The sequence below is a fragment of the Eubacterium sp. BIOML-A2 genome (genome assembly GCF_009680135.1).
GTDB classification, from domain to species: Bacteria; Bacillota; Clostridia; order Lachnospirales; family Lachnospiraceae; genus Faecalicatena; species Faecalicatena contortus_B.
Window position 1 is genome coordinate 1 of the sequence record NZ_WKZK01000023.1, and the last position, 57,671, is coordinate 57,671.

Consider the following 57,671-nt stretch of genomic DNA (forward strand, 5'->3'; position numbering starts at 1 on the left):
TGCATTATGGCAAAGAAAAAGAAGCTCTGTTACGAGCTTCCTAAAGAATGAACGCTAAATCGACTGTGAATAGTAACGCGCCAAAAATTCTAACAGCCCCTCTTCTCTTGACATAGTTCATTCCTCCTTACGGCACTGTGGATTAAAGCAGACTTTATTCTGCATTATTGGTAAAATAGTATTAGTTGGATGCATCTTGTGAAGAAAAAGGTAGACTTTGGTCTGCAAGTGCATTTCGTAACTTTTTAGATCGTAAAAGGTGACTTTTTATAGGAAAATGCCTAAATTTTCCATATATTTTTTAAAATTTCTGTTTTAATTTATATTATCAATAATGCAGAATAAAGTCTACCTTTTTCTTCACAAGATGCATCCAACTAATACTATTTTACCAATAATGCAGAATAAAGTCTACCTTTTTCTGCATTATTTGCCTTATTTTTACATCCCGTCTTTCTGGCTGCACCACTTTTTAAAAGTTTTAAAATCCACATTCAGCCTTCTTGAGGCTTCTCTGGCGCTGATTTCATTGCGCTTCCACTGCCAATAGGTTTTCTCAAATGCTTTTGGTATCTTCAGGCTGCGTCTGCCAAAACGAACTCCCCGCGCCTTTGCTACTGCGATGCCTTCGGCCTGCCTCTGGCGGATACTTTCACGCTCGCTCTGTGCAACAAATGACAGCAGCTGCAGTACAATATCGGCAATCAATGTTCCTACCAGATCTTTTCCTTTTCTGGTATCCAGAAGCGGCATATCAATCACCACAATGTCCGCGCCTATCTCCTTCGTTATGTATCTCCACTGCTCAATAATATCCTCATAGTTTCTGCCCAGGCGGTCAATTGACTTTACATAGAGCACGTCCTCCTCTTTCAGGTTTTTCAAAAGTCTTTTATACTCGGGCCTGTCAAAGTCTTTTCCGGATATTTTTTCAACGTAAAGATTTTTTTCCGGTATCTTCAGGGATTCCATTGCAACCAACTGTCGTTCTACATTCTGGTCTTTTGAAGATACCCTAACATAACCAAAGCTTTTGTGCATTATTTTCCCTCCTTTTACGACACAACTATTATCGCATATTTATACACCGCCTCTTGCTGGTATATTTTTCCAATTATGTATTTTGACAGGTGTTAGGCGGGTTGCTTTTAGGGGAGCAGAATGCGTTCACAAAACGCGGGGCGGCTTATGCAATATCGTTTTCATAGGAAGATATTACAACGCAAAAGGAGGACAGCAAAGGCAAAAGTATAATCCGGATTATACCTGTTCCTGGTTCCAGAACGCGCAGCCTTCCGGCTTCGGCTGGAATGTCCAGGCTGCCTGTGCAGTCCTTCTTTTAATTACTCCGGCTGACTGGTGCATTGTAAATGCAAGTTAATTATTATTCGAGGTACTAGTACAGTAGTGCACTAATACTAGCATTTCTCCGCCCTCCGGTTCTCGACTGGCCTTTTTCTAATAATACACCCGTCCTTCTTCAATGATTTCTGCTCTTCCATTCTGTACTGTAACTTCAGTCACTGAACAATTCGCAGGTACTCCGTTTTCCCAGAATCTCGCAATATCCTTCTGTCCTTTTATAAGGTTCAGCATTGCTGTGAGGGCGGCTCCATGTGTAGAAATCAAAAGTGTTTTATCCTCATACTCTGTTCTGGCATACAACTCCTGAAGAAAGTCCTGGATCCTGTCTTCCAGTTGTCTGATCGATTCTCCCCCTTCAGGCACAATATAGTTCTTCGTGTCAGTAAAAAGTTTGTTAAACTCATCGCTGCCCGGCTCTTTGTTCTCGCCCCTGCAGCACATTCCCTCTGCTACGCCAAATCCCATTTCCTGGATCCGGATATCCTCATATAACGGTACATTTCTCCCTGCCAGAATTAGTTGCGCTGTTTCCTTCGCCCTGGACAAAGGACTCGTATATGCGGCGGCAAACGAAATATCCCTCAGCCCATTTGCCGTCTCTTCCGCCAGGTATCTTCCATACGCATTCAAGGAAATATCGGAATGTCCCTGAACTTTTTTTAATTTATTCCATGCTGTTTCGCCATGGCGAACAAGATATAACTTCATTATCTGCCTCCCTGATATATAATCTTATGAATAAACATATTTTACAGGATACTTTTTCGTAAATCATATTTCTCTGCTTATTTAGTATAATCATTACTTTTTCTTTCGTCAACTTTTACTTCTTGTCTTATTTACCAGATGCCTTTATAATAGTTGGTGAAATTAAATTAACTTAATACCCCAGGGGATTCTGCCGCCAATCCCTTGCATGTGGATCCACCCGCAGTACATAGGTTGTTGGCTGCCCCTGGGTATACAAAAAGGAGATTATTATGGAAAAAATTGCAAGTTTTACAATAGACCATTTAAAATTGGTTCCAGGTCTTTATGTTTCCAGAAGAGATGAGGTAAACGGAAATCCTATTACTACTTTTGATATTCGTATGACCAGCCCAAATGATGAACCAGTTATGAATACCGCTGAAGTTCATACATTGGAGCACATCGGCGCTACCTTTCTGAGGAACCATCCCGATTTTAAAGACAAAGTGCTCTATTTCGGGCCGATGGGATGCCGGACCGGATTTTATCTGCTTCTGGCAGGACAATATCAGCCGGAAGATATCGTTGGGCTTATCAGGGATATGTTCAGTTATATATCTGGATTTGAAGGAGAAGTGCCAGGCGCAGCAGCCAGGGACTGCGGCAATTATCTGGACATGAATCTTCCTATGGCGAAATATGTGGCGAAAAAATATCTGCAGAATGTGCTCATCGACATACAGGATTATCAAATGTATTATCCGGAGTAAGGAAGTAGTTGCTTGGACACCATAGTAGTGTAACATAGAGACAGCGCTTCCATCCGTTCCTATGTTACGCTACTGCGGATGTTTCATCCAGGAATGTGGACTCCTTCACTTTTTTAGAAATTTAATGGTTACGACCAATGGAAGTAGGCTGCATTTTAGTTTTGTTTCAAGTGTGTTCTTTTTTCATCTCATTATCCAGTGTAGTTCTTGACCTTGGAGTTTTGCTGTGGTATTCTGATTTTATCTTAAGTGGCTGGTGTTCATACCAATTTCAGGCCACGGGATTTCTATCTTATTCCGGTGCTTCATTTTCGAAGTGTTATCCGTAATTAGAAAAATTTATTTTAACAGAGGAGGAGTCTGCTTATGGCTAAAATGCTGAAGGATTATTTTCCGATTATTCAGACAAGAAAGGAGGTGCTCGGAGAGATTGGATGCCTGGCTTTCGTTTCTGGCATTTGATGAACCCGAACGTATAATGGATTTGATTGAGCGGTTCCCAGAATTCAGAGGTTTGTATGAGGATGTCTATGAGATGTGCCGCAATATCGAGGGAGTGATGAATATGTATTCTAAGGAACTTGCTGAACTCGACCGCAACACGGTGCAGTATATGATCGAGGAACAAGAGAAAGTAATTAAAGAACAAAAGGAGCAGCTCGATAAAAAAGATTCTCTGCTAATTAGACAGGCCGAAGAAATTGCCTCATTAAAAAAGAGGCTTGAAAGATTGTCGGAAAAGAAATGATATCCCCTGCTTATAATGTATTCCTGCCAAACAGATATGTAAAACAGTAAGTCAAATCTGAATATCACCCAACCATAACAGCCAGCAAATAAACTTTCCACAACCCCTATGTCCTGTGGTGAAGGCATCCCGTGCAATTGGATTCTGCATGCACTTACCTGCCCTCTGCGTTTATATGCTGGCTTTTTATCGTTCTTTTTGTTTCCCCTTATTTATGTTCTTCTGCCTCTACCCCCGGCATGATTTTGTATAGCGGTTATTTCTGCGAAGCACTTCCTCTCGGATATACTGATAGGTCGGCTCTTCGCCTTTCTCAGCGAGCATAACCAGCAGTTTTTCCAGCAGCGCCTCGGTTTCCTTGTGCATCAGATAGTGTCCCTTCCCCGCCATAAAGTACTCAAGGGGATCGGTCTTCTTATAAGCTTTGCCTTTGTATATTCTGCAGGCCGCGATGCGGTCCAGAAACATTTCTACTACATAACGGACCGGCATTTTCATGCCTGTCATATCTTTTTCGCCGTTTAATCCATAATCAATCCAATATTCATAATGATGTTTATTCCGGCCTTTATGATGCAGCCATGCCTTGGACAGGCCCTTTTCCTCCCGCTCCGCATTGTTTGGGCTTCTGTTTCCCTGATAGTATCTGCAGCCTACGCTGAATTCTGTCCAGCTGTATTTGGAAAGGTCATGCAAGAGCCCCTGCCAGTACAGGCCCACCCGGAAGCATTCCTTCATGACCAATAGTTTATGTCTGGTTATTGTACAAAAATGCCGTATTGCTTTCATACCGCTTTAACGTCCTTCCTGTCTTCCTGCCAGCCGGTATTTATTTTCCGATCAGAAGCAAGATGCTTCTTTCTTTTAATACCATTGTCTTCTGGTTTTCCAGAAGCTGCGGCTTTTCCAGTATTCCCTCTGCCGTGTCCATAACCCGGTACCACTTCTTTTTCTTTGGCAGGGCAGGCAGGGCAAATGTATGTTTAACCCAATGCATATTGTAGGCTATAAAACAGTCATTGTCGTTCTGCCCGCTTGCACAGTACAAGACCCCCAGCTGTCTGCTTGAGACATCTGCCGGTACCTGCCATGCATTTTCCCCGTGATAGGATACATCCGGAGTGCCGCACGAGATCTGATCCAGCCCCAGCAGCGCATCCGGCCTGTGCAGCACGGGATGATCCCTGCGGAGAGCAATCAGCGCTTTTACGTACTGGAATAAGGAATCATTATTCTTTAGTCTATTCCAATTCAGCCAGGATAGTTCATTGTCCTGGCAGTAAACATTGTTATTTCCCTTCTGGGTATTTTCAAACTCATCACCTGCAAGCAGACAGGGAGTTCCCTGGGCTGTCAACAGGAGAAAGAATGCGTTTTTTATCTGATTTCTGCGAAGCTCCATAATGGAGCGTTTTCTGCTGGGTCCCTCTGCGCCGCAGTTCCAGCTGTAATTATAGACGGGACCATCGTGATTATGTTCACCGTTAGCCTCGTTGTGCTTTTCATCATAGGATACAAGATCCGCCAGGGTGAACCCGGTGTGCGCGGTTATATAGTTGCAGCAGCCATCCTCCTTTGTGTTGCGGCGGAGCGCCCATATCACATCGTCTATCATCCCCTCGTCCCCCTTCAGGAACCGGCGCATCACATTCTGGAACCACTCTTCCTTTTTCAGAATCTTGACCCCCTTTAAAAGAGGATCAGCCATAAGCCCGTCCCATGATACATGATAGGGATTGACCACAAACCCGTCTACATGGTATTCCAGCATATAGTACTGCAGGCATTCCAGAGCGGTCTGATGCAGAATGCCCTCCTCAAAAGGCATTTCCAGGATGACCTCTATTTCTGCTTTGTGGAAGGCTTTTACCATTTCTTTTAACTCTGCGGCAGCATCTCCCGCAGCACTGTAGGCCGCCTTGGGCGCAAAATAACAGCCCCGGCCATAGCCCCAGTAATTTGTTCGTTTTCCCGCATACTCTTCAAACTCGTAGACGGGCATGCACTGTATCTGGTTGATTCCAAGTTCCTGCAGATATGGAAGCTTTTCCACCACTCCCATATAAGTCCCCTTATGCTTTACCTTTGAAGAACTGTGCATGGTAAATCCACGGATATGGAGACTGTAGGCAATAACTTCATGATAAGGGATGCAGGGTCTTCTGTCCTCATCCCATTCGAAGTTCCCCGTCAGAAAGGCGCCCCGTACTTTATGCGACTCCAGATCTTCTTTCTGACCAAAGTCACGGTGGCCGGTTATGCGCCTCACATATGGATCCAGAGTGACCTTCCCGCCGATCCGGTAATTATACTCATATTCCTGCGGGTTGAGCCCTTCCAGTGCAAGAAAGCGTACCTCTCCCATCGCAGGGTCTTCCTGCATGGGATATACTGCCTCAACGTCCGCACTGCCAGCCCGGTACAGCAGCAGCTCACATAACTTCCCCGGTGGTACGGAAACGGCAAAATTCATGCTTTCGGTTCCGATTGTCACGCCTAATGGCCGCGGGCTTCCCTGTACTTTTTTCATAATCTGAAGTCCTCTCTTCCTGCTGTCACTGCCAGCCGTCAGTTCCATACATCTCTACGTTATCCTTATTTATAAAAAATGTTTCCTCATAAATTTCTTTTTCATAATCATTGCCTTCCAGGATGGCAATCCCCGTTTCCACGGCTTTTTTACCGATATTGATGGGCGACTGTGCACCGGTTCCTGCAATGGAGGTCCCTGCTTTCGAGAGCTCACTCTTCACTCCCGGCGAGCCGTCTACGCCATATATCAGGATATCGTTTCTGCCCGCTTCTTCCACGGCCTCCAGCACTCCGAGCGCCACCTGGTCATTTCCGCACATGACAGCGTCTATCTCCGGTTTTTCTGCCAGTATGCGCTTCATTTCACTTTTGGCATTCTCTTTTTTTCCCTGGACATCCGCTCTTGCCAGCACCTCAAAACCGCCGTTGGCAATCGCCTCCTCAAAGCCTGTTATTCTCTCATTAATTGAATTCATGGACGGACACTCCAGAATGACAATCCTGCCCCCGTCCGGACGCTGCTTCATCAGGTCCTCACCGCACAGAAACCCGGCGTTTTTATTATCGGAACCAACATAAGCGTCTATCAAATCTGTATCCTTTACCTGTGTATCTATATTAATCACCGGTATATCAGCCTCTTTCAGCGCTTCCAAAGCCGGCGTGATCTTCTCCCAGTCTACCGGGCACAAAAAGACCGCATCCACACCCTGCTCAATCATTTCCTGAATCTGCTCAATCTGTACATTTACATCTGTGCCGGGATCCTTGACTGTCAGGTGATACTCCTGTTCGGACAGCGCGGTTTCAATGGACATCTTTAAGGTGTCAAAATAGGGGTTCCCCATATCAATACAGCTGTAACCAAATGTATAGCCAGTCTCCTCTTCCCCCTCGTCTTCACCTTCTTCTGTCTCTGTATCCTGTACGGCATTATCTTCAGGCGTACCCACATTCTTTTTACATCCTGCCAGCAGCAAACACGCCGTCAGGACAATGAGTAATACGCTCAGTAACTTTTTTTTCATTCAATACCCTCCTGTTCAGCAAAATTTAAGAACCTTCTTCCATTCTATCGTGTTTCTCCCCAATGTCAATAGGAAGTTACTGATCAGACCGTGCCGTGCACCCCGCTGCACGGCATCGGAGCCGCTGAAGTGATGGTCTCAGGGCATCTGCCCCTCGCCTTAGGCGACTTTAAATGGGCAGATGCCGTTACTGTGCACGCCCGTAGGGTGTGCACAGTAACAATAGGAAGTTACTGATCATACCAGCTCATGTTTTTCCCTTGCTTTTTATCCTTCTTTTTGTTAGAGTTAAGTTATCAATGAAAAAAGGAGACCATTTATGAACGAAAACGAATCACTTACTGTAACACTGACACTCGATAATGACGAAGAGCTGGAGTGTGCCGTCCTCACGATTTATGAGGTGGAAGGCCAGGAATACATTGCCCTGCTTCCGCTCGACGAGGAAGGCAGCAACGACGAAGGACAGGTTTATCTCTACCGCTTCTCAGAACCAGTGGAGGGACAGCCTGAACTGGAAAACATTGAAGACGACGATGAGTATGAACGTGCTGCAGATAAGTTTGATGAATGGCTGGATTCCCAGGAATTTGAAGATTTGGACCTGGATGAAGACCTGGATTCGGACGAGGATTAATGCTTTGCATCCTCAAGAAGTTCCTCGACAAAACGGGAAGGTGAAACATCCTTTCCGTTTTTTTTCTTTACATATACAATTTTCAGCTGCTCTTTTGCCCTGGTCATGGCCACATAAAACAGCCTGCGTTCTTCTTCCGTCCCCTGTTCCTTCAAAGCTTTTTTATAAGGGATCTGCCCTTCATTCGCCTCGATGATATAAACCGTATCAAACTCCAGACCCTTCGCAGCATGCATGGTCATCAGCCGGACGCCCTCCTGCTGTCTTTCCCTGCTGCTCTCCCGCATTTTCAAAGCCCTGGTATATTCCTCCACATGGTCAAACCATTCCTTCATAGATGCAAAAGGCTTAGCCGCCTCTTCCAATTCCGCCAGCACCTCGAACAAATCCCCTGCCTGCATTCTTCTGGATGAGGCATATTCCCGCAGAAAATCATCGTATCCGATCCTTTTTCTCAGATACTGGAGGGCGGCATAAGGGGCCATCTTAGCCAGCATTTTCAGATCCCATTCAAACTGGTCTATTCTGTCCTGCATCCATTCCTTGTCGCAGTAAAACTTTCTCAAATCCTCAAAAGATGCCTCCCTGCCGGATAAGCTTTCTCTGGAAATATACCGCTTGGGGCGGTTCATAATCTGCAGAAAATCCTGGCGGATGCGGCTCCCCGATGCCATCCGGAAATATGCCATAATATCTTTTGCTATAAAGTGGCTGTAAATGTTTGGCATATGTTCCTTCATCTGAAAGGATATTTTGTGTTCTATCAGCTGCTCCACGAGAGGCCGGGCATCCGTATGGATCCGGAACAGTACCGCAATGTCTTCCGGCCGTACGCCTTCGCGGATCCGTTCCCGGATCTCCTCCAGCACATATCCGCCCTCCTCCGCCGGATCCCGCACCTCCTGCACGTGGAGGCATGCTCCCCTGGGTTTCTGTGCACGTATTTTCTTCTGAAACCGGATCTCATTATGACCGATCACCTTCAGAGCATTCTCTACGATATTGGAAGTGGACCGGTAATTGATATCCAGCAATAGCTGTTTCGCCTCCGGATAGTCCTCTGTGAACCGGAACATCAGGCGTGAATCAGCCCCGCGAAACCCGTATATCGCCTGATCATCATCCCCCACGGCAAACAGATTGCTCTGTGGTTCTGCCAGCATCCTGATTACATCATACTGGATCTGATTGATGTCCTGAAACTCATCAATCAGTATATAATGAAACTTCTCCTGCCACATTTTCAGGATATCCGGCCTGGACCGGAATAATTCATAGCAAAGCACAAGCATATCGTCAAAATCGATTTTTTTTGCGGTTTTCCGCTGTGTCTCGTATTCCCTGTATATATTTCTGAAAGCGTCCGGCGCGCACTTTACGGATCTGTATTCTTCTATGTCCATTCTGTTATTTTTCACAATACCGATCTCAGTCACGATCTCCTGCAGGAAATCTTCCTCATCAAAAATCTCGATATCCTGCCTGTTCACAGCCTGCCTCACGATCTGATACTTTTCTTCCTCTGAGAGAATATTCTGAGGGCCGAAATGATATGCCCATTTCAGAATACCATAATAGATCCCGTGGAAGGTCCCCACGGTCACCGGCAGGCCTTTATTTCCCATCAGCTGTTGAAAACGGGACTTCATCTCAGCTGCTGCATACTTGGTAAAAGTAATGACCAGAATTTCTTCTGGCCTTACTTTTCGCTCCTCAATCAGGTATTTCATTCGGTTTACAATCGTCAGGGTCTTCCCGGATCCGGGACCTGCAAGGACAAGACATGGGCCCGCCCCATGAGTGACTGCATCTGACTGAGCCCTACTAAAACTCATACGTACCTCTTTCTACTTACTGACGTTCAGAAATGTGAACCGTCAGCTTAACTTTTCAATTGCAATTCTAATTCGTCTGAGAGACTCTTCTTTTCCGATAATCTCCATGATCTCGGTAGCGCCCCCCGGTGTATTCTGCTTTCCTGAGACAGCGGTTCTCACCGGCCACATCACATAACCGTTCTTACAGCCCTTCTCTGCCACATAGCCCTTCAGCATCTCAAACAGCGCATCATTGCTGTAATCTTCCTGTTTTTCCAACAGCGGAAGCAACTCGGTAAGTACTTCCAGGGAGGACTCTTCATTCGTCTTCATCTTCTTATGCGTATACATTGCTGTATCATAATCCGGAAGCTCCTCAAAAAAGTCTACCTGTTCACGGATATCCGGGAATATCTCGATCCTTGTCTTAATCAGTGAAGCAATCTTCTTCAGATCGTAATCTTTTGTAATACATTCTCTGAGATAGGGTTCTGCCATCTCATAAAATGTATCAAATTCCATGGCTTTTAAGTATTCTCCGTTCATCCATCTTAACTTTACCGGATCAAACACCGCCGGTGATTTATTCATCCTGCGGTAATCAAAAGCCTCCACCAGGCCTTCCAGGGGAAAAATCTCCTGTGTATCGGCCGGGCTCCAGCCAAGCAGCGCCACAAAGTTTACAACGGCTTCGGATACAAACCCCTGCTCGATCAGGTCTTCATAGGAAGAATGTCCGCTGCGTTTGCTCAGTTTCTTGTGGTTCTCATCGGTAATCAGAGGACAGTGCACATAAACCGGCACATCCCATCCGAAAGCCTCATACAGCCGGTTATATTTGGGAGCGGAGGAAAGGTATTCATTTCCCCTGACAACATGCGTGATTTCCATCAGGTGGTCATCAACAACATTTGCAAAATTGTACGTCGGAAAACCATCAGATTTGATCAGAATCATATCGTCCAGTTCGTTATTCGGCACCGTAATATCTCCGTATATCTCATCATGGAAGGTGGTTGTCCCTTCGTTGGGCACATTCAGACGGATAACCCACGGCGTACCCACAGCCAGGTTTGCCTCCACCTCCTCTTTGGAAAGTCCCAGACAGTGCTTGTCATATACGACAATGTCTGTTCCATCCTCCGACACGGATGTCTTAAGGGATTCCAGCCTTTCTTTATCACAAAAGCAATAGTAAGCGTCTCCCTGCTCAACCAGCTGTTTTGCATACTTCAAGTACAATCCGGAAGCATTCCTCTCGCTCTGCACATAAGGCCCGAATCCGCCGTCCTTATCCGGCCCCTCGTCATGAATCAGGCCTGTTTTCTCCAGGGTACGGTATATGATATCCAGAGCGCCTTCCACAAAACGCTCCTGATCCGTATCCTCCACACGGAGAATAAAGTCGCCGCCTTCGTGTTTTGCGATCAGATATGCATACAATGCTGTCCGCAGGTTACCTACATGCATCCTCCCTGTCGGGCTGGGTGCAAACCTTGTTCTTACTTTACTCATGTTCTCTCTTCTCCAATTCATGTTCTTTATTCCATTTGTTCTGGTATGCTGTTACCAGTTTTTCAAGGGCATCATCCACTCTGCTGTAGACAAGCACGTCTGCAAGCTTATCGGAATAATGCTCTTCGTTCGTAATCAGGATCAGCTTATCTCCATTATAATACTGGATCAGCTGATGGCAGAGCGACGCATGGAGGCTTGTTCCGAGTACAAGCAGTACATCCGCTTTCTGGATCTCCACCGCTGCTTTTGTAACAATCCCATTATCCACCATCTCTCCATAAAGGCAGATCTTAGGGCGTATCGTATTCTTGCAGTCCTCGCACAAGGGCACGCCTTTTGACTGTATCATGTACTCAATGGGATATTTTTTCCCGCAATGGGGACAGAAATTATCATAGATACTTCCATGAAGATTAATCACATTCCTGCATCCGGCCCTTTCAAGAAGTCCAAACAGTCTTTTTGTAATCTCGCAGTGTACAAGACCGTATTCCTCCATCTTTTGCAGATTTAAAAAGCCCTTTCCAGGCGGAATCGCTGCAGCCGCAAGCATCTCGGTCCTGTAAAACTCAAAGAAAACTTCTTTCCTTGTGGCATAAAATGCACTGCTCAAAATCTCCTCGGCAGAATACCCATACTTTTGTTCAATCTCGTAAGACTCTTCTCCATCACGTACTCCGGGGTAACCATTCTCAAGAAACATCTCTTTCCCACTTATCGCTACGGTATACTTGCTTTCTTCCAGTAGTTGCAAAATGTTCTTACTACGCATATTCATCCCGCCCTTTCTTCTAGCATGAACAGTCTGTTGCAGGTTATGTTGTTAATTTCATTATAAAACAAGTCCCTGTATTGTTCAATAAACAAAAAAGGCGAATTTTGGTATTTTTATACTTTCTTAAACCGCACTTTAAATACGGTGTCCATGATAAAGATAGCGAGGGCAATGACACCGGCAATCTCAAGTGTCTGGATCAGATAATAACTGCTTTTGGCGCTGTCGTTGGCTATAATATAATACACAATCCGGTACATCCCCGCCCCGGGTACAGTCGGCAGGATCCCTGCAATCAGGAAGATCGTAACCGGTGCCTTAAACACCCGTGCAAAGGTATGCGATGTAAGCGCAATCGCCAGCGCGGAAAAAAATGAGGAAAGTACCACATCCAACCCCGACTGGATGCTGAACAGATACACAAAACCTCCGATTGCCCCGGCGATTCCCGCATGGAGCAGATATCTGCGCGGCGTCTCCAGCAGTACGGCAAACCCTGCCACAGCCACAAAGGAACCTATGACTCCAAATATCAGCTTCATAAACTGCCACCTCCCGGATACATTAGCCCCGTCAGAGCCATTGCGGCCCCTACTCCCAGCGCTACAGCCGCCGCCTTGAGAAATGCCTCCAGTATCCTGGCTCCGCCGGAAATGTAATCCCCCTGCAGGGTATCCCTCACCGCATTTGTAATCGCAACACCAGGCACCATTGGCATAATCGCGCTGATAATGACAATATCCTCATCCAACCCCGGGCAGAATCTTTTCAAAAACGCCGCCGCAACAGCCAGTCCGAAGGAGGACAGCGTGTCCAGTATAAAGCCGTTAATCTGCAGGCGTTTTCCCACAGTCACCACCAATGCAAGCACTGCTCCTACGAAAGCGGCAGCAGCAGTTTCCATGATACCGCCACCAAACAGCGGGGCAAATCCCGCGGGGACGAGCACAGTTGCCAGATTATAAATCCAGACAGGGTACTGCTTTCCGCCGATGTTCTTCAGCTCATCATAAGCCATTTCCAGAGTCAGCTCCCCCGCACAGTATTTTCGTGATATCTCATTCACCCTCATAATCCGGTTCAGATTCGTTCCCCGTTTCTGTACTCTTTTAATCACCGTAATCGGCTCCATATCCGGGTTGCCGATTGTGGCTACAATACCGGTCATCATCACACTGGCCTCAACCGTCTCTGTGTCAGCCGTGCGCAGAATATGATTGATGGTATCCTCCACCCTGTACGTCTCGGCCCCGCTGCGCAGCATCATCTCACCGGCCAGGACCGCCGTATTCATCACAAGCTTATAATCCATCCATTTTCCCGCCTTTGTCCCGGGTGTGCCGGGCATACTGATTTTTTATTCTCCGTTACATATAGTCTGCACAAATCCTTAAACATTTTAACACATTTTTAGAATAAATCCACCTTTTCCGCGGAAAATTTCAGGCGGTCCTAATCTGTTGCGAAAAGTCCTCAGAGGAAATCTCTTTTTAACGTATTGTCACACCCAATTCTGCAAAAACATTCTGGTAATGCTCCAGGTGCTCCCTTGGCGCCATAATCGTAATTCCATTTCCGCCGTTCCCGCCAAACACATTGCTGCCCACTTCTACAGCACCACATTTCATCATATCTATCTTGGTCAGATTGGTGTTTAAAAACGAATAATCTTCCAGCCTTGTCACATTGGACGGAAGCGAATATATACCGATTCTTCCACGCGGGAATGCAAGAAGTGTTGTCATGCCGCTGTCAAACAGCATACCGTCCTGCCATGTATAATTTGCATTGGGTTCCGTCAGCTGAATCCAGCCAAGGTCCGTCAGTTCACTCAGAACACCTGGTTCGATATTTACAATATTCGGAGGAATAAAAAGTTCATAGATCTCCGCGCCTACCCCTTCAAAGGTCCCCCTTGCAATTCCTGAACATCCTTCTGCGGGAAGCACAAGGCGTCCTTCATTTACGATACCCGCAGAGGGATCGTAAGCACAGAGCATACCATCCGCATTTACCGTAAAACCTGCCGGCTGTTCAATCGCCGGTTCATCCGAACCGTCGGTTGGATCATCATTCTCTCCCGGAATGTCGGGTGCCTCCACATCCGGAGTATCCGGAACTATCACATCCGGCGGAGCTGCCGGGTCATCATCCACCGGCGGATTATCCGGAACAATCGGCGTATCCGGTACAATTGGTACATCTGGTACGATCGGATTATCCGGTGTGATGGGTGTATCCGGAACTGAGGGTTTATCATTAACTGCAGGAATATCCGGAATCACCGGCGGGGTCACATTTCCCGTCGGTGATTCCGGGATATGTACTCCCGTGAAATTGAGATTTGGGACCTCTGTCTCTGATATTCCACCAATAGCCGGTATTTCTATGCCCATCAAAAAGAAGTCCGAAAGCAGGTCTGTCTGCTCCGCCTCCGGCTGCACTGTCATCGACTTCACTCTTTTGTTTTCTTTCAATATTTTATTAATATTTGTCTTTACCGGTATTCGGTTCAACGCATTGCCGAAAATATCCAAGGTGCCGGCTCCTTCGCTGTTTGCCCCATATGTCAGCAGCTCTTTTCCCTCATATTTTCCGTAAATCAACCGATATGCGGCGTCCGACTCCGTAAATTCCAAAGCAGGGAGTTCACAGACAAGCCCTGCAGCCAGCATAATTACCATCAGTATCCCTATGATGCGCGATTCCCTTCTTCGCGCAACACCACTCTCAAAAATTCTAATACAACATTCCATTTTCAGTTTACCTGCACCTTTCTTTCTCAACCACAAATAATACTCACACAAATATAAATTTTACATAAGAAAAAGGAACGCCGCAATCTTTCGCAACATTCCTTTGCATTTTCTTAATGTTACCAGCTGCCTCCTCCTCCGCCGCCGAAACCTCCGCCGGAAAAACCTCCGCCGCCAAAGCCTCCGCCGCCAAAACTGCCTCCGGAACCTCCGGACTGTACCGGTTTGGATACGGTCAGCGTGGATGCCGTTTTATTCAGGCTGCTCATCATGAGTCTGTTAAACATATAGTAATCGAAAAATGAATAGCTGTGATATGGAGAGAACCATTCAGGAGCCGGTACTGAAAGGCCTTTCAGTTTTTTAGCAAAAACGTCGGAAAGACCAAACACATAAGCATAAGGAATAATATGATAGAACCACTCCGGGTTCGTTTTTGCAAGTTCATTCATGCGCTCCAGTTCGGCCGTTTCTATAAAATCACGAAGCCCGGCAAGTCTTCCCATCCATTCTATACACTGGGATGTCCGTCTCTTCATAAATCCTGCCAGCCCGATCATCACTCCGGTGGCTGCCAGAACAGGAACCAGCACCCATATATAATTAAAGACTTCATATTGGAATACACGCATAACATAACTGCCCGCATACACTGCGGTAGATAAAAAGCAGACCGCCAGTGTGCCTCCCGCCGTCAGTCTGCGGGATGTATCGGTTCTGGCATACCATGTATCAATATCACTGCAGAAAACCAGTGTGCCAACCAGCAGCATAACCCACAGCAGCACCTGGACAAAGATCCTGCCGCCGCTTGTATAAGAATAGATACTTGTGAGCACCATAAACCAGGCCAAAGGCAGCGTACAGCATACAATCGCCGCTGTCCTGGCAATTTTAGATTCTCTGGTATATATCATATCCCGGCCCTGCTTTTGAAAATAATTCTTCAGCTGTTTTTTCGCCATCTCCAGCGTGCCTGAAAACTTATACTGGAGGTCGCTGATTTTACGGATTTCTCTGTACTCAAACAGCTTATTAAAAATGCAGAACTGATAGCTGGGCGCTTCCTCAGGAAGTTCCTTCAGCTTGAACAGACTGAGCCCATGGTCCGGCATTTCTTTAATGCTCAGAAAGCCTTTGTCCGCCCAGTATATAATCAGGGAAAGCAAGTCTTTATCTTCTACACTGCCGTCAATAATATACCCCACGGCGGCACTGTCCAGATTGTCCGGAGGCTGATACTGAATCGAAGGAATAATCGGTTCATCCCTTCCGAATCTCACAAAAAGAAAAACAATCAGCAGCAAAAGTATCACGGCCGGCAATAACAGCAGCCATGGCAGGAAAGTAAGCTGCCCGACACCTGTGAAATAACCAGCTTCCATGGGCGCAAAGAACGTAATTCCCTCCCCCAGTTTTAAATCTTTTTTCAAAATGCCCGTGACCGTATTTCCCTGCCAGGATAGATCCAGAATTGCTGCAGCGTTCTTATTCTCCCCATAGGTTCCGTAATAAAACTCCAGAATATCGTGAGGAAATTCTTTCGGAAATGTGATGGTAAATCTGCTTCCAGCAGGGATCCTGTTCTGCCACTGAGTCGGAAACACGTTATAATAGGCGTTCTGATACGCATTCTCCTGGAAACGCGGTGTCACCGTATAGGAAAACCGGTATTCTTTCCGTCCGGTCAGATATGCATCCTCCGAACCAAAACGGATTACCTTAGATCCGCTTTCAGAATCAACTTCTGTTTCCTCCCGAGATTCCAGCCCTGTCAGCCGGGCATTATAAGGCACCACCTGAAAGTTCCCGCCGTCTTTAGTATATACGGTTCCCTTCACCGGAATATAACGGTAGATGCCATGCCGGGGCGTCAGAAAGTCAACTCCGATCTGCTCTGTCACTTTATAGGACTGGTTCTCCCCCACCTCGATGTCTGTGTTAAAATATTGCGTAGTCATGTTCAGATCTTCTTTTCGTTCTACCTCAGGGTTTACAACTTTTTCCACAATCCCTGAACCAAACATAAAAAACACCCATACAACAGCCCATATAATGATAGCGGCGGTTCTTCCGCTAAATTTCTTCATACTGGCATCCCCCTGCTAGAAAGTCACTTTCACATTCTCACGCTCACCGCTGTCATTCACTTCATACAGAGGCTTTCTCTGAAACCCGAAGATACCGGCAATGATATTGCCCGGGAACATCTCTGTCTTCGTATTAAAACGATTCACTACGCCATTATAATATCTTCTGGAACCGGCAATCTCCTCCTCAATCCGCTGCAGCTGGTCCTGAAGCTGCAGAAAGTTCTGATTTGCCTTCAGATCAGGATATGCCTCAGATACTGCAAATAAAGACTTTAAAGTGCCGCTTAGAATGTTGTCGTTTGCAATCCGTTCCTCCGCCGTTGATGCATTCATCGCTGCATTACGCGCGGAAATCACTTTTTCCAGCGTCTGCGACTCATGCTTTGCGTATCCTTTTACCGTCTCCACATAGTTTGGAATCAGATCGTATCTTTTCTTCAAAGACACATCCATTGCAGAAAATGCTTCCTCTGTCTTGTTCCTCAGCTTAATAAACCCATTGTAAGAGCCTGCAAGCCAAATAATCAAAATCACAATAATTGCTAATATAATCCATATTGCCATAAATACGGCCTCCTTTATTTATCCCTGAATTTACTATTTCCAATTATAAGACAGTTTCATACTTTCGTCTATAAAATTTCTAAAATTCAGTACTCTATTCCCGCATCCAGCGTAACAGTTCCGGCATGCCCGGACTGTTACCATCCGGCCGCATCCTCTCCATACGGAATGTAACCGGATAATCTCTCATGTACCTTACTGCCCATTCGTACAGTTCGCCGCGTCTATTGCAATAACAAGAAGCAGCCCCGTAAGTTCATCCGCCGGATTTGCAAAGTCGAGCACGTAGGTATCTCCCCAATGCATGAACTCCTTAGTGATATGCACCACCGGACCGCGGCCGTCGCAGACATCATATTCCCATCCGAGAAAATCGCCTTCCACATGCCATTCCTTAAAATCCACTTCATATCTTGGGCGGAAAAATGTAAACTTTTTCTGGATTTCTCCCAGTACCATACCGTTCATTTCGATTTCAAACTGCGGCATCAGAGTCATCAGCTTCTGACGAATGGCGCCGACTTCCCTCTGCCGCCAGTCATACACATGAATCTGATGGCCCAGCGTAAAAAACTCAGCCTTCACAAAATATTTTGCCTCCCCGCCCTCATCATATACATCGTAAGAATCAGTCCAGGAAAACACCCTCTGTTTAATAAATAAACGCATCTCCGCTCTCCTTCCAAATGTTAAATTAATAACACTTTCATCTATCATAACACAGACCACATAAAAAAACACCCCTTCAAAACTAAATGAACAAGCTTTAGCCTTGTGAATGGATGGGGAGGCTTTCGCTGATCCCTTCATATCGCTGATGCATCCAACCGGCAGGAAGGACTCGTACGCCGGGATGGCTCTCAGACCGTGGCAGCGTATTAATTCGCTGGGGGACAGCATAGCCCCAGAAAGAATTAATACGCTGCCACCGCTCGGAGCCCCGCTCAGTGGACGAGCTTTTCCTAACGGCCGGATGTACCAGCTGAAAAACCGGGAAGCCTGCCCCAGGCCGGGAGCATCTATGCCATTTTAAAAGTCCTATAGTTTACGTTAGAGGCCCTTAAGGAAAAAACATAGAAAATGGTGGACAGAATTTGACGTCTCACGTCAAATTCTGAAGCGGCCTAAAACCCGAAATTATCAAATTTCGGGTTGCATGCCGCTGAACCGCCATTTGCTATGTTTTTTCCTTTAGGGCCGCTTACGTAAACGGAGCGGATTTTTAAAATGGCATAGATGTGCCCGGCCTGGGGCAGGCTTCCCGGTTTTTCAGCGTCCCCTTCGAGAAAATCCCCCGCCCATCTAAAACCTAAACATTAATTTCTGCTTTTACGCCCAAAATGTCTTTATTTTCCTCCAACAGAGGCCTTATTACATGTTTAAGGTAAGACTCTACTTGTTCTTTTGCCCGCCCTACATACTTTGAGGGATCCATCGTCTCCTGCAGATCTTCCAAGCTCATATTGAAGGCTTCATCCTGTGCGATCAGTTCAAGAAGGTTATTATCCAGCCCTTTTTCCTTTACATTCCGGCCTGCTTCCATGGATAGCTCGCGGATGCGCTCATGCAGTTCCTGTCTGTCTCCGCCCGCCTTCACGGCATCCATCATAATGTTTTCTGTGGCCATAAATGGCAGCTCTGACATCAGACGCTTTTCAATTACTTTTGGGTATACAACCAGTCCGTCGACGACGTTCAGACACAGATCCAGAATGCCGTCAATTGCCAGGAACCCTTCTGGTATGCTCAGACGCTTATTGGCAGAGTCATCCAGTGTTCTTTCGAACCACTGTGTCGCCGATGTAATAGCCGGATTCAATGCGTCTATCATTACATATCTGGAAAGGGACGCAATCCTCTCGCTTCTCATCGGGTTTCTTTTATATGCCATAGCAGAGGAGCCGATCTGGGTCTTCTCAAAGGGTTCCTCCACCTCTTTCAGGTGCTGCAGAAGGCGGATATCGTTTGAGAACTTGTGCGCGCTGGCGGCAATGCCAGCCAATACATTCAGAACTCTTGTATCCACTTTTCTGGAATAAGTCTGCCCGGATACCGGATAACAAGCCCCGAATCCCATCTTTTCCGCGATCATAGGATCGATCTTGTCAATGGTCTCCTGATCCCCGTCAAAGAGCTCCAGAAAGCTTGCCTGGGTTCCTGTGGTTCCCTTGGATCCCAGCAGTTTCAGGCTGCCAAGGACATAATCCAAATCCTCCAGATCCATTTCAAACTCCTGCATCCAGAGCGTCGCCCTCTTGCCGACTGTGGAAGGCTGTGCAGGCTGAAAATGGGTAAATGCAAGCGTAGGCTGTGCCTTATACTCGTCTGCAAACCTGGAAAGTTCCGCGATCACATTGACCAGCTTTGTCCTCACCAGCCTCAGTGCCTCCGCCATTACGATTATATCGGTATTATCTCCCACATAGCAGGATGTGGCGCCAAGGTGAATAATGCCTTTTGCCTTGGGGCACTGTACACCATAGGCGTACACATGAGACATCACGTCATGGCGCACGACCTTTTCTCTTTCCTTAGCCACATCATAGTTGATATCTTCCGCATGGGCCTTTAATTCCTCAATCTGCTCATCTGTGATAGTCAGACCCAGTTCCTTTTCCGTCTCGGCCAGGGCAATCCAAAGCCTTCTCCATGTTCTGAACTTCTTATCGGGTGAAAATATATACTGCATCTCTTTACTCGCATAACGCTCAGAAAGAGGGCTGACATAACGGTCCGTACTCATAAATCTAATCTCCTATTCTTATATATACTAAATGACTGTCAATACCCCGGCAATTGTATAAACCAAGGATTTCTGCTTCATATCCATAAAAGCGAAAAGCAGGCGTCCTACCAGGTCCCCTGCTCAAATGCCTGGCTGATATCCCCGTCCGGCACCTCCATTGGATATTTTCCGGTAAAACATGCATCGCAGTAGCCCAGATCTCCCACCATATTTTTCAGCTTACTGACCTCCATGTATCCCAAAGAATCCGCCCCTATCATCTTCCGAATCTGTTCCGGCGTATGGGAATGCGCTATAAGCTGTTCATTGGACGGTACATCGGTTCCAAAATAGCACGGATACAAAAACGGCGGTGAACTGATTCTGACATGGACTTCGGTGGCTCCCGCTGCTTTCAGCATCCTGATAATATTAGCACAGGTTGTTCCCCGCACAATCGAATCATCCACCATGATGATCCTTTTGCCTTTTACCACCTCGGGTATGACATTCAGCTTGATCTTCACGCTGGATTCCCTTTCGCTCTGGCTCGGCTTAATAAACGTCCTTCCCACATAGCTGTTCTTATGGAAGGCCATCCCATAGGGGATGCCCGACTGTTCCGAATATCCCTTTGCCGCAACCAGCCCGGAATCCGGCACGCCAACTACCAGATCCGCCTCCACAGGGTATGATTCCGCCAATGCCCTGCCTGCGGTAATCCTGGAATGATAGACATTTACCCCGTCCAGAGTACTGTCTGTCCGCGCAAAATAAATATACTCAAAAATGCAGCGGGCCTGTCCCGCAGCCGGTACTGCCATGCTCGTATCGGACGCGATTCCTTCTTTGGTAATCGTAACAATCTCCCCGGGAAGTACATCACGTACAAACTCCGCGTCCACCGCCGCAATGGCACAGCTCTCCGAGGCCAGAAAGTACGTATTATCCCTTTTTCCAATACACAGCGGCTTCAGTCCCAGAGGATCTCTGGCTCCAATCATCTTGCGCGGGCTGCTCACTACTAGGGCATACGCCCCCTTTATCTTCATCATCGCATTTTTAACTGCGTCCTCCGCCCGGCTTACATTCAGGCGCTCCCTCGCGATATGATATGCAATCACTTCCGAATCGATGGTAGTCTGAAAAATAGCTCCTGTATATTCCAGTTCTTTTCTCAATTCAATGGCATTGACCAGATTGCCGTTATGGGCAATGGCCAGTGTCCCTTTCACGTAATTGATAACGAGCGGCTGTGCATTCTCCACCCGGGTTCCCCCTGCCGTGGAATAGCGCACGTGTCCGATCCCCAGATTCCCCTTCAAATCATGCAGGGATTCCTCATCGAACACATCGTTCACAAGCCCCAGGCCCTTTTTTGATAAAACCCTTCGCTGTCCATATGTGTCAGTTACCGCAATACCACAGCTTTCCTGTCCTCTGTGCTGCAGTGCAAAAAGGCCATAATATACGGATGGCGCCACATTGCCGCCATCCATATCATATGCACCAAAAACTCCACATTCTTCCCCCAAGCCTGTCATAACTTTATCAATTCTGCTCATGAATGTCTCCTATTTATTTGATGCCGATTCTCTTAAATACTTCCTGATATGCATCCTCTACATTGCCCATATCTCTGCGGAAACGGTCTTTGTCCAATTTCTCGTGTGTCTCCTTGTCCCACAGCCTGCATGTATCCGGTGACACTTCATCCGCAAGGATAATCTCCCCATGGAATCTGCCGAATTCAATCTTAAAGTCGATCAGCTCAATCCCAGCTTCATCAAAGAACTTTCTCATAACGTCATTAACTTTAAAAGTATATTCCGTAATCTTATCAATCTCTTCTCTCGTTGCAGCCCCAATCGCAATTGCAAAATAATCATTGATCATAGGGTCGCCCAGATCATCATCTTTATAACTGAACTCCAAAGTCGGTGCTAATAATTTTCTGCCTTCTTCAATCCCAAGCTTCTTGGAAAAGCTGCCCGCAGCCACATTACGCACAATCACTTCCAGAGGAACGATCTCCACCTTCTTCACTGCAGTCTCTCTGTCACTCAGTTCTTTTACATAGTGTGTCGGCACGCCTTCCTTTTCCAGCACCTGGAAGATATAGTTGGTCATGCGGTTATTAATCACGCCTTTCCCAACAATCGTCCCCTTCTTCTCACCATTAAATGCGGTGGCATCGTCTTTATAATCTACAATCACGATATCCGGGTCGTCAGTAGCAAATACTTTTTTTGCTTTTCCTTCGTAAAGCTGTTCTAATTTTTTCATACGTTCACACCTGTCCTTTTTCGATTTTTCATACATAAAGTAGTAAGGCTGTCTTTCTAAAAGAAAAACGAAGTCTCGCATGATGATTATAATACAAGGGAGACGGAAAATCAATATGGGATTTGGAGGACGAGAATTCGTCCCGGGGTGAGATGGGGACGCGTAATGACAGGGATGCCGGGACGTGCTGCCAAAAGTGCCTATCCTGTTGGAATTACATATTAGCGAGCCTAGCAGCAGTAAGCGGAAATCCGCAAAACCAGACAGAAAAAAGCTGCTTCCGAAGCAGCTTTTTAGAACACCTGAGGCGCTTAATCATCAGATTAAGCGGTGAATGTGTTCGGTTCTGTCTGGTTTTGCGGATTTCCGCTTACTGCTGCTTGGCGCAGCGGGCTGTAATTCCAACAGGATAGGCACTTTTGGCAGCACGTCCCGGCTCGCGGTAAGCGCCCCCTCTCCATCCCCCCCAAGGCTAAATCTCGTAATCTATATCCCATTTCTGGAGAGTTTCCCCAGGAATTCTTTCATTCGTATGTTATCCGACCCAAAGACCTCTTCCGGGGTTCCCTGTTCCGCGATAACGCCCTTATCCATAAAGATGATATGGTCGGCCACATGTTTTGCAAAATTCATTTCGTGGGTGACGATCACCATAGTCATGTGCTCTGCGGCCAGATCTTTGATTACTTTCAGGATCTCTCCCGTCAGCTCAGGATCCAGCGCCGAGGTTGGCTCGTCGAAGAAAAGGATTTTGGGGTTCATAGCCAGGGCCCTGGCTATGGAAACTCGCTGCTGCTGACCGCCCGAGAGTTGGTACGGGTAAGCATTTTCCTTGTCCTCCAGACCCATTTTTTTCAAAAGTACGCGCGCTTCCTTAAAGACCTCCTCTTTTTCCCGTTTCTGCACTTTGATCGGGGCATCTGTGATGTTCCTCATAACTGAAAAATGGGGAAAAAGATTGAAATTCTGGAATACCAGACCATATTCTCCTTCATAATGGATCTCTCCCGCATCCGGGGTTTCGAGGTTCGTCGCACAACGAAGCAGTGTGGATTTTCCGGATCCGGATGGGCCGATAATTGCCAGGACCTGTCCTTCGTCTACCTTCAGGGAAATGTCCTGCAGTACTTCAACGTCGTCAAAGTGTTTTTTGATATGTTTCATTTCTAACAGACTCATGACATTCCCTCCTATTTATAATAATTTAGCTTCTTCTCGATAAATTCCATGAAAACTGCTACGATCAGGTTAAACACATAATAGAATATACCTGCAGCCACCAAAGGAATAATGGAGGTCTGGGCAGCCGCTATCTGTTTTGCGGTCGTAAACATTTCCGCATAGGCAATTGCAAATGCAAGGGACGTATCTTTTACAAGCGTAATCACTTCATTTGTCACCGACGGCAGAATTCTTTTGATAACCTGAGGGAAAATGATACGGAAGAAAGTCTGCACCCGATTATATCCCAGCAGCTTTGCCGCCTCGTATTGTCCGACCGGCATAGATTCGATTCCCCCGCGGTAAATCTCTGCAAAATATGCGGCATAGTTAACCGCAAATGCAATCAAAACCGCACTCAGTCTGTAAGACGCCGTGATCCGGATTCCGAATATGTAGTACGGCCCGAAATAAACCACCATCAGCTGCAGCATGAGCGGTGTCCCGCGCATAATAGAAATATATACCTTCGTTATCCACTGAATGATTTTAATTTTTGACATTCTTCCGAATGACACAAGCAAACCTAACGGCAGTGAAAACAAAAGAGTTGCAAAAAATATCCCTACTGTTCCTAACATGCCCCCTGATAACTGGCTGATCATTGCCATAAAACTTATCTTCATCTTCCTGACCTCCGGGTAGTAAAAAGGCCAGATAGTAATTCTGACCTTTTTCATTCTTACTTTTTAATTTTATTTGCCTAAGCAGACAGCGTCTTCAACGCCCCACTTTTTAGCGATTGTCATGAATGTTCCATCCTCTGACATCTCATTCAGCGTTTTCTGAACCTGATCCCTAAGCTTCTCATTTCCCTTTTTAAATCCGACTGCATACTGCTCAGTGGAAATCGTCTCGTCCAGGGTTATGTATCCGCCTCCGCGGGATTCGATCTGATACTTTGCAACACCTACGTCCATTGCTACTGCTTCTGCAGCGCCTGCTTCCAGATCCATAAATGCCGTATTATAATCCGGTACCTGTGTCAGCTGACTGAAAGTTCCAGCCAATTCTTTCTGGTCTCCCTCCAGAGCTGCCAGTGCAGATGAATCAGCCTGTACTTCCACGATTTTCCCTGCCAGATCCTCCAGTGTTTTGATTCCGGAATCTTCGGCAACTACTACTACCTGACTGTTGTCTACGTATGGCTCTGACCATGTATAATCGTCTTCACGTCCATTCATGGTGAATCCGTTCCAGATACAGTCGATGGTGCCTGAACTAAGCTCCATATCCTTCGCATCCCAGTCGATCGGCTGCTTTTTCAGCTCCCAGCCGTTTCTGTCACACACTTCCTGTGCGAGATCCAGGTCAAATCCCACGTATTCGCCGTCATCATCCTTGTAGCCATAAGGTGGAAAACTTGCGTCAAACCCTACCGTAAAACTGTCTCCCTCGCTTTTCTCTGCGCTTACTCCATCTGTCTTTTCATCGTCTTTTGCGGAATCTTCTGTCTTGGTATCCTCTGTTTTAGTACCCTCTGACTTGCTATCTTCCGCTTTGTTTCCGCATCCTGCCAGCGCTGTTGTCAGCACAAGTGCAGCTGCCATTGCTACTGCTAATTTTCTCTTCATAGATACGCCCTCCCTGCCGTGGTGCTTTATTCTTTTACAAATTGATTACTTTACCACGCTAAAATCTTACATATAATAACATATTTCTATTCGAATGTCAATTGGGATTTGGGACGGGCTCGAGTCCTGACATGATGAAAGGGGACGCTTACCGTGGGCCGGGAGATGCTGCGGACAATGCCTATATGTGACTTCTCCGATACTGCTGTTTCCATTTTTCAAGCAGCACAGAACTTGGCTCCATTTGTATATGCTTCTTAATGTCTTCCATCTCCTGGCGCATCTGGGCGTTGACTTCCACATAGTCATCGTGCTTTGTCAGCAGGATGTGGTATTCCTCCAGGGACATATACTTGTAGGACGCGTACAGATACGGCTTGAGCAGTGCAGTGTCTTCGCAGATCTGGTAAGCCCGGTCGTACATCCTGGCCGACTCCTGATACAAAAACAGCCTCCCGTAAGCTGCGCCCAGCCCGGCGTATATCTTGCCGTAGAACTTGGGATCCACGCTTTCATCCGCCTCTTCGTTGAGAATGGCCTGATACACGAGGATCGCCTCCTCGATCTCCCCGCTCTCCAGCAGGTTATCGCCCTTATACTTCTGACGCTCAATGTCCTTCTGATTCTTCAGCCGCTCCAGCACGTTCTGAATCCGTATCATCTCCGGTTCCCTGAATATCCGGGAGCTCTTCAGGATCGTCAGTACAAACTTTTCCACCGAACCGCGCATCCGGATGACATCCCTGAGCTTCCCCGCCAGTTCCGGCATACCGATCTCTTCCTCCAGCCAGGTACAGAGCTGTTCGTTCATGATCGTGTAGTCAATCAGGTAGAGATTGTTGCACAGATAATAGCATAATTCTTCAATTGTAAATATCTTGCAGTGGATCCTTGTAATCTCATAAGGATGCGTTGCATGCCTGTCATGACAAAGAATTAAACTTCCCATCATTGCCTCCTAAATGTATAATCTTCTCTTCCTGAAAATCCGTAGGCAGGTAAAATTCCCCGAACCCTACGTCCCGCACTGTGATCTTACAGGTCTTTTCATCCAGAAACAGCGTCTCTATCTGCAGCCGCATGGAATATTCGCCTCTCTTCGGGAAATTTTCCAGCGAAATAACCTCTGTTTTTAAAGTCCCCTGCACCAGAGATTCTACATGCAGTTCTATGTTCTCCATATCCTCCAGAAGCACTTCCCACTGATTGTTAGACTCATACCAGTGCGCCCCCCAGGACACAATCGGGTACCACATCTCCTGACCGTCCACCCTCATATTCACCGTAATCTGATCCGTCAGCTTTGTATCCGAGAGGTACACCGGGTCTTCTATGTGCATAAACATCTTCCGGTAAGCCGTGTAACAGGCCCCCTTGCTGTACAGATTATTTCCGATGAAGGCTCTTCTTCCATTACAAAGTACGCGCAGAGAGGTCGGGTACCAGTTGTTTTCAAACCCCTCTCCTGTCAGAAAGACGGAGGATACAATGCGCTTATCAAATACGCTTTCTATAAATTTACAGAAACGTGAATCCGCCTCTTTCGCCTTGTCCTCATTCAGCACCGGATAAACGGCAGCCAGTTCTTTCATATGGGCGCTGGCGACTTCGTCTACCGTGACGAAAGTCGTTTTGCCCCCGCCCAGCCCGGGCTTCAGCCTTCTTAACATAAAAGCCTTGATCTCATTACGGTCACAGCAGAACAGTGCGGCATCGTACTGCCACAGCTCCTTGGGCTGGTAAAAAAGATAGTTGCAGAAACTTTCCTTATAATCCTGAATAAAAATGTGCCTCTTATCGATGTTCATGCGTACCGCAATCCCACGCAGAAGCTGAGCCAGCTCCTCAGTCAGTTCCGGGACAGAAAACACGATCCCCTCAATCTGCGGAAACGACTGCAGCGACATCTGCACAAACTTGGAGAGCAGCCAGACCGCATCATAAGTCTCTTCTCCAAACTCAATCTTTTCTCCTGCCAGGCTCTTGTCCAGCAGCCTCGTAACCGTAAACCCTTCTTTAATTGTAACCAGACGCTTTGCTTCCTTGCCGTAAGCCCATGTGTCCCTAAGTTTACCGATAATCAGTGGGATCTGGTAATTATCAGAATCCACCTCCAGTGTCTCCGGCTCCAGCTGCTGATCGTTGTAGAAACTGATCTGGCAGGTCTTATCATTTATCTCATATCCAATTATATTGCCTTGTCCCATTACAGACAGCCTCCTCACCCTTACCGCCGGGGCTTTTGCTTTGCCCTCCGGCCGCAATGTACTTTCTGCCGGCTATGTCCCGGTCTTCCCGGCGGCATAGTGACATTTTATGTTACCGATTCCAGGCTGGCCTGTGAACAGTAACCATCATCTTCCATTAATATTGTTCAAACATATGGGCGGCAATCGCATCCTCCGCCGCATATGACCTCATCTTTATATCCCGTTCCCTGCCATCCTCCAGCAGGATGTCGTTCAGACGTCCGTACCTTCCCGATTCGCCTTTCTTTACTTCCTTCACACAGGTTTCTTTATCGCTCCTGTATGTATTGCCGTCAATTGTTTCCTTAAAATAGTATTTTAGCTTTTCATTGGCAAACAACACAAACTTCTTCACATACAGGTTCTCGTACATCGGAGTCAGCACCTCGGTGGAGTAATCCACCTCCTCGGAATCCCCTTTCTGCAGCTGATAGTAAAGCATAACACGGCTGCCCTTCTGTCCCTTATATTCGATCAGCGTCTTATCCCAGAGCTGAAGTTCAATCAGCCAGTCTTTCTCATACGCGAGGAAAAATGGGAAATAAATCTGTTTGCCGCTGAGTTCCTGCAGGAACTTCTTCAGGGTCTTGCGTATCATCGAATTATATTCTCTGTTGGAATAGTACTTGAGAACCGCGATCTTACAGATATCTATCGTGTCCTCTCCCTTTTCATACTCTCTGCATATAATATCAATGATGCTCCTGCTGATCTTTCTTTCCTCCACAACATAGCCCCTGGACATATAGGCCAGATATGCCTGCTGCAGTCTGAAATAGGCGCCCTCCGCATAGTATTCCTCGAATACCTGCACTTCCGCAAACAGTTCTTCCGAGAAGAGCATCTGTGTCAGAATCCGCTCCGCCAGCTTATGAGTATGTACCTCATACTCCCGCGCCTCTCTCCAGAGCCGCTTCATATCAGTTGTGGCGCCGCAGTAATAATTGGAAAGATACGTCAGGATCACCTTATCGTACTGACCTTTTTTGAATAATTCAAAACAGATATAGGTCAGAAAATCATCGTTTTCGTAGTTATTCTCTCTGATGTTCTTACTGCAGAGACTAAATAATTCCTCTTCCCCATAGTTCTCTACGCCTTTTTCCCGCACAATATCAAGAGTCAGTGTTTCCTCTGCCTCTTCCATCCGGTTCATGCGCATGCTGTTGATATATTTCTTGCACATATCCATATAACGCAGTTCATAGAACATGCGTCTGCTCTCATAGGGAATCGAATCGGTATAATGCCTGCCGTCCCTGGATTCCCATACAAGCCTGTCCGTCTTGGCGTATAAGAAGACCTGGGCGCCCCGGTCCGTATACGGCACCTTTTGGGTAATGCTTCCGTCATCCGCTATGATGTGGATGAACTTCATGTTCGGTACCTTGGTAGTAATCTCATAGGCATGGCAGATATCATATAATGCCTTGATGCGCTCCGGATTCATGGAACGCTCCACGATAAAGCGCTTATAAATGATTCTCAGCTGTTCGTCGATGTGCCGTCTCTCCAGCTGGTTCCATGCAAAAGCCTCCATCTCATCCCGGTAATGCGCATAGATCTCGCTGGATTCATCCTCATACGTAATCAGATTGGAGTACAACAGAGCACACTTTCGGTAGTCCAGCGTGTTTCCATGCATAAAATACAGGTACACAGATCTTGGCAGTGCCTTGTGGAAATGGCTTTCCTTGATAGAAGCCATATAATATTCATAGAGCTGTGCAATCTTCTGCTCAGTCTCCACTGCTTTTTCATACCATTTAAAATAATCGTAGCCGATACAGTTTCCCTTGATCAAAAGGGTACAGATGGCTGTAAGGATCATGTTTTCCTCATACATCTTGTAGGCCAGTACCAGCGTCTCATACAGATGCCTGTCGAAATTCTTCAGCTGGCTTGCCAGATTCGCCGTATACAGGGCCAGCTCCTTTGTCATCAGCTTATATTTTGCCGCAAAATACAGCACCATAACCTCGAATTTGCCCAGCTTTTTCAGGGAGGAACTCTTATCCCTGAAGCACTTAAATGCCTCCATATAGAACCAGATACTGTGCGTCTTCTCCTCATAAAACTGACGTTCCAGTGCACGCAGGCGTTCGCTGTATATCTTGTACTCCGAGTCTACATTGACCAGCATGCACAGAATCAGCCAGCTCTCCGGATGCTTCATATAAGACTTGGAAAGTTCCTCTGCCACCCGCCGCTGCCCGATCGAATCGTTGCTAAGCAGGGTCGTAAGATATAAATAGTAGGAACTCATCTCAACATTTTTGCCAATTGCAAACCGGTTATAATTATAGGATTCCAGAATCCACTTCGCCTCTTCCAAGCGTTTTCCAAGCAGGCAGATATGCGCGTGTACAAGAAGATACAGTTCTTTCTTATTATCCTTCTCCCTGAGATGCTCTATCTTCTTCAGGGATTCCTCTGTCCAGGTATTCAGGTCTATCCTGCCGGCCTCATAAGTCAGATACCGCTTCACAATGCTGGTAAATTCCATATCGCCCGCACGGTGTTCCTCATCCCGCCTGACATCCTTCTCCACCACAATCTCGTAGGCCAGAGTCTCATAAGGAGTCTGCAGCGTGATCTGTCCGAAATTACTGCCCCGGTGCAGATGCTCCGGTGTGATAATATATTCCAAACGGTAGGAATTGCCGATAAACTCTTCCGTGGTTACCTTCACGTGCTCTACGGATAAGAAATCCCCTTCTGTCTGCACGTCAATAGACAGATATCCCCAGGTATTCTTTTTAATCGTCAAAGTTTCTTTACGAGCCTCTTCCACTTCCATAAAAGCGCGGCTCTCCTCTTCCAGGGTCAGAAATATCTTTTCTTTCTGCTTACAGCCCACAAGAAATTCCTCCAGGGCCTGCTGATCCAGTTCCCATTTGCGCATATTATCGTAAAGGGCCTGGATGCGTTTATCTTCATATTTTAAAATCTCGTAAAAATCTCTGGAGCGGAACAGCTTTTCCGCCTCTGCCGGATCCCGGAAAGAAAGCTTCTTAAAATCTTCCAGGCTCTGAACCTTTCCATAACTTGTCATTACAAAGGGCTTCTCAATGATTGCCGTAAATGCAACATCATATTCCCCTCCATTGCAGACTATGGTAAACCTGCCATGCTCCACATGGCCCGGCACCAGCCCGGAACCATCATATGTATAATAGATATTAACCGGGTTCCCATCGAAGCCCTGTTCCTCACAATGGACACGATAAGAAGAGGGATATACCAACCCTCTGATGGTCCCCTCGCCCTGGTTCTGCAGGGAAAAACTGCCCTTATACATCTCCCCCTCGCCGACACGCATAATAATCCGTGTCTCGGGGAAAATAATCTCCGGCTGCGGAATGTGAAAATCTCCTTTGGAAAGACGTTTAATCTTATTCTTCAAGTTAGTCACCTACTCATATTTCTTTCGTTGCATTTTTTCATAAGCACGCTATAATGAATTATATCATCTTTATACTATTTCTTGCAACGGGTGAATGAAAGAATTTGAAAGGGGATTGTATACATGAATACAAAACCAGAATTTCACGGCAGTGACCTGGAAAAAATATCGGAATACTACGGAATTCCTAAGGATTCCATCATCAGCTTCGGCGCCAATGTAAATCCACTCGGCCTTTCCTGGAAGGTAAAAGAGGCTTTAAGCCGCAATTTGGATATCATTTCCACCTATCCGGACAGAGAATATACTTCCCTTCGCCGCGCCATCGGCGAATACTGTCAGGTATCCCCCGCCCATGTCATGGTGGGAAATGGATCCACAGAACTAATCTCTCTGCTTATTGAACAGCGCCGCCCTAAAAAAACGCTCATACTGGGCCCCACATATTCAGAATATGCAAGAGAACTCTCTTTTTCTGACAGTATACAGGATTACTACCATCTGAATCCCGACACTGGATTTTGCCTCAACATCCCTGATTTTTTAGAAAGACTCGAGGCCGGATATGATCTCCTGATCATATGTAATCCCAACAATCCTACATCCTCCGTCATAGGCACCTCTGATATGCGCAGCATCCTGTCCGCCTGTCAGAAGGCCGGAACCTTTGTTATGATTGATGAAACCTATGTGGAATTTGCACCAGATATCTCTTCCGTAAGTGCCATGTCTCTTATTGAAGAATTCGACAACTTCATGGTTCTGCGCGGAGTATCCAAATTCTTCGCCGCTCCCGGCCTCCGCCTGGGTTACGGAGTCACCAGCAGCCAGTCCTTCCTGGCCCGGGTAAAGGAGCACCAGATTCCCTGGTCTCTGAACAGCATCGCCGCCTTTGCCGGAGAACTGATGCTGCAGGACACCAGTTATATAGAAGAAACCCGCTCCTTAATAACAACCGAGCGCACAAGAATGTTGGAAGAACTGCACAAAATAAGCGGCATCACCGTCTACGACGCCACCGCCAATTTCATCCTGATCCGTATCCGCAAACCCGATATGACTGCCTTTGACCTATTCGAGGCCTGCATCAAACAGGGCATGATGATCCGGGACTGTTCTTCCTTTCAGTGCCTGGAGGGAGAATACGTACGGTTTTGTGTTATGGGGCGCGAGGAGAATTCGAGGCTTATTGAGGTGATTCGAAGGAGTTTGGGGTAGGGGTTGGTATGGGGACGCTGTGCGGAAGTGGAACAGGGCTCTTCTGGTGACGGAATCAGGGCGTAAGCGCCGCTAATCAAAATCGGAGCCGGCATGTTGAACACCGCCGACACTCACGAGAATTCTGATGAATTCTCGCTGCGGGTCGGCTTTCCTCCAGGCCTTGTGGGCCTGGAGGAAGTTCACATGCCGGCTCCGATTTTGATAAAGCGGCGCTAACGCCCTGAAAGACGCCACCAGAAGAGCCCTGTTCCACTTCCGCACAGCTTGGCGCATCCAACCGTACGGGAAACACACTGCTCACTGTGGGAATTGCGGGCGGGGAAAGCGGATTAAGTTGAATTGGTGCAGCGATTTCGCCCAAACTGCTTTGTTCTTGCCGACTCGATCCACTGCTCCCGTCTGGGGAGCTTCCAGGTCTTGTTTTCTACCGATTTGATGCAGCCCGCTCCCATCAGGCGTCCTACTCCACCAATATCAACGCCACAAAAACAAGATCCTCTCCCCCCGTATTTTTGACTCCATGTCCGTCTCCGTTTTTGCAGTATACTACATCCCCGGCCTCTATTGGCACCGCTTTTCCGTTATCATCATACATTCCCTTTCCAGAGAGAATGTAGTACGTTTCGGTTTCTCCGTGATGCTCGTGATGGCCAAGTTCACAATTGGGCTTGAGCGTTACTTTTGAGAACATTTTGCAGTGGTTTCCAAGCTCTTCTGTGCTTAACAGGGCTTCCTTCATGATGAAGCCTGCACCTCCGTTTGCTTTTTCTACTGTCTCAATCTTTCTTTCGCCTGCTTTTGTCATATTGAAATCCTCCTTTTCTTTACTGTATATTCAGGTTACTTCCGTACGTAATCTGTGCTTTAAACCCATTCTCAATCTAACACAGAACATTGCATACCCATAGGGCACCCCGTAACTCATGCTCTCCGGGCGGATCCGCAGTAAACCGCGGAATATCGTATACATGTATGCTAAAAATCTTTCTTCATCTGTCGGTAATCCAGAACTTGATATCCCAGTTTCTCATAAAGGGCTTTTGCTCTTGTATTGTCATCTTCTATTTCCAGGCGGAAGCGTGTGACACCCTCTTCTCTGTGTGCTTCCATGTATGCAAAAAATTCGCTTCCCAGCCCCTTGGAGCGGTATTCTTCCAGGATATAGAGTTCTTCCAGCCAGTACACATACCCGCCGGCCTCCTGGGAAAATGTCTTCGCGATCAGGCCGTACCCCGCCATGCTGCCCTCATATTCCAGCATATAAATCTTTCCATAAGTTCCGCTGCTGATACATTCCTCGAAGGTTTTCTCAATGTATGAATCCGGTATCGGATGCAGCACTGCCGGTGAATGGTAGAAATCATGGGCCATCTTCAAATATTCTTCTCTGTCTTCCTGTCTCACTTCTCGTATCATATATGCCTCCTGTTGTATCCTTCAAATGTCTTTTTTTCGAAGCAGCTCTTCCTGGCCGCTATTTCCGGCCTCCACAAACTCCCGGCACGAAAACACACGGTCCTTCTCCAGCTCCACTGCCCTAATACTATCATATTTCCCGGAAAAGGTCTACTCTTAACCCATCAGTTTATTGGCCCGGATGCCGTGCAGAATGGTGCGCGTCCCCGTGAAAAATGGCCTCTTAACTTCCTTATGGAATTTTAAGAAATCATCTCCATGATTTGTGTTATAATATTTCTATACTAATTGACTGAATTCTCTAGAAAGGATGGTATATTTATGGAATTAAACGAAGGATTAAGGAAAATATTTCTTGCAGGTGTCGGTGCGGTAGCCACTACGGCGGAAACGGCAAAAGATGTGGTTGAGAATCTGGTAAAAAAAGGCGAGATTACTGTTGAGCAGGGAAAAGTCCTCAATGAAGAATTGAAAAAAAACGCCAAGGAAAAGATGAAGGAGCATGTGTCTGTCACAGTTGTGAAGGAATACAAAGATGCAATGACCGCAGTAGACCATATGAAAGAGGATGAGCTGGAAGCACTCAAGGCCAAAATCGCAGAGGTCGAAAAAGCCGCAGCACAAAAAGCTGCAGAGAAAGCCGCCAAAGAAGCTGCAGAGGAAAAGTCCGGGGACGGGGCCATGGATGAGGATAGCGATGACTCTTGTAAAGCAGCGGAAGAAGCTGTCGACACTGAGGACAGCCCGGCAGGGGAAGACCCCTGTACTGAGGACAGCCCGGCAGAGGAAGCAGAAGCTGCTGTCCCTCAGGACCCCCAATAGCAGGTTCTGCCTATGAATGAAACAATCGTAACCCCGGAGACATCCCAGGCAGAACCCCCTGCTTCCCAAAAGCGCCTGCGGGAGATCCTGCAGGTACTTGGTAAACATCACATAACCCGTGGGCTCACCCCGGCTAAGCTCCGCGAGATTCTGGAAGATTTGGGCCCAACTTATGTAAAACTTGGGCAGATTATGTCCATGCGTTCAGATATGCTTCCGGAAAATTACTGCCGTGAGCTGACGAAGCTGCGCACAGAGGTGAGCCCCCTGCCCTATTCCGTTGTGTCTGGAGTCATCGAAGAAGAGCTCAAAGAGCCGGCGGGAAATATCTTCTCACAGATTGAGGAGACTCCTCTCGGCTCTGCTTCGATTGCCCAGGTGCACCCCGCAGTCCTGAAGGATGGTACAAAGGTCGTTATTAAAATACAGCGGCCGGCCATAAAAGAGATCATGCAGGACGATATTCTGCTTCTAAAAAAGGCCGCTGGTATTCTGAAACTGGCTATAGGAACGGAAGACCTGATTGATTTCAGGACGATTCTGGATGAACTCTGGAAGACCACCCGGGAAGAAATAGATTTTCTTCAGGAAGCTGCAAACCTGAATCTTTTTTATGAGAACCAGAGGGATATTGTGTATGTCACCTGTCCAAAAGTATTTCATGAGTTCACTACTCCGCGGCTGCTTGTGATGGAGTATATTGACGGAATACAGATCGACGAGACAGTACGCCTCCAAGAGCTTGGCTATGATATGACAGAGATCGGCCAGAAGGCTGCCGAAAACTACTGTAAGCAGATACTCGAGGATGGTTTTTTTCATGCGGATCCCCATCCAGGCAATCTCTGGGTAGCCGGCGGACAGATCGCCTGGCTTGACCTAGGGATGACGGGCAGGCTGACTGAACACAACAAACAGCTGCTCAAGAAGGCGATCACGGCGATTCTGGAACACGATATCTATTCTCTGAAGAATGTGCTTCTGGCATTCGGGGAACCCCAGGAACGCGTCAACCATGCCAGACTTTATACAGACATTGATGATATTTTAAGCAAATATATGTCCATGGATTTCGGAACAATGAAGCTGGGAGAATTAATTGAGCGCATGCTTTCTCTTGTGAAGGAACACCGTTTGGCAATTACCCCGGACATTACGCTGCTCGGACGGAGCATGGTCACGATGGAGGGAACGCTGGCAGCCTGTGCCCCGGACGTCAATATTCTGCAGATTCTTTCCATGCACATGTCCACGCTCCTGCTGAAAGAACTGGATATAAAAAAGCTGCTCAGGCATAAGGGACGCCAGCTCTATACTTCTATGGATAAGTCCATGGAGATTCCGGCACAGATTTCTGATCTGCTTAATATTACCAAGAATGGACAGGCCCAGCTGAATCTGCAGCTTTCTGATTCCGAGGAGATACGCGCCGATATTCATAAAACGGCTGACCGGTTTATTCTGAGTATACTGGCGGCTGCTCTATTCATTGGCTCCGGAATGATTATTCATGTACGCACAATTCCACAGTGGTTCGGGATACCTTGGATCAGCTTTTTGGGGTATACGATCTCTGCGGTTATCATCGTTGGATTGATTGTCAGGATATTGCTGGCGCGGCGGAAGTAGGGGGAGGGGGCACTTCGCGGAAGGCGAACCGGGAGGGGCCGGGAAGGCGTGTGCTGTTTTGCATTACGACCCGCGGGCTAACCGGCAGTAAGAGGAACAACAAAGGATTGCAGGGAAACAGCGGCATTCACCGTCTAAGCCGATGCTTAGACGGCTCAGGCCTCTTTGGAAATTGCTTTGGTGAGCAATTTCCATCCCTGCAATCCTTTGTTGTTCCTCTAACTGCCGGTAAGCCCGCTCTACGCTATGCAAAACAGCACACGCCTTCCCGGCCCCTCCCGGTTCGCCTTCCGCAAAGCTGGGCGCATCCTACCGGAGGGAGTGAAAGTCGGTATTTTGTGGCTTGGATGGGTGGGGATGAATGGCGGGGCTGTATTAGGACAAGAGGATTTTGCTTGCTTATATATTGTTTTGATTTTGATTAGGGCAGGCATTTTATATAGCGGTATTGGAGCTTTTTGATTAGGGGCAGGTCTTTTTGGATGTGTTTTGATGTTTTTAGGTAAAGGGCGTATAAGTTTTGGTGGGTTTCTTTTGGGGGCGGGGTTTTGTCGTACATTGCTTTTTGGGCGGCCTGCCGGAGGGTATTGCAGTCTTGTTCGGTCAGGGCGGGCAGGACCTTTTTTAGGGTCTCGAAGGAATCTGTGCTGAATGGGGTTTTTATGTTTGTGCCCAGGACGGCGGCGGCCGCGCAGAAGGCCAGGCAGATCTCGATTATGCCCCTGCCCTGGGCGTATTTTTGTAGGGCGTTTGCTTTCTTTTTTCTTCGCACGGCAGCCTGTGTTGCTGTTAGGATTGTGCACAGGAATGCCAGCAGGTGGGCTGTAAGGATGGCCTGGGCCGGCTTCGATAAGACCGGACGGCTTACTGCGGGTTTGCTGGCGGATGCGGGCGGTACTGCTGCCTGGCTGTCTCCGGTGTATGGGAGGGTGTGCTCTCTTATGACCCATTTGTCTTCATAGGTTTCACACCAGGCATGGCCCATGTCGCCCGTTACTTCTGCACGGTAGGAACCGTCCGGCTGCTCTTTATAGGCCGATGGAGGGATGGCGTAGCCCTCGGCATACCTGGCTGTGTATCCCATGATACGGTACATCAGGACGGCCGTTGTTGCAAAATGGACACAGAATCCCTTTTTGTTTTCAAACAGGAAGTATTCGGCAAAGTCCTGCCCCGAAGGGGTGGCCCCGGGCTCATAATCGTATACCGTATTTTCCTCAAACTCTTTCTGTATAAATTCTGCGGCTTCCTCTGCTGAATGGGTCTCTTGTTTTTCGCACAGGCTGATCAGACGGGTCAGATTTCCTGGATATCCTCTATATTGATTTGGTATCTCATCATTCTCTTCCGGAGCTTTCCACGTACTGTCCTGATAGACTGCGCCGAACGTCAGCGGCAGATAAACGGTGCTCTCGGGGCGGGTTGGAGACGCTACTACAAGTCCTTTTCCGTCTCCCGGCTGAAAATATCCGATGTTCTGCAGGCTTGTTGACTGATCCGGTGAAAACAGGTCATGGGGGATTCCGGCTGTCGTTCCTCCTGCGTTTGGAAACAGTCCTTCCTGGGTATCTTCCTCGTTCTGTATTTCGTTATCCTGGTTTTCCTCCGGTGCAGTATCCTTTGGCTCTTCCGGCTTCTCTTCTTCTTTTTCTTTTGGTTCTTCCTCTTCTTTTGATGCACCGGCAGCCTCTTCCAGCCTCTGGATGACATGTTTCTCGATTGCTGCCTGTGCCCGGATATACACCCCATTTTCTACGGTCTTATGTGCCTCGATCCGGCCTGCTGCTCCCCAGGAGACTGCGCAGAGCACAGAGACCAGCACCGCGGCTGTCAATGCATTTCCCCAGACAGATCTCGCTGTACTGCCTGTTCCTATGGCAAAATAGATACCGCAGGCCAAAACCAGCAGACCACAGGATCTCACCGATGGAAAATAACCTTCCGTGGCAGAAAGGATTGCCGGAATTAAAAGCAGCACTATGACGGCCGCCTTTCCTTTTCCGCGGACCAGAACGAGGGAAAATACCGCTATGATTGGTATGGTGGCTGCCGCAATCCCCACGGCCAGCAGGACCTTGGAGACCTCAGGCACTTCATAGAGAAGAAGCGGCACACTGCCCTCCTCGTGAATACGCAGATAGGCATTCGCCAGTGAATTCACTACTGCTATGGCAGGCACACGGTTTTTCCATGCCAGAAATATCAGGGCCGCGCCTCCTGCAGCCAGATACAGTATTTTTTTCTTTCCCCTGCTTCCCCACAACCACAGCCAGAATATGGACAGCAGAAAAAGGCAGCCGTACAGCCAGGCTTTTAATACATGCAGGGGGAACACGGACAGCAGGCTCTCCCACCATGCCGCGGCAAGAAAGCCCGCAGACAATGCTCTTGCCGCAAACAGACTGATCCGGTTTATTCCCCCGGATGTCTCTCTGCTCTTCTGTTCAAACAGCCTGATGCCTGATTTGCATTCTTTTCTGTTTTTCATCGACAGTCTCCTCCCTAAAGCTGCAGTAATTCCTGCTTTTCACCATCGACGGTTATCCCGCCCTGTCCGTCGATTTTAACAATACTGCTGAAATGCTCCCCGCGGAATGCATCTTCATAGCAGGCTTTGCGCATATTGTCATCCGTATACGGCTCCATTTCCAGCATTCTCCACAAAAGGCCGTGCACAGTCTCCTCACTGCTGACCTTCCATTTCACAATTCTCATATTCTTCTCTTCAAACCAGGCAGCCATATGAATACATTTCTCCTCCGCCAGCGTCATGCACAGGGAAGCGGCTGATTCCAGCATTTTACTGAATCCCTCACTGCTCTGCCCTTTTTTCGGATACTCCATCCAGACCAGCACGACACATCCCAGGGGAAAGCTGTATTCCTTCACCATCAGTGCATCTTCCTTGGCTGTCAGCTTCCAGTGGATATCGTGTACAGAATCCCATGGGCGGTATTCCCTGATCTGATAGATTTCAGAGGGATCATCCCCGCTTTTCTCTACGGAATATTCATCCGCATCGGCCAGAAACTCCCGGGTTCGTCTCGTAATTTCCAAAGGCATCAGCCCTGCCTTGGGCATGATCCCTACATAAGCCTTATCCGCAAGGGGAATGGTTCTGTAAAACAACCCGAAAAAGTCGAAGATTTTCATACCGTCCAACGCGACTTCCATGCTTCCGCAGTATTCCGATGTAAAATAAAACGGAAGCGCTTTTTTTCTGCCCGGCTCCAGCATTCCGGACATCTTTTTTACCGTCATCTGACCAGAATTTCTTCCGCCGATCTTCACCCGAAGTTCATATTTCCCATTCCAGATCCTGGAGGTATTATTCACCCATAATTTCACCCTGATTTTCTGGTTTTTCTCCCCCATAGCCGGAACCTTACCGATCCCCGCCGTCAACCTGGCAGACATGTTGTGCAGACAGGCAAATGAAACAACGGGATACAGGATTTCCAGCACTAAAGCGGCTGAAAGGGCCGGAGTATCATACATCAGGAACAGATACCCGGTTACCAGAACCGCCGCCGCATATCCAACTGTTCGTCTTATCATGCCGTCACCTAACGCCTTTTCATAACCGGTGGCTTCACTTCTTCCATGATCTGTTCCAGTACATCTTCCGTCCGGATATGCCCGACCTTTGCTTTGGTGCTGAGCAGTACCCTGTGCCCTGCCACACATTGAAACACATCCGCCACATCATCTGGAATCACATACTCCCGGCCCCTCATATAAGCGCCGGCCTTAGCCATAGCCGCCATGGCCACGGTTCCCCTCGGGCTCAGCCCCATCGCAATGTGTTCTCCGCCTCTGGTGGCCTTTGCCAGCTGGGCAATATAAGTGTATACGGCGTCATGTATAAACAGATTTTTCACTTCCTCCTGTGCCCGCACAAGCAGCTCCGCCGTCATCACCCGTCTTACGGGCCCGGTACTCCGCCCTGACTGGTTTCTCTTCATAATCTCTACTTCTTCTTTCACGCTCGGATACCCCATACTGACACAGATCATAAAACGATCCAGCTGAGACTCCGGAAGCAGCTGTGTTCCCGCAGAACCGGCGGGATTCTCCGTAGCGATCACAATAAAAGGATTCCCCGTTTTTCTGGTCACCCCATCCACGGTCACCTGTTTTTCCTCCATAACCTCCAATAGAGCGGACTGCGTCTTTGGCGAGGTCCTGTTGATCTCATCCGCCAGCAGCAGATTGCACATCACCGCCCCCGGCTGGTACACAAACTGCTCCGTCGCCTTCTGATACAGCGTAAACCCTGTCAGGTCGGCAGGAAGCACATCCGGAGTAAACTGGACCCGCTTCTCCTCAAGCCCCATAGCTTTAGAAAAAGCAAGGGCCATGGTAGTCTTTCCCATCCCCGGAATATCCTCCACTAAAATATGCCCCCCGGCCAGAATCGCCATCATAATCTTTTCCGTAATCTCCTCTTTCCCAACAACGGCCCTGCCGACCTCTTGAAGCACCGCATCAATAGCCTCTCTATAATCAGACATAAAACGCCTCCTCCTGACAAATACTTGTTCCCCAAATTATATCATATAATCGAAAGGTTTGGGGAATGGATTCGCCTGTCTGGGGCGGGAGGGACTACGGGGGCGTGCATCCATGCGGATGGAAAGAACCTTTGAAGGCGTTTCAGACGGCAGCAGCGGATGAAACTGGCTATGCGTATATTAAAGCCCCCTTTACCTTTATAGATATCCTGCCCTTTTACGAAATCTACTACCCCAGCCATTCCTTCCCGCTTCATCGATTCCATCCGCTGCCCCCGCCAAGATCCCCCGTCAGTGAAGCCACTTCTACCGTCTTGATGCCCCTATGTCCGGTTCCTGAAGCGTCCCCTCAACCGCCAAAATGCCTTCACTGCACAATCCTATAATATTGTTTGGAGGTTATTAGGAAGATGGCTGCGTAAAATACTGCGAATATGAGTACCGTTCCCACGGTACACAGGAAAAACAGGTGTACGTTTGTGAGGTTCATGACCGCCAGCAGTTTTGTAACCGTTTTGAAGGCGAAGGCTACATGGATAATGGCTGCAATCAATGGCAGAAAGAAGACCATTAGTACCTGGGTTTTGATGGAACGTCTTACTTCTTTTTTGCTCATTCCTACTTTCTGCATGATCTGGTAGCGGCCGCGGTCGTCGTAGCCCTCAGATATCTGCTTGTAATAGATAATCAGGACAGTGGCCATCAGGAATAATGCACCTACAAATACGCCAAGGAATAAGAATCCGCCATACATTACATAAAACTCTCCTCTGTAGGCTTCTCTGTACTCGATGCGTGATTCTGCAACCTCTTTTGCCAGACGCTGCTCTATTGCTTTTGCAGCTGTATTTTTATCTTCTTCCTTTCCGCTCATGTTGAAGGAATCGGAATAGATGATCGTGTCTGCACCTTCATAGCCGTATTGCTGTTTTAGGTCTGCGATCTGCTGTATATCTGACATCACTACGACCATTCCCTCCACTGCTCCGGAAACTTCATTCTCTGCCTCTTCTTTCAGGCTGACCGCCTTTTTTACTTTATAGGATACATCCTCTATCTGCAGCACGTCTGACTTCCATTCTCCGCCGGACATATGGATCAGTACTTCATCTCGCTCCAGTGTCTCATTGGTTCCCTCCAGCCTGTTGTAGTCTGATAAGGGGATGATCTCCAGCCATCTGAAGTCTTCTGTTGTGTAAGATTTATCCGGCTTTTCTTCCAGCAGAACCGTACTGTTTATTTCGTCATATATTACAGTAAAGCTTCCGGAACTGTATGATTTTCGGTCTTCTATCTTTACCCCGGCTTTTTTTGTCTCTTCTTCTATAATATGGTCCGTCTTGTCCCGATTTTCCTGTGACGCGTCAAAAACCATCACATCCATGTCCGTAGGAAAACGCGTTGCCAGCAGATTCTCCATGCCTGCATATAGCGAAACGGAAACGGAAATCATGACCAGGACTATAGTGCTTAAGATACAGATATTTGCAAGTCCCACTGCATTTTGTTTCATTCTGTATATCATTCCCGATACGGCGGTGAAATGCCTGCTCTGATAGTAAAACTTTTTATTCTTTTTCAGAATTTTCAGGACAGCAATACTTCCGGCAGTAAACAGACAGTATGTTCCTATAATTACAAGGATGACTGCCGTGAAGAACTTACCTATGGCTGCCAGCGGGGAGTCCGTGGTCTGCGCAATATAGTAGCCGATTCCAAGGTTCACCGCCCCGATCAGCGCGAACAGCCACTTTGTCTTTGGTTCTTTTTCTCCCTGGCTGCCGCCGTGCAGCAGCTCGATCGGATTGGCCTTCTGCACCTGAAACAGATTGAAGATAAAAGTTATCGCAAACGTAATAAGAAACAGTACAATGGTGCCGATCATGGCCGCCGGTTCTACCGCAAACTTCAGTGGAACCTCAAAATGGATCATTTTCAATAAAATCAGAAACATGAGCTTTCCAAGCAGAACGCCCAGCACCAGACCCAAAAGGATACTGATTAGGGTTGTTAGGATTGATTCCCATGCCATCATTTTGGTCAGGTTGCCCTTATCCATCCCCAGCACCTGATATAGCCCGAATTCCTTTTTTCTCTGTTTAACCAGGAAACTGTTCGTATAAAACAGAAATACCACGGAAAATATTCCCGTAATCGTAACCGCCCATCTGAGAACCAGCCTCAGTGTATCTGCACCCTGCATCTGATCCAGCCCTGTATTCCTGCTGATGGCATTCATCACGTAGAACATCATGACTGTCAGCACACAGGTCAGCAGGTAGGGGATGTAAGTCTTTCCGTTCTTTTTTAAGTTTGTTAATGCAAGCTTTGGATAAAACATTACTGCTCACCCCCTGTGCTTAAGACAGTCAGCGCCGCGGAGATTTTCTGGTACATTTCCTCATTTGTCTGATTGCCTCTGTATATCTGGTGGTAGACCTGCCCATCCTTGATAAACATGACGCGGTTCGCACTGCTTGCGGCTTTTACACTGTGTGTTACCATCAGAATGGTCTGCCCGTTCTGATTGATTGTGTTGAAAAGATTCATCAGGTCGTCCGAAGCTCTGGAATCCAGCGCTCCCGTCGGTTCATCAGCGAGGATCAGCTGGGGTCTCGTGATCAGAGCCCTGGCAACAGCCGCACGCTGTTTCTGCCCTCCGGAGACTTCGTAGGGGAATTTTTTCAGCAGATCTGTGATTCCAAGCTGGGCGGCTATGGGCTCCAGCCTGTGTCTCATTTCTTCGTATTTTTTCCCCGCCAGAACCAGCGGAAGGTAGATATTGTCTTCCAGTGAAAAGGTGTCCAGCAGGTTGAAGTCCTGGAAGACGAAGCCCAGGTTCTGCCTTCTGAATGCCGCCATTTCCCTGTCTTTTATAGTACTTAAGTCACGTCCTTTCAGAAGTACTTTTCCGCTGGTAGGTTTATCCAAAGATGCCAGGATGTTCAGCAATGTCGTTTTTCCGGAACCGGATTCGCCCATGATTGCCACGTATTCCCTCGGCTCTATGGAAAAGGTGACGTCCGCAAGGGCCTGCACCTGACTGCCTCCGAATCTGGTTGTATAAATCTTTTTTACATTTTTCACATCTAATAATGACATAAAGCTTTCCTGCCTTTCTTTCCTCATTGTTTTCCTGTCTATGCACATATTATAAGGCACCAGCACTGTCTCCATCCATAACTTTGCCTTTCAAAACCCGGGGAAATCCTTACGTTTTTGTAAGATTCGGTCATTTTTCTCTGTTGCTTTTACGAAAAATATGATATGATGGCACTGTGTTATTATTTTATCAGATAAACACATCCTATGTCCACAAGGCCAAATATCCTTTGGCCCCGCGGGCAGCTGTCTCCCCGGAATCGCTGTGTATTGCACGATTATTCCGTAAAAGGCCTGCTGCTTTCGCGAAAATCAATGAATGGAGAAAGAAGCTATGAGTTTAATTGAAACAGTAAAAGATGCCGGTATTGTAGGGGCCGGCGGGGCAGGATTTCCTACGCATGTGAAGTTGAACACTAAGGCCGAGTATTTTATCGTCAATGCCGCCGAATGTGAACCATTGATTGAGACTGACAAGTATCTGTGCAGAACCTTTGCCGATGAGTTAATTAAAGGAGTCATGTATATTGCCGGACATCTCGAGGCAAAGAAGTCTTACATAGCGCTCAAAGCTAAATACAAAGCCGAAATTGCCGCTTTAAGAGAGGCAATTGAAAAAAATAATGCAGATATCGAGATTTTTGAGATGAGAACCTTCTATCCCGCCGGGGATGAACAGATTATCGTGCAGCAGGTTACCGGCAGGACCGTCCCTGAGCGCGGCATTCCGATTGAAGTCGGTGCCGTCGTGGATAACGTGGGAACCGTGATTGGCATTTACCGTGCACTGACAAACGGTGACAAGGTAACGGACAAGTATTTATCCGTTGTCGGCGAAGTGAAGGAACCCATTATGCTGAAGGTGCCCATCGGAACATCCGTCAGAACATGCATCGAGGCGGCGCAGCCTGTGATCTCCGATTATGCCGTCATTCTCGGCGGCCCTATGATGGGGAAGGTCTTTGCAGATGACAGCGCCATTGACCAGCAGGTCGTGACAAAGACAACCGGCAACATCATCGTTCTCCCGAAGGACCACTATCTGATCAGGAGAACACAGGTTTCCATCCAGAGGATTAAGCATCAGGCGAGAAGCGCCTGTATCCAGTGCAGAATGTGTACAGATCTGTGCCCGCGTTTCCAGATCGGACACAGCATCAAGCCTCATCTTGTCATGAGAAATGTCTGGAGAGAAGAGACGATTGATTCCAACGAAGAATTCGCAAAATGCTACGGCGATGCAGTGAACTGCTGCAGCTGCGGCGTCTGTGAGATGTTCTCATGTCCAATGGGACTCTCCCCGAGACAAGTGAATGATTATATGAAGGTACAGCTTCGTGAACGCGGAATTATGATCGATAAGACTCCGGATCCGACGGCAAGGCCGACGATTGATCTCAACCGGATTCCAACCGACCGCCTGATCGCACGTCTGGGGCTCGGAAAATATAATGGGCTGCATGCACACAGCTGTACGGAACTATTTCCCAGGGAAGTATTCATTCCATTATCACAGCATATCGGCAAGCCGGCGGCAGCAGTTGTTAAAGCCGGCGACACCATACATAAAGGCGACTTAATCGGTCAGGCAGATGAAAAAGCGCTGTCAGCCAATATTCACGCAAGCGTGAACGGGACAGTCACCGAAGCAGCACCAAACGGTATTCGAATAAATGTAAACTAATGGAGGAATTTAAAAATGGGAAATTCAGTAGGAATGTTAGAATTGTCCAGTATAGCGAAAGGAATTGAGACCTGCGACCATGTACTCAAGGCCGCAGAGGTTGAATTATTAAGGTCATCCACGATCTGCCCCGGTAAATATCTCATCATTATCGGCGGTGATACCAGCAGCGTGAATGCTGCTATGAATGTAGGGGAAGAGATAGCAGGGCCATTCCTGGTAGATAAATTGCTGATCCCCAATATCAGCGACCAGCTGATGCCAGCGATCAGTAATACCTCACAGGTTCCGACCACCGGAGCTGTGGGCGTGATTGAGTTCTATTCCGTATCTTCTGCAATTGTAGCGGCGGATACCGCTGCGAAAGCTGCCGATATTCATCTGATCGAGATCCGCACCGGTTTTGCCGTAGGCGGCAAGGGATTTGTTACCATGTGCGGCGATGTCAGCGCTGTGACGGCTGCAGTTAAGGCTGCGGAGGCTGTAAGCGAACTGATGGTTAACAGTGTGGTTATTCCACGGCCGACTGAGAAACTGTTTGAGGCACTGATGTAAAGAAATGCCGAGTTAAGGCGTTTTATCGTTGAACAAAGTGGAATAGGAAAGTTCTGAGCACTTTCCTATTTATATAAAGAAAAGTTCTGCCATGGTGGGAACCTTCATGGCAGAGCTTCTTTTTTACTTTATTTTCTACCGCAGTTTCTTACTACTCTGTAACCAGAGGTTCCCGGTGCAGATACAGCCGTATCTTTGTGCCTCTTCCGACTTCAGATTCAGCGGTCAGGCCGTGGTTTAATTTGTCACAGATGGATTTGCAGAGATATAATCCGATACCCGTTGACTTTTTATCCTTTCTCCCATTGTATCCCGTAAATCCCTTTTCAAATATTCTGGGCAGGTCTTCCGCCTGGATACCGATGCCTGTATCTTCTATTACAAGCACTTCTTCCGGCCCCGGCTCCATATATATGGAAATGGTACCCTGACCTGTATATTTCAAGGCATTTGACAGCAGCTGTTCCAGGACGAGAAGGAACCACTTTTCATCCGTCAATACCATTCCCTCACATTTCTGATAACTGAGATGGATTTTTTTCAATATGAAAAGCTGAGAATATTTGCGCACCGCCTGGCGAACGATATCATCAATGGAGTACCACTGCAGAGACAGATCGGATGACATATCCCCCATCCGCAGATAAGAAAGCACCATTTCCACATACTGTTCCGTCTTGAACAGCTCCATCTTCATTGGTCGGATCAGCTCTGCCTCCTCCTCGATCTCCCCTTCCTCAAATGACTGCAGCAGCAGGCGCATAGCCGCCAGGGGGGTCTTAATCTGATGGGCCCACAGGCCGTAATAGTCCAACATCTCCTGTCTCCCAATGCGGGCCCCTGTTTCCATTTCTTCTTTATAATCAAACAAAATTTGTAGCTTTTCACGGTACAGTAATTCCGTCAGATCTGTCGTAGAAGGCGCCTCTCGCCACTCGTACGGCAGGGCCGCCTGCGCTTCCTTTACCTTTTCAACATGGCGGCAGAAGCCGGTAAAATCGCACACTGCAAACACTGCAGACAACACAGCAGAAAGCAGTACCGCATATCCCAGTGCATCTGACCTGATGTTATACAGGTACAGAACAAGCCAGAATATCCCAAGTATAAGAAGCAACAGGATCATATATTTTAATCTAGATTTTATAAAAAAGCCCAGTTTTTTCTTCATTCCAGCAGATACCCAATCCCTTTCTTTGTACAGATAAAGTCCGTGATTCCGATTCCCTCCAGTTTTCTGCGCAGCCTCGTAATATTAACCGTCAATGTATTGTCATCTATAAACTCATCGCTTTCCCAAAGACGTTCCATAATCCGCTCGCGCTTCACAATCTTTCCCGCATTTTCCATCAATATCTGGAGGATTTTAAAATCATTTTTCGTCAAATCCAGTTTCCTGCCCTCGTATGTTAAAGCGGCATCGTTCAAATTCAAAATGACGCCTTTGTACTCCAGCACATTCAGCTGCCCCTGGAATGAATAAGTCCTGCGCAGAAGCGCCTGGATCTTCGCCGTAAGCACATTCAGGTCAAATGGTTTCTCAATAAAATCATCCCCGCCCATATTCATGGCCATAACAATATTCATATTATCGCTGGCGGAGGACAGGAAGATCATCGGTACTTTCGATATCGCCCGGATCTGCGTACACCAGTGGAATCCATTATAAAATGGGAGCAATATATCCATCAGCACAAGCTGAGGCTCAAACGCAATAAACTCCTCCTGGACATTTTTAAAATCCTTGATGCATCTCACCTCATAGTCCCATTTCACCAGGTGTGCCTCAATCGTCTTCGCAATTGTCAGATCGTCTTCTACAATTAAAATCTTATACATAATGCCCTCTCCTTTGCAAAGGGGTCAGACCCCTGTGCAAATCTCACACAATTTCTGTTATTTACTGTCATCTTTCTTCTCCTATTATACTCTGCTTCTTTTGCATATCACAATACCTAATTTTAGTCGGCTAGTTTTAGCCTAGTCGACGGATGGGGACGCTTCATGACAGGGAGGCCGGGGAAGTGCTGGGGCTGTATATGCCGTTGCGATATGCACCCGTGCTGCTAAGTGTTTCTAGAACAGCCCCAACACCTCCGCGGCCTCCCTGTCATAAAGCTGGTTCATCCAATCGGTAGGAAAGCCCGCCAACCGGGTGGGATCCCGGACCAGGGCAGCGGGTGGGATCCCGGACCAGGGCAGCGGGTGGGATCCCGGACCAGGGCAGCGGATGTGGATTGGCTATGCATATCTTTTCATCTTCCAGATGTGTATGAACTGGAAGCCGTATCACCTTGCTTATATACACCTACTGGGGACATAAAAGTCCCGCCAATTCTATATCCATACGCTGCCCCCGTTTGAGGCCCCTCCTTAGAAACGAGCTTTTTCCTGCCGGTTGGATGCGCCAGCTCCATGAAGGGATAGCTGAAAACCTCCCGGAGAACATCCATGTCCTTTCAAAAACGCTCTAAGCGGGCCTTAGAAATTCTTGGTGGGAAACAGCCCTGAAAATGGAGAGATTTTTGGATTCCGAATCCAAAAATCAGCTGACCCAGCGCGAGAAATCATCGGATTTCTCGTGATGTGTCAGTGGTGCTCCATTTTCAGGGCTGTTTCCCGCCTAGAATTTCTTAGGCCCGCGGCCGCGTTTTTGAAAGGACATGGATGTTCTCCGGGAGGTTTGCGGCTATCCCTTTATGGAGCGTCCCCCATCCGTGCCGCGACTAAAGCGCGTCACTAATTCCCGATTTGGATGTTAACTGCAATATGAAAGTCCTTCTAAAGATTATCTTTTGAAATTCTTTAGATTATATGTATTGACAATATATATTATACAGAATATAATATACTCATAAAAGATATATGTAAAACAAAAACATATAGAAAGGAATGATAACATGACCTTTACACTGAACACCCCGATGTTCGACTTTCTAGTCCTATCGGTAATTGCTAATGATGATGCATACGGTTATCAGATCAGTCAGATTATTAAAAAGGCTGCCAACACAAAGGATTCTACTCTATATCCAATTCTGAAAAGACTGCAGGATAGTCAGTATGTAGAGACTTATGACCAGCAGTATCAGGGGCGCAACCGAAAATATTATACAATTACAGAGATCGGAAAGACACATCACCAGGAACTATTGAAAGAATGGGAAATATATAAGACAACAATTGATGAGATTGTTAAGGGAGGGATTTCGCAATGACTAAGACAGAATATATGAGGACGCTCGCACATAAGCTGCGCCGTCTTCCCAAAGAAGATTATGATAAGGCGATGGAATATTTCGAAGAATACTTTGCCGAGGCAGGACCCGAATTTGAGCAGCAGGCAATCGAGGATCTCGGTTCCCCCAAGGATGCCGCAAATCAACTGATTATAGACCTTGCGGCAAAAAATGTGCAGGAACCGCCCAAGACTGTCAAAAGAGGGCTGTCCGCCATCTGGATCGGCATTCTGGGGATCTGTGCCGCACCAATTGCACTTCCGCTGGGATTCGCTCTGCTGGCCGTATTTATCTGCTTTTTAATCGTGATACTGGCCGTAATCTTTTGTTTGTTTCTGGCTGCAGTAGCAGTTGTAGCAAGCGGTATCATCGGTGTTTTCGGAGGTGGTATCCTGCTTTTCTCCACATTTGCAGACGGCCTTGCAACCATCGGATTAGGCTTATTCGCGCTGGGCGCCGGAGTGCTTCTTGTTTATGGGGCTGTCAATTTCTGCCGCTGGTTTTTAGGAAAGACTTCAAAATCACTGGGAAATATCTCTAAAGGGGGGAAAAAGAATGAAAGCAATCACTAAAAAAATTATAACTGTCTCTGTCTGCCTCATGGCGGCAGGCGCCGTGCTTGCCGGAATCGGCTATCTCTTTGGAGGCAGGGCCGGCGTCTCCATCTCCAGAGGCGGGATTCATCCCAACTCTGCAACTTCCGATCCCGTCACGCTGGAAAAAACGAAGCTGGAAGCCTTCACGGAAGCAGACATCACCATGGATGCCTATGCCGATATCCGGGTTCTGCCATCGGAAGACAATAACTATTATGTAGAATACCTGTTGGATCAGGCGTTCGGAACTCCCAAGTATAACGTAACTGATGGTAAATTCACCCTTTATCAGCCAGATCAGAACCACGGTGTATTTCTCGCCTTCTCCACAGTCGGCGACTCGCTCAACACCTATATCAACTTATACGTGCCAAAAGACAAGACCCTTGACGCACTGAAAATATACGACGATTCCGGCGATGTATCCGTAACCGGAACCAATGCTGCAAATATGGATATTTCATTAGATTACGGTGACCTTACCTTAAAAGAAAGCAGTTCAAGCTCCCTGAAATTAACTCTTGAAGGCGGCGACCTGGAACTGAAAGACATAGAAACCGAAGCGTTCACTTTATACAGCGCATATGGGGACAGCACCATAGAGAATTTCAAATGTGATACTGCAAAAATACAGCTGGATTCCGGCAGTCTTTCCCTGGACGCAGCCAAACTCAGCTCCCTGAGCTGCAACAGCGAATACGGGGATGTGGACCTGTATCTTCCAGAAAAATTGGAGACATACACCTTTGACATCAAGGCCGAATACGGCCAGATCTACCTTCCTGAGAACGCACCAAAAGGGTACTATAGGGACAGGGACGACTCTGAAGAATACTATCAGACAGACGGAACAGAACAAAAGCTCATCAGAATCTACGCCGACTCCGGAGATATTGATATCCGTGAGCGGAGGGAATAGAGATTTGTAGTATGAGTCGAAGGGGACGCTGTGCGGAAGCGTGGCCGGGCTATCCTGGATACGGTATTGTGGTGTAACAGCCGCTAATCAAAATGAAAGCCAGCATGATGAACACCGCCGACAAACACGGGAATGCCGGATGCATTCCCGCTTGAGTCGGCTTTTTTGCAGGGCTTGTAGCCCTGCAAAAAGTTCATATGCCGGCTTTCATTTTGATGAAGCGGCTGTAACACCACAAAAGACGCATCCAGGATAGCCCGGCCACGCTTCCGCACAGCTGGCTCATCCGATCGGTAGTTAAAATTCTTTCCCCGGAGGGGGCTCCGTGGACGGGGGCTGCGGATTTTTTATGGATATTAAGGACACTGCTGCCTGGGGAAGGCGGAAAGATTGGAAGGCAGTCTCATTAGCTCCCTAGCCCATGACCATCCGCCTCTCCCGTAAGAAATCCCCTTAAAGTTAGGTATCTTCCGCCCGGATGAACGCAGCCTGCCAGGGATGCCGCCTGTGGTGTCAAGCGGCATCCCTGGCAGGCGTCCCGCGTCCCCCCGCCGCCACTCCCTAACTCCTCAATTTCTCCCACTCAGCCGCCTTGAAGCCGGTGAGTACGATATCCCCCTCCACTACTATAGGCCGCTTCACAAGCATCCCATCGGTTGCGAGCAGTTCGAGCTGTTCTTCCTCGCTCATTTCAGGAAGTTTATCTTTCAAGTTCATTTGTTTGTACAGCATGCCGCTTGTATTGAAGAATCTTTTCAACGGCAGACCGCTTTTTTTATACCACTCCTTCAGCTCCTCTTTTTGGGGATTTTCTGTTTTGATATCTCTTTCCTCGTAAGAGATGCCCTGCTCTTCCAGCCACTTTTTGGCCTTCTGGCAGGTGGTGCATTTGGGGTAACAAACGAATAACATATGTTTTCCTCACTTTCCATTTTTCTTATCATTCATCTCCGGACACGCAGGCCTTATGCAGATTTCCAGGCAGACACAGGCTCCCTTATGGGTGCCTGCGTTGCCAAGGGTGAGCCTTCCGCCCTGTTGTTTTGCGAAGGACTGGACTATGAACAGTCCCATACCGTAATGGCTTTTGGAATTCCGGCTTTTATCGCCCTGATAAAACTGTTCCGGTCCCCGCCTGATATCTTCCTCCGTAAAACCAGGGCCGCTGTCCTCGATCCGAAAACAAAGCCTGTTCTCCTCTTCGTACAGATTGATGGTGATATTTCCGCCCTTGGGCGTGTATTCCACTGCGTTGTCCAGCAGATTTTCCCAGGCGCGCAAGAGCATCTGCCTGTCACTAATAATATAGTCTGAAATCAGGGAAATTACAACCTCTAAGTTCCGTCCGCCTGCAGATGCCACGACTCTTGCATTTTCAGCAAAGGATTCGGCAAGTCCCCGGATTGCCACGGTTTCTTCCAGCAGCTTAACGGCGCCGTCAGATTTCAGCATTTCCTGCAGGATGCAGATATACTGCTCTATTCTGTCCGTCTCCTGAAGAATATATTCCCGGCATTCCCTGCTCTCCTCCAGCGACTCTGCTTCGCAGGACAGCTGGGTGTTTCCCCTTATGACGGTCAGCGGAGTTTTAATGTCGTGGGCCAGCGCGCGGATCTGCTGGCGTCTGTTCTCTTCCATTTCCCATTGCTGCTTAAGAGACGCCTCCAGGGCCTCTTTCATTTTCACAAGAGACTCCATCACTTCATCTATCTCCACAATCCTGGAAGCCGGCTTTTCGAAATCCAGATTTTGAAGTTTGACCTTTTCCGTCACCTGCTTGACCGCTTCCAGTTCCCTGCGTATCACATTGCCGAAACGCCGGACCAACAGAACGGACTGTATGAAAAACAGGATTAGAAATAAAAGAAAAAGGCCCTCCGGTACCCCCGGCAGTATTTTTTTAAGTAACGGATTTGTGAACTCCGCTCTTAATTGATAGACCGCCAGACAAACTTCTCCATCCCGCGGAAAATATTTCAGATACCCTAAGGCGCTGTCACCGCTCCCGCCTCTTTTGTACTCTTTCCACACCTTTTCCTGTGAGCTCTGACTTAAGTTTCCGTACAGAAATGTACCGTCTTCGCTGTACACCCCATAATGACAATTGTCCGGTATCATTTCTTTTGTCACAATATCGGCTTCCTGTATCTCTGTACGCCGCCTTTCCAGCGCCACTTCACTGTAATTAGCCGGCAGTACTACACCTGCCGCACTTAAAACGCCAAAAATTACTACGCACATCAAGAGAAGGCCTGCTGTCATCAGACAAAACCAGACCAAAAATCTCCGAAATACAGATTGTACCGTTACCTTACGTTTTATTTCCATTTATATCCAATCCCCCATACCGTCTCTATCGGCTCCCTGCCGGCCCGGGAAAATTTAGCGCGGATGTTTTTTACATGCTCTGTAATCGCAGATACGTCCCCATCCTTGTCATACCCGAATATACGCTCATAGATCTGTTCCTTAGAAAACACCTGGCCATGGTTCATTGCCAGAAACTCACTGATCTCATATTCGCTTTTTGTAAGGGGCACCCGGCATTCCCCAACTCCGGCGGTTTTACCCGCCAGATCGAAGCGCACACCTGACACCTCCGCCGTATGCCTCTTCTCCCGCTTTTCTCTGCGCAGATGGGCCTGTACCCGCGCCCGCAGTTCCCCGATCCCAAAGGGCTTTGTTATATAATCATCTCCGCCCGATGCAAGCCCGTACATGATACTGTTTTCGTCTGTCTTTGCCGTCAGGAAAAGGATCGGGCTGTCGACCTGGCTGCGGATCTTTTTCACAAATGTGATACCATCCGTTCCCGGCATCATGATATCTAACAAAAGCAGGTCATATTGGTTCAGGTTTTCTATTATGATCTCATCCGCACAATTTAAGGTTGTCACACAGTGCCCCTCCTTTTCCAGAGCCTTCCGTATTAGATTCCGTATTGCCGGCTCATCGTCTACCGCAAGAATTCTGGCCATCCACTACATCCCCTCTCTCATGTTTTTAAATATTTTTTTCTGTCAATTTGCAAGAACCTTTCCCCCACCCCTAATCTTCCATCCGTTTTCCTTCGTAATAATGAAACCAGAGATATGTCAGCAGAATCCCTGCAATGGTGATTCCTGCCATCATGATTCCTCCTGTTTTCATCTGGGACTCTGCCAGCGCCCAGGCCGCGGAATCCATACCTGCTGCACGCTGTACATACAATCCTGTGAAACGGCCCGCCCAGGCACACGGTATCCACTGCCAGATCCCATCCCCAAGCCCGGTCATCAGTATCGCGGCCAGCAGGCTTTCCACAATTCCGGCCCCGATGCTAATGCCTTTCGAAAATCGCAGACCTAAAAACAGATGAAGGCAATAAGTGAATATCTGGCTGATCCAGATCAGTCCTGTCACTGTTATATAAAACATCTCCGGTACGGCAGTCCGTTCAATGAACAAATAATATCCGGCGCCAAAACCGACTATCGTCACTAGCACCGCTGCCAGGTTCCAGAGCAGCAATGTACAAAGTTTTGCAGACAGATTTGCTGTCCTGCGCTGTCCTGTCCCTAAAAGATTTTGAAAATGCCCTGCCTGTTTTTCCTGGTCTGCCGCAAGTCCGCAGATAAACCCTACAAGTGTCGGGCATACAACTGAAACCACTTCCACATAACCCGAGATCTTCCCCCAGCTGCTCCACCCTGAGATACGGTAGTATAAAAGAAATATAACGATTCCCGTCAGCGGCATAATGATATGGAGCCACAATATCCATGTTCTGCGCAGCTTTACCAATTCGGCACACAGCATCCGGAATCCTCTGTTCTTCTGTTTCAGCTTTCCCATCCTTTTCGCCCCTTTCCTGCATACCAGCCGGCCGTCAAGGCCCATACTCCCAAAAACAGCGCCACAGAAATGCAGACTCCCAGAGGGATGACTGTTATCTTTAATACTTCCGGGAAAAAGGTCTGGCTTCCCGGTTCCGCCGGCAGCCCATTCGGGAGGATCTTCAGAATCGGACACATCAGGCGGCTGATATAAGCAAATGGATTCACCACCCACCATTTTGACAGAGCGCCCAGAACTCCCAGCCCTATATTACCTGCCAGGCCCAAAAGTATTCCTGCGGCAAATCCCAGCGACTGGTTCACAAACAGCCAGAGCGGGATCTGCCACAAACTGAGCACAATCCACAGGACAGCTGCCGCAAGGCCGGTCAGCCCTGAGATCTCTCTGGCGCCGCCAGAAGCCAGCAGACGGCTGACCACTTCCTGTACACAGAATAAGATCAGAACGGCAAGTACAAGCGTTTTCAGGCTGTACAAGATCTTCGCGCTCCATAAAGTCTTCATGTTTATCGGCAGCGCTCCCATGGCCCTATTCTTCATCTTCCTTTCCCGCTGCCCTGCAAATGCCGTGCTAAGAAGCAGCAGCATAGGGAAAAACGTTGTATACCACCAATTATACTGATTCATTTGGTAATACCGGCTGTCCTGCCCCGAAAAAACAAATGACAGCAAAATGCTGAAAAGAGGTACCAGCCAAAAGAGCCTGGAGGCCACGGTATGTCTGTTCTTTAGATTCTCCGCTTTCACATATGCTAACAACATGCCTCAAGCCCCCTGTTCTTTCTGACCACATCCGTAAACAGGCTTTCCAGATCCTTTCCCTGCTTCATGCCGCCCTGATATCCCAGAACGCCCCCCGATATGATCCCGATATAATCGGCGACCTGCTCGACCTCGCTTAATATGTGGCTGGAAACGATAACAGTGATTCCTTCATCGGAAAAATCCCGTATCATATTTCGGAGTTCCTGAATGCCAAACGGATCCAGCCCGTTGGCCGGTTCATCCAGAATCAGAAGGCTGGGTTTATTAAGAAGCGCCGCCGCAATCCCCAGACGCTGTTTCATTCCCATAGAAAACTGCCCTGCCCGCTTCTTCCCCGTATTTTTTAAATCTACGATTTCCAGGACCTCGTCTATTCTTTTCTTCGGAAGCCCCAGCAGAAGGGTGCGTACCTCCAGGTTCTCCCGTGCCGTCAGATTGTCATACAGCGGAGGCTGCTCAATCAGCGCTCCCGTTCTGTTCAGATCCTTCCGGCTCCATGGCTTTCCCCCAAAAAAGATCTCTCCTTCATCCGGGCGCATCATACCCGAAAACATTTTCATCAATGTGGACTTACCGGCGCCGTTCGGCCCCAGAAGCCCATATACGCAGCCCTTTGGCACCATCAGAGATACCTGGTTCAACACAACCTGACGGCCAAACCTCTTGCAAATTCCTTTTGTCTCCAAAATCATCTCATTCATGTTAAAACCTCCTTGTCTATAAGGACATTTTAAAAGACAATTATAAGGAATTTATAAGGGAACTGAATATTTTCTATTGTAACATAAACTAAAAAATGTGGATACTCGGGTTGCGTATTTTTCCTTTTATGGTAGAATAGTGACGGAAGACAATTTTTTGCCACATATTCAGTGAATCTATTTCTATTAAAAAACATAACGAACTGAGGACAAACTTCCCCGGTATCTGCAGCCGGACGGCCATACCTGCACGTCTGCCCTGTTCACTGCCTGGGGGAATATAAAAAGGAGGATCACATATGTACTGTTTTAGAAAAGTAACCGATGACTTATACTGGGTAGGCGGAAGCGACCGCCGTCTGGAGCTGTTTGAAAACATTTTCCCCATCCCGAACGGTGTTTCCTATAACTCTTACCTGCTGATGGACGAGAAGACCGTTCTCTTTGACACAGTAGACGCTTCTATCGGAAGGCAGTTTCTGGAAAATGTAGAAGCAGTTCTCGGCGGAAGAACACTGGACTATCTGGTTGTGAACCACATGGAACCGGATCACTGTTCCCTCATCGCAGAACTGGCGCTGCGCTATCCTAAAATGCAGATTATCGGTAATGCCAAAACATTCCCCATGATCGGCCAGTTTTATGATATGGACTTAGAAGACAGGAAAATCATCATCAAAGAAGGGGATACCTTTTCCAGTGGTACGCACACCCTTCATTTTGTTATGGCGCCAATGGTACACTGGCCGGAGGCAATGATGACTTATGACGAGGCCGACAAGGTTCTGTTCTCTGCAGATGCCTTCGGAACTTTCGGCGCTCTGGGCGGCACGATTTTTAATGATGAAATCAACTTCGACAGAGACTGGCTGGATGATGCCCGCAGGTATTATACCAACATCGTGGGCAAGTACGGCGTACAGGTCCAGAATGTACTGAAAAAAGCCGCTGCGCTGGACATCCGGTATATCTGCTCACTCCATGGACCGGTCTGGAGAAGCAATCTGGATTATATCATTGGAAAATATAATATCTGGAGCACATATGAGCCGGAAGTACGCGGCGTTATGATCGCCTATGCTTCTATGTACGGCAATACGGAAAATGCTGCCAATGTACTGGCGGTCAAGCTTGCCGATGCGGGCGTGAAGAACATGGTGGTTCATGACATTTCCCGCACCCATGTATCCCAGCTGATTTCTGACAGCTTCAAATACAGCCACCTTGTGCTTGCCTCCCCTACTTATAACGGCGGGGTATACCCGGTCATGGCCAATTATCTGGATGACATGAAGGCGCTGAATGTGCAGAACCGTACGGTCGCTGTGCTTGGCAACGGAACCTGGGCTCCGATGTCGGCTAAACTCATGGAGGCTAAGATCGGTGAAATGAAGAATATGACAATCCTGACGGAAAACTTTGCTATGAAATCATCCCTGAAGGATTCACAGATGGAAGAAATGGATGTTTTAGCTGCAAGACTTGCAAAAGAGATTCTCGGAAACGAGTAATTCCGAGAGCACTGCTCCACAAACACAGGCGTAGTGGAATACGCTGAAGTTTGTGGAGCAGTGCTGCCGGAAATTTAAGGATACGATCGGTGCCGTACAATTCAAATATGCCCCTCTCAATTCTTGTGCAATGCATGCGGCTTTTTCGTTCTGTCCATCCAGCATATCCCCAAAAACATGAATAACCCCAGAATGGATAACCCGATTCCTGCTTTCACACCGGGTATTTCATATTTCAGTTCAATTATATTCTCCCCCGCGGAGAGGGGAATTGCCATCAGGGCATTGGCTGCCGGCCTGATTTCCACTTTCTTCCCATTCACGGAGGCTGTCCAGCCGTCATCATAAGGGATACTCAGGAGCATATTGCAGTCTTCGACTGCGGTATAGCTGCCTTTCACATATCC

General features: G+C 47.6%; 51 protein-coding genes (1 of these 51 running past the window's edge). 12 read left to right on the forward strand and 39 right to left on the reverse strand.

The annotated features are described in order from the left end of the window. Positions 1 to 441: 441 nt before the first annotated feature. A complete protein-coding gene (locus GKG43_RS10015; protein ID WP_050642560.1) occupies positions 442 to 1,041 on the reverse strand; it encodes a recombinase family protein in 600 nt (199 codons plus the stop codon). Between the two features lie 417 nt (positions 1,042 to 1,458). After that, positions 1,459 to 2,073 (reverse strand): histidine phosphatase family protein, encoded by a 615-nt coding sequence (locus GKG43_RS10020; protein WP_050642561.1) that lies wholly within the window; start codon positions 2,071 to 2,073, stop codon positions 1,459 to 1,461. Positions 2,074 to 2,345: 272 nt separating this feature from the next. On the opposite strand from GKG43_RS10020, the gene GKG43_RS10025 reads away from it, so the two are divergent. Together GKG43_RS10025 and GKG43_RS10030 are read left to right on the forward strand one after the other, a co-directional pair. Next, complete coding sequence (locus GKG43_RS10025) at positions 2,346 to 2,825, forward strand: S-ribosylhomocysteine lyase (protein ID WP_050642562.1); 480 nt, start codon at positions 2,346 to 2,348, stop codon at positions 2,823 to 2,825. 430 nt (positions 2,826 to 3,255) lie between these two features. Then, on the forward strand, positions 3,256 to 3,573 hold the full coding sequence (locus GKG43_RS10030; protein ID WP_050642563.1) for a hypothetical protein: 318 nt from the start codon (positions 3,256 to 3,258) through the stop codon (positions 3,571 to 3,573). A 228-nt stretch (positions 3,574 to 3,801) separates the two neighbouring features. Here the strand turns inward: GKG43_RS10030 and GKG43_RS10035 are convergent, their stop codons facing one another. The 3 genes from GKG43_RS10035 to GKG43_RS10045 are packed head-to-tail and all read right to left on the reverse strand — an operon-like array spanning position 3,802 to position 7,133. After that, positions 3,802 to 4,362, reverse strand: coding sequence for a DUF5662 family protein (locus GKG43_RS10035; protein ID WP_050642564.1), 561 nt, complete (start codon positions 4,360 to 4,362; stop codon positions 3,802 to 3,804). 40 nt (positions 4,363 to 4,402) lie between these two features. Further along, entirely contained in the window at positions 4,403 to 6,151 is a 1,749-nt protein-coding gene (locus tag GKG43_RS10040; protein WP_330377728.1) for an alpha-amylase family glycosyl hydrolase, read from the reverse strand. Further along, a complete protein-coding gene (locus GKG43_RS10045; protein WP_050642565.1) occupies positions 6,129 to 7,133 on the reverse strand; it encodes a sugar ABC transporter substrate-binding protein in 1,005 nt (334 codons plus the stop codon). The genes GKG43_RS10040 and GKG43_RS10045 overlap by 23 nt, the downstream gene beginning before the upstream one ends. 319 nt (positions 7,134 to 7,452) lie before the next feature. Here GKG43_RS10045 and GKG43_RS10050 point away from each other — a divergent pair, with 319 nt between their 5' ends. Then, the gene (locus tag GKG43_RS10050; RefSeq protein ID WP_050642566.1) at positions 7,453 to 7,770 is read left to right on the forward strand and encodes a DUF1292 domain-containing protein; all 318 of its coding nucleotides are present in this window, start codon (positions 7,453 to 7,455) and stop codon (positions 7,768 to 7,770) included. Here the strand turns inward: GKG43_RS10050 and GKG43_RS10055 are convergent. From GKG43_RS10055 to GKG43_RS10140, 18 genes are all read right to left on the reverse strand, one after another. Beyond that, positions 7,767 to 9,605 (reverse strand): ATP-dependent helicase, encoded by a 1,839-nt coding sequence (locus GKG43_RS10055; RefSeq protein ID WP_055154582.1) that lies wholly within the window; start codon positions 9,603 to 9,605, stop codon positions 7,767 to 7,769. The two genes, GKG43_RS10050 and GKG43_RS10055, sit on opposite strands and share 4 nt — an antisense overlap. Before the next feature lie 42 nt (positions 9,606 to 9,647). Next, a complete protein-coding gene (gene gltX, locus GKG43_RS10060) occupies positions 9,648 to 11,102 on the reverse strand; it encodes a glutamate--tRNA ligase (RefSeq protein ID WP_055154581.1) in 1,455 nt (484 codons plus the stop codon). Beyond that, positions 11,095 to 11,877, reverse strand: a complete 783-nt coding sequence (locus GKG43_RS10065) for a Sir2 family NAD-dependent protein deacetylase (RefSeq protein ID WP_050642810.1) — start codon at positions 11,875 to 11,877, stop codon at positions 11,095 to 11,097. Before GKG43_RS10065 ends, gltX begins: the two co-directional genes overlap by 8 nt. Before the next feature lie 116 nt (positions 11,878 to 11,993). Then, on the reverse strand, positions 11,994 to 12,422 hold the full coding sequence (locus GKG43_RS10070) for a threonine/serine exporter family protein (RefSeq protein WP_050642569.1): 429 nt from the start codon (positions 12,420 to 12,422) through the stop codon (positions 11,994 to 11,996). Beyond that, entirely contained in the window at positions 12,419 to 13,192 is a 774-nt protein-coding gene (locus GKG43_RS10075) for a threonine/serine exporter family protein (RefSeq protein WP_055154586.1), read from the reverse strand. Before GKG43_RS10075 ends, GKG43_RS10070 begins: the two co-directional genes overlap by 4 nt. A gap of 178 nt (positions 13,193 to 13,370) precedes the next feature. Next, positions 13,371 to 14,636: a hypothetical protein gene (locus tag GKG43_RS10080; RefSeq protein ID WP_242857634.1), complete on the reverse strand. Its 1,266-nt coding sequence runs from the start codon at positions 14,634 to 14,636 to the stop codon at positions 13,371 to 13,373. Positions 14,637 to 14,755: 119 nt separating this feature from the next. Continuing rightward, positions 14,756 to 16,726, reverse strand: a complete 1,971-nt coding sequence (locus tag GKG43_RS10085; RefSeq protein WP_243125843.1) for a DUF2207 domain-containing protein — start codon at positions 16,724 to 16,726, stop codon at positions 14,756 to 14,758. 15 nt (positions 16,727 to 16,741) lie between these two features. Next, positions 16,742 to 17,293: a LemA family protein gene (locus tag GKG43_RS10090; protein ID WP_050642571.1), complete on the reverse strand. Its 552-nt coding sequence runs from the start codon at positions 17,291 to 17,293 to the stop codon at positions 16,742 to 16,744. 195 nt (positions 17,294 to 17,488) lie between these two features. Continuing rightward, the gene (locus tag GKG43_RS10095; RefSeq protein WP_347562012.1) at positions 17,489 to 18,193 is read right to left on the reverse strand and encodes an LURP-one-related family protein; all 705 of its coding nucleotides are present in this window, start codon (positions 18,191 to 18,193) and stop codon (positions 17,489 to 17,491) included. Positions 18,194 to 18,602: 409 nt separating this feature from the next. Further along, positions 18,603 to 20,036, reverse strand: coding sequence for an adenylosuccinate lyase (gene purB, locus GKG43_RS10100; RefSeq protein ID WP_129879058.1), 1,434 nt, complete (start codon positions 20,034 to 20,036; stop codon positions 18,603 to 18,605). 107 nt (positions 20,037 to 20,143) lie between these two features. Then, the gene (gene purF, locus GKG43_RS10105) at positions 20,144 to 21,583 is read right to left on the reverse strand and encodes an amidophosphoribosyltransferase (RefSeq protein ID WP_129879059.1); all 1,440 of its coding nucleotides are present in this window, start codon (positions 21,581 to 21,583) and stop codon (positions 20,144 to 20,146) included. 13 nt (positions 21,584 to 21,596) lie between these two features. Further along, a complete protein-coding gene (gene purC, locus GKG43_RS10110) occupies positions 21,597 to 22,304 on the reverse strand; it encodes a phosphoribosylaminoimidazolesuccinocarboxamide synthase (protein ID WP_025657768.1) in 708 nt (235 codons plus the stop codon). A gap of 486 nt (positions 22,305 to 22,790) precedes the next feature. Then, entirely contained in the window at positions 22,791 to 23,483 is a 693-nt protein-coding gene (locus GKG43_RS10115; protein ID WP_117440667.1) for an amino acid ABC transporter ATP-binding protein, read from the reverse strand. 11 nt (positions 23,484 to 23,494) lie between these two features. After that, positions 23,495 to 24,151, reverse strand: a complete 657-nt coding sequence (locus GKG43_RS10120; protein ID WP_044927442.1) for an amino acid ABC transporter permease — start codon at positions 24,149 to 24,151, stop codon at positions 23,495 to 23,497. A 69-nt stretch (positions 24,152 to 24,220) separates the two neighbouring features. Continuing rightward, a complete protein-coding gene (locus GKG43_RS10125; protein WP_050642579.1) occupies positions 24,221 to 25,099 on the reverse strand; it encodes an amino acid ABC transporter substrate-binding protein in 879 nt (292 codons plus the stop codon). Between the two features lie 181 nt (positions 25,100 to 25,280). Beyond that, positions 25,281 to 26,048, reverse strand: a complete 768-nt coding sequence (locus tag GKG43_RS10130; RefSeq protein WP_050642580.1) for a hypothetical protein — start codon at positions 26,046 to 26,048, stop codon at positions 25,281 to 25,283. Continuing rightward, entirely contained in the window at positions 26,023 to 27,306 is a 1,284-nt protein-coding gene (locus GKG43_RS10135; protein ID WP_050642581.1) for a DUF5716 family protein, read from the reverse strand. The genes GKG43_RS10130 and GKG43_RS10135 overlap by 26 nt, the downstream gene beginning before the upstream one ends. A gap of 157 nt (positions 27,307 to 27,463) precedes the next feature. Further along, positions 27,464 to 30,754: a DUF5717 family protein gene (locus tag GKG43_RS10140; protein WP_050642582.1), complete on the reverse strand. Its 3,291-nt coding sequence runs from the start codon at positions 30,752 to 30,754 to the stop codon at positions 27,464 to 27,466. A 123-nt stretch (positions 30,755 to 30,877) separates the two neighbouring features. Here GKG43_RS10140 and GKG43_RS10145 point away from each other — a divergent pair, with 123 nt between their 5' ends. Beyond that, positions 30,878 to 31,972 (forward strand): threonine-phosphate decarboxylase, encoded by a 1,095-nt coding sequence (locus tag GKG43_RS10145; RefSeq protein WP_055154574.1) that lies wholly within the window; start codon positions 30,878 to 30,880, stop codon positions 31,970 to 31,972. Between the two features lie 463 nt (positions 31,973 to 32,435). Here GKG43_RS10145 and GKG43_RS10150 read toward each other — a convergent pair whose 3' ends face one another. Beyond that, positions 32,436 to 32,780, reverse strand: coding sequence for a cupin domain-containing protein (locus GKG43_RS10150; protein WP_050642584.1), 345 nt, complete (start codon positions 32,778 to 32,780; stop codon positions 32,436 to 32,438). 170 nt (positions 32,781 to 32,950) lie between these two features. After that, positions 32,951 to 33,391, reverse strand: a complete 441-nt coding sequence (locus GKG43_RS10155; protein WP_050642585.1) for a GNAT family N-acetyltransferase — start codon at positions 33,389 to 33,391, stop codon at positions 32,951 to 32,953. Between the two features lie 321 nt (positions 33,392 to 33,712). Here GKG43_RS10155 and GKG43_RS10160 point away from each other — a divergent pair, with 321 nt between their 5' ends. Both GKG43_RS10160 and GKG43_RS10165 read left to right on the forward strand, forming a co-directional pair. Beyond that, a complete protein-coding gene (locus GKG43_RS10160) occupies positions 33,713 to 34,213 on the forward strand; it encodes a phasin family protein (RefSeq protein WP_070102484.1) in 501 nt (166 codons plus the stop codon). Between the two features lie 12 nt (positions 34,214 to 34,225). Beyond that, positions 34,226 to 35,842, forward strand: a complete 1,617-nt coding sequence (locus GKG43_RS10165) for an AarF/UbiB family protein (RefSeq protein WP_055154573.1) — start codon at positions 34,226 to 34,228, stop codon at positions 35,840 to 35,842. A gap of 421 nt (positions 35,843 to 36,263) precedes the next feature. On the opposite strand, the gene GKG43_RS10170 is transcribed toward GKG43_RS10165, so the two are convergent. From GKG43_RS10170 to GKG43_RS10190, 5 genes are all read right to left on the reverse strand, one after another. Beyond that, complete coding sequence (locus tag GKG43_RS10170; RefSeq protein ID WP_055154572.1) at positions 36,264 to 38,330, reverse strand: transglutaminase-like domain-containing protein; 2,067 nt, start codon at positions 38,328 to 38,330, stop codon at positions 36,264 to 36,266. 14 nt (positions 38,331 to 38,344) lie between these two features. Beyond that, complete coding sequence (locus tag GKG43_RS10175) at positions 38,345 to 39,400, reverse strand: DUF58 domain-containing protein (RefSeq protein ID WP_129879060.1); 1,056 nt, start codon at positions 39,398 to 39,400, stop codon at positions 38,345 to 38,347. Between the two features lie 8 nt (positions 39,401 to 39,408). Beyond that, a complete protein-coding gene (locus tag GKG43_RS10180; RefSeq protein WP_129879061.1) occupies positions 39,409 to 40,356 on the reverse strand; it encodes a MoxR family ATPase in 948 nt (315 codons plus the stop codon). A 367-nt stretch (positions 40,357 to 40,723) separates the two neighbouring features. Then, positions 40,724 to 42,697, reverse strand: a complete 1,974-nt coding sequence (locus GKG43_RS10185) for an ABC transporter permease (protein WP_055154569.1) — start codon at positions 42,695 to 42,697, stop codon at positions 40,724 to 40,726. Next, entirely contained in the window at positions 42,697 to 43,458 is a 762-nt protein-coding gene (locus tag GKG43_RS10190) for an ABC transporter ATP-binding protein (RefSeq protein ID WP_055154584.1), read from the reverse strand. The genes GKG43_RS10185 and GKG43_RS10190 overlap by 1 nt, the downstream gene beginning before the upstream one ends. Before the next feature lie 334 nt (positions 43,459 to 43,792). Between GKG43_RS10190 and GKG43_RS10195 the strand changes: the two genes are divergently transcribed. Both GKG43_RS10195 and GKG43_RS10200 read left to right on the forward strand, forming a co-directional pair. After that, positions 43,793 to 45,142 carry a 4Fe-4S dicluster domain-containing protein gene (locus tag GKG43_RS10195; protein WP_050642592.1) on the forward strand — a complete coding sequence of 450 codons (1,350 nt, stop codon included), beginning with the start codon at positions 43,793 to 43,795 and terminating at the stop codon, positions 45,140 to 45,142. Positions 45,143 to 45,157: 15 nt separating this feature from the next. Beyond that, on the forward strand, positions 45,158 to 45,697 hold the full coding sequence (locus GKG43_RS10200) for a BMC domain-containing protein (protein WP_025657787.1): 540 nt from the start codon (positions 45,158 to 45,160) through the stop codon (positions 45,695 to 45,697). A gap of 151 nt (positions 45,698 to 45,848) precedes the next feature. On the opposite strand, the gene GKG43_RS10205 is transcribed toward GKG43_RS10200, so the two are convergent. Then, positions 45,849 to 46,868: a sensor histidine kinase gene (locus GKG43_RS10205; RefSeq protein ID WP_055154568.1), complete on the reverse strand. Its 1,020-nt coding sequence runs from the start codon at positions 46,866 to 46,868 to the stop codon at positions 45,849 to 45,851. Next, positions 46,865 to 47,536, reverse strand: a complete 672-nt coding sequence (locus tag GKG43_RS10210) for a response regulator transcription factor (RefSeq protein ID WP_055154567.1) — start codon at positions 47,534 to 47,536, stop codon at positions 46,865 to 46,867. Before GKG43_RS10210 ends, GKG43_RS10205 begins: the two co-directional genes overlap by 4 nt. Before the next feature lie 1,061 nt (positions 47,537 to 48,597). On the opposite strand from GKG43_RS10210, the gene GKG43_RS10215 reads away from it, so the two are divergent. Genes GKG43_RS10215 through GKG43_RS10225 form a run of 3 tightly spaced genes read left to right on the forward strand, consistent with a single transcriptional unit; the run spans position 48,598 to position 50,451 of the window. Then, positions 48,598 to 48,915, forward strand: coding sequence for a PadR family transcriptional regulator (locus GKG43_RS10215; RefSeq protein ID WP_050642595.1), 318 nt, complete (start codon positions 48,598 to 48,600; stop codon positions 48,913 to 48,915). After that, positions 48,912 to 49,508 carry a DUF1700 domain-containing protein gene (locus GKG43_RS10220; protein ID WP_055155197.1) on the forward strand — a complete coding sequence of 199 codons (597 nt, stop codon included), beginning with the start codon at positions 48,912 to 48,914 and terminating at the stop codon, positions 49,506 to 49,508. The genes GKG43_RS10215 and GKG43_RS10220 overlap by 4 nt, the downstream gene beginning before the upstream one ends. Next, positions 49,492 to 50,451, forward strand: coding sequence for a DUF4097 family beta strand repeat-containing protein (locus GKG43_RS10225; RefSeq protein WP_055155198.1), 960 nt, complete (start codon positions 49,492 to 49,494; stop codon positions 50,449 to 50,451). The genes GKG43_RS10220 and GKG43_RS10225 overlap by 17 nt, the downstream gene beginning before the upstream one ends. A 561-nt stretch (positions 50,452 to 51,012) precedes the next feature. Here the strand turns inward: GKG43_RS10225 and GKG43_RS10230 are convergent. The 6 genes from GKG43_RS10230 to GKG43_RS10255 all read right to left on the reverse strand — a co-directional run bounded on the left by GKG43_RS10230 (position 51,013) and on the right by GKG43_RS10255 (position 55,753). Continuing rightward, positions 51,013 to 51,363 carry an arsenate reductase family protein gene (locus GKG43_RS10230; protein ID WP_129879062.1) on the reverse strand — a complete coding sequence of 117 codons (351 nt, stop codon included), beginning with the start codon at positions 51,361 to 51,363 and terminating at the stop codon, positions 51,013 to 51,015. Between the two features lie 9 nt (positions 51,364 to 51,372). Further along, on the reverse strand, positions 51,373 to 52,779 hold the full coding sequence (locus GKG43_RS10235; protein WP_055155201.1) for a HAMP domain-containing sensor histidine kinase: 1,407 nt from the start codon (positions 52,777 to 52,779) through the stop codon (positions 51,373 to 51,375). Continuing rightward, on the reverse strand, positions 52,770 to 53,429 hold the full coding sequence (locus GKG43_RS10240; protein WP_129879063.1) for a response regulator transcription factor: 660 nt from the start codon (positions 53,427 to 53,429) through the stop codon (positions 52,770 to 52,772). Before GKG43_RS10240 ends, GKG43_RS10235 begins: the two co-directional genes overlap by 10 nt. A 70-nt stretch (positions 53,430 to 53,499) precedes the next feature. Beyond that, complete coding sequence (locus tag GKG43_RS10245) at positions 53,500 to 54,285, reverse strand: lantibiotic immunity ABC transporter MutG family permease subunit (RefSeq protein ID WP_050642601.1); 786 nt, start codon at positions 54,283 to 54,285, stop codon at positions 53,500 to 53,502. Next, positions 54,273 to 55,049, reverse strand: a complete 777-nt coding sequence (locus GKG43_RS10250; protein ID WP_050642602.1) for a lantibiotic immunity ABC transporter MutE/EpiE family permease subunit — start codon at positions 55,047 to 55,049, stop codon at positions 54,273 to 54,275. Before GKG43_RS10250 ends, GKG43_RS10245 begins: the two co-directional genes overlap by 13 nt. Then, entirely contained in the window at positions 55,040 to 55,753 is a 714-nt protein-coding gene (locus tag GKG43_RS10255; protein ID WP_050642603.1) for a lantibiotic protection ABC transporter ATP-binding protein, read from the reverse strand. The genes GKG43_RS10250 and GKG43_RS10255 overlap by 10 nt, the downstream gene beginning before the upstream one ends. A 299-nt stretch (positions 55,754 to 56,052) precedes the next feature. Between GKG43_RS10255 and GKG43_RS10260 the strand changes: the two genes are divergently transcribed. Beyond that, positions 56,053 to 57,264, forward strand: coding sequence for an FprA family A-type flavoprotein (locus GKG43_RS10260; RefSeq protein WP_055155202.1), 1,212 nt, complete (start codon positions 56,053 to 56,055; stop codon positions 57,262 to 57,264). A gap of 116 nt (positions 57,265 to 57,380) precedes the next feature. Here the strand turns inward: GKG43_RS10260 and GKG43_RS10265 are convergent, their stop codons facing one another. Further along, positions 57,381 to 57,671, reverse strand: partial view of a YfhO family protein gene (locus tag GKG43_RS10265; RefSeq protein ID WP_055155203.1) — the 3' portion only. It continues 2,265 nt past the right edge of the window; the window shows 291 of its 2,556 coding nt (coding positions 2,266-2,556); its start codon lies off the right edge, out of view; it ends in the stop codon at positions 57,381 to 57,383.

Coding starts and splice junctions, on each gene's coding strand:
- GKG43_RS10015 (WP_050642560.1), bottom strand. CDS start 1,041: ATGCACAAAAGCTTTGGTTATGTTAGGGTATCTTCAAAAGACCAGAAT.
- GKG43_RS10020 (WP_050642561.1), bottom strand. CDS start 2,073: ATGAAGTTATATCTTGTTCGCCATGGCGAAACAGCATGGAATAAATTA.
- GKG43_RS10025 (WP_050642562.1), top strand. CDS start 2,346: ATGGAAAAAATTGCAAGTTTTACAATAGACCATTTAAAATTGGTTCCA.
- GKG43_RS10035 (WP_050642564.1), bottom strand. CDS start 4,362: ATGAAAGCAATACGGCATTTTTGTACAATAACCAGACATAAACTATTG.
- GKG43_RS10040 (WP_330377728.1), bottom strand. CDS start 6,151: ATGGAACTGACGGCTGGCAGTGACAGCAGGAAGAGAGGACTTCAGATT.
- GKG43_RS10045 (WP_050642565.1), bottom strand. CDS start 7,133: ATGAAAAAAAAGTTACTGAGCGTATTACTCATTGTCCTGACGGCGTGT.
- GKG43_RS10050 (WP_050642566.1), top strand. CDS start 7,453: ATGAACGAAAACGAATCACTTACTGTAACACTGACACTCGATAATGAC.
- GKG43_RS10055 (WP_055154582.1), bottom strand. CDS start 9,605: ATGAGTTTTAGTAGGGCTCAGTCAGATGCAGTCACTCATGGGGCGGGC.
- gltX (WP_055154581.1), bottom strand. CDS start 11,102: ATGAGTAAAGTAAGAACAAGGTTTGCACCCAGCCCGACAGGGAGGATG.
- GKG43_RS10065 (WP_050642810.1), bottom strand. CDS start 11,877: ATGCGTAGTAAGAACATTTTGCAACTACTGGAAGAAAGCAAGTATACC.
- GKG43_RS10070 (WP_050642569.1), bottom strand. CDS start 12,422: ATGAAGCTGATATTTGGAGTCATAGGTTCCTTTGTGGCTGTGGCAGGG.
- GKG43_RS10075 (WP_055154586.1), bottom strand. CDS start 13,192: ATGGATTATAAGCTTGTGATGAATACGGCGGTCCTGGCCGGTGAGATG.
- GKG43_RS10080 (WP_242857634.1), bottom strand. CDS start 14,636: ATGGAATGTTGTATTAGAATTTTTGAGAGTGGTGTTGCGCGAAGAAGG.
- GKG43_RS10085 (WP_243125843.1), bottom strand. CDS start 16,726: ATGAAGAAATTTAGCGGAAGAACCGCCGCTATCATTATATGGGCTGTT.
- GKG43_RS10090 (WP_050642571.1), bottom strand. CDS start 17,293: ATGGCAATATGGATTATATTAGCAATTATTGTGATTTTGATTATTTGG.
- GKG43_RS10095 (WP_347562012.1), bottom strand. CDS start 18,193: ATGCTGTCCCCCAGCGAATTAATACGCTGCCACGGTCTGAGAGCCATC.
- purB (WP_129879058.1), bottom strand. CDS start 20,036: ATGAGTACGGACCGTTATGTCAGCCCTCTTTCTGAGCGTTATGCGAGT.
- purF (WP_129879059.1), bottom strand. CDS start 21,583: ATGAGCAGAATTGATAAAGTTATGACAGGCTTGGGGGAAGAATGTGGA.
- purC (WP_025657768.1), bottom strand. CDS start 22,304: ATGAAAAAATTAGAACAGCTTTACGAAGGAAAAGCAAAAAAAGTATTT.
- GKG43_RS10115 (WP_117440667.1), bottom strand. CDS start 23,483: ATGAGTCTGTTAGAAATGAAACATATCAAAAAACACTTTGACGACGTT.
- GKG43_RS10120 (WP_044927442.1), bottom strand. CDS start 24,151: ATGAAGATAAGTTTTATGGCAATGATCAGCCAGTTATCAGGGGGCATG.
- GKG43_RS10125 (WP_050642579.1), bottom strand. CDS start 25,099: ATGAAGAGAAAATTAGCAGTAGCAATGGCAGCTGCACTTGTGCTGACA.
- GKG43_RS10130 (WP_050642580.1), bottom strand. CDS start 26,048: ATGGGAAGTTTAATTCTTTGTCATGACAGGCATGCAACGCATCCTTAT.
- GKG43_RS10135 (WP_050642581.1), bottom strand. CDS start 27,306: ATGGGACAAGGCAATATAATTGGATATGAGATAAATGATAAGACCTGC.
- GKG43_RS10145 (WP_055154574.1), top strand. CDS start 30,878: ATGAATACAAAACCAGAATTTCACGGCAGTGACCTGGAAAAAATATCG.
- GKG43_RS10150 (WP_050642584.1), bottom strand. CDS start 32,780: ATGACAAAAGCAGGCGAAAGAAAGATTGAGACAGTAGAAAAAGCAAAC.
- GKG43_RS10155 (WP_050642585.1), bottom strand. CDS start 33,391: ATGATACGAGAAGTGAGACAGGAAGACAGAGAAGAATATTTGAAGATG.
- GKG43_RS10160 (WP_070102484.1), top strand. CDS start 33,713: ATGGAATTAAACGAAGGATTAAGGAAAATATTTCTTGCAGGTGTCGGT.
- GKG43_RS10165 (WP_055154573.1), top strand. CDS start 34,226: ATGAATGAAACAATCGTAACCCCGGAGACATCCCAGGCAGAACCCCCT.
- GKG43_RS10170 (WP_055154572.1), bottom strand. CDS start 38,330: ATGAAAAACAGAAAAGAATGCAAATCAGGCATCAGGCTGTTTGAACAG.
- GKG43_RS10175 (WP_129879060.1), bottom strand. CDS start 39,400: ATGATAAGACGAACAGTTGGATATGCGGCGGCGGTTCTGGTAACCGGG.
- GKG43_RS10180 (WP_129879061.1), bottom strand. CDS start 40,356: ATGTCTGATTATAGAGAGGCTATTGATGCGGTGCTTCAAGAGGTCGGC.
- GKG43_RS10185 (WP_055154569.1), bottom strand. CDS start 42,697: ATGTTTTATCCAAAGCTTGCATTAACAAACTTAAAAAAGAACGGAAAG.
- GKG43_RS10190 (WP_055154584.1), bottom strand. CDS start 43,458: ATGTCATTATTAGATGTGAAAAATGTAAAAAAGATTTATACAACCAGA.
- GKG43_RS10195 (WP_050642592.1), top strand. CDS start 43,793: ATGAGTTTAATTGAAACAGTAAAAGATGCCGGTATTGTAGGGGCCGGC.
- GKG43_RS10200 (WP_025657787.1), top strand. CDS start 45,158: ATGGGAAATTCAGTAGGAATGTTAGAATTGTCCAGTATAGCGAAAGGA.
- GKG43_RS10205 (WP_055154568.1), bottom strand. CDS start 46,868: ATGAAGAAAAAACTGGGCTTTTTTATAAAATCTAGATTAAAATATATG.
- GKG43_RS10210 (WP_055154567.1), bottom strand. CDS start 47,536: ATGTATAAGATTTTAATTGTAGAAGACGATCTGACAATTGCGAAGACG.
- GKG43_RS10215 (WP_050642595.1), top strand. CDS start 48,598: ATGACCTTTACACTGAACACCCCGATGTTCGACTTTCTAGTCCTATCG.
- GKG43_RS10220 (WP_055155197.1), top strand. CDS start 48,912: ATGACTAAGACAGAATATATGAGGACGCTCGCACATAAGCTGCGCCGT.
- GKG43_RS10225 (WP_055155198.1), top strand. CDS start 49,492: ATGAAAGCAATCACTAAAAAAATTATAACTGTCTCTGTCTGCCTCATG.
- GKG43_RS10230 (WP_129879062.1), bottom strand. CDS start 51,363: ATGTTATTCGTTTGTTACCCCAAATGCACCACCTGCCAGAAGGCCAAA.
- GKG43_RS10235 (WP_055155201.1), bottom strand. CDS start 52,779: ATGGAAATAAAACGTAAGGTAACGGTACAATCTGTATTTCGGAGATTT.
- GKG43_RS10240 (WP_129879063.1), bottom strand. CDS start 53,429: ATGGCCAGAATTCTTGCGGTAGACGATGAGCCGGCAATACGGAATCTA.
- GKG43_RS10245 (WP_050642601.1), bottom strand. CDS start 54,285: ATGGGAAAGCTGAAACAGAAGAACAGAGGATTCCGGATGCTGTGTGCC.
- GKG43_RS10250 (WP_050642602.1), bottom strand. CDS start 55,049: ATGTTGTTAGCATATGTGAAAGCGGAGAATCTAAAGAACAGACATACC.
- GKG43_RS10255 (WP_050642603.1), bottom strand. CDS start 55,753: ATGAATGAGATGATTTTGGAGACAAAAGGAATTTGCAAGAGGTTTGGC.
- GKG43_RS10260 (WP_055155202.1), top strand. CDS start 56,053: ATGTACTGTTTTAGAAAAGTAACCGATGACTTATACTGGGTAGGCGGA.